Below are 54,727 nucleotides of genomic sequence, written 5' to 3' on the forward strand. Positions count from 1 at the left end.
CTCTGACGCCGGAGATACGGATCCTGATGAGACCTGCCTCCGGACAGTAGCTTCAGACTGCCCGATTCAGAGCCCTCGTGAATGAGGCGGGATCACACGATGTCACCACGGATCAGGCGCGTAAGCTGGCTGGTAGTGGCTGGCTTAAGCGCGTGGGGCACGGCGCTTACTGCCAAGCGTGGGAGCCTCTTACCTGGGAGAGTGCAGTTTTCGCTCTTCAGGCGAGCGACGACACGGAGATGCCACCGCTTTGGCCGGGTGGCCAGACGGCCCTCGCACTGCATGGCTTTGCCCACTATATGCCCATGGGGGAGCGCACGACGCACCTGTATGGCAAGGAGGCCGCTCGGCTGCCCCGGTGGTTGAGTGATGCCGATTGGGCAGGGCGGATGGTGCTCCACTCTGAAAAGGGCCTGCCGGTACAGCTTCCCGGCAGCTTCACGGACTACGCGCCGGATGGCAGGGCCTTCAGCTTGCAGGTATCGACCCCCGAGCGAGCGGTGCTGGAGTGGATCGCCGTGACGCCGAATGCGCTGCTGTTCAGCAGTGAGCTGGTGGACACCTTCGGCGGCCTCAATACGCTGCGTCCGCGTCGGCTGCAGGCATTGCTGGAGGGGTGTCGTTCGGTGAGAACGAAGCGTGCCTTCCTGGTGCTGGCTCGCCACGCCGGGCATGCCTGGTACGGTGGTCTGGAACCACGCCGACTGGATCTCGGCAAAGGCAAGCGGCAGCTCTGCCAGGGCGGCAAGTTGGATAGGGAATATCACGTGACGGTGCCGGAGGCCTTCCTGCATGCCGATTGACGCACGCTACCACGAACATGTCTACGAGGCGACGACGCCCGTCCTTGATCAGGGGAAGGTTGCCCTGCTGGAGCTGCCCACCGACGGTGTCGGGGGGCAAGCCGGTCAGCTCGGCGAACCGCTAGATGGTCATGACTGGCACGGAGGCCGGGACCTGGGGCGCGTTGCTCTTTTCCATGTCGTACCTGCTCGCTGTGGCTGGTTGTGTTAGGTTTGGTTTAAGAATCAACCGGTGGTTGATGGTGTGTGCTGATCTAACAATAGTTGTTAGATGTGAATGTAGGTTATTCAGACAACATGTCAAGCGTCCTTGGAAAAAAAGTGCGTGAGATTCGTGAGGCGGAAGGTATGGGACGCCAAGCGTTCAGTGATCTCACCGGCATACCGAAGCAGACGTTGATCAACATCGAGAACGGTCGCAGTGGTCCGTCTGGAAAGCTGCTGGCTCAGGTAAGCACGGCTTTCAGCAAGTACACGCTCTGGCTGATGACCGATGAAGTGAATGAAGCTGGCGGGCAGGTAAGCCCGGAGATCGAGAAGGCGCGTAAGACGCTCAAGCAGACAGGGACGGATACCGACTAGCCAGGAAGGCGGCGGCAAGGTGGTACCAGGGTGGTAGGCTCTAGGGATAGGAGGTAGGCCTGAGCATCGCGAAAAAATAAGCTGCTATAAAAATGCACAATCAGGGCTAATATTGTTGATGAAGAAAGCTGATGGCTGTTCCACTGAGCTACAGAGTTGGAGCGAATGGCTTTTGAAAATGCCAGTGAATGTAAAGGGCTGGTTGAGGAAAAGCTAATGGCGAATGGCAAAGTGCTAAGGCAGTTGATTCGAGCAGGGGCGAGTGGAGACTCTGCTGCATTTCGTCATGCCTCTGAAACTATTATTCAAGATGAGCGCCAGAAACAGCACCATTTATTGGCTAACGATCTTGAGAAAATTTTGTACGGCGATAATTTGAAGCCTGCAAAATGGAACGGGCGTAGTGCTTTACCAAAGCCCCCTACTGACAAAGAGCGTGGTTTACCTCTACTGGATATATGCCAAGCACAACGACCCTTGGAGGAGATTGTATTACCAGATAAAAGCTTAGCAGCTATAGAAGAGTTGCTGGAAGAGCACAGGCGTGCAGATGTTCTTAAAAGTTACGGTATGAAGCCGTCAGGAAAGGTTATTTTATTTGGTCCTCCAGGGTGTGGGAAAACTCTAGCTGCAGAGGTGATCGCTTTTGAGTTGGATCTTCCACTAGCTATTGTACGTCTTGATGCATTAGTTTCTTCTTTTCTTGGTGAGACTGCTGCAAACCTGCGCAAGGTGTTTGATTTTATTGCAAATCAACCAATGGTTGTTTTGTTTGACGAGTTTGATGCCATTGGTAAAGAGCGGGATGATTCAGCTGAGCACGGTGAGCTTCGTCGAGTAGTTAATGCTGTGCTACAAATGATGGATGCTTACCAAGGTAAAAGCCTCATCTTGGCAGCTACTAACCATGAGAAGATTCTTGATACTGCGATCTGGCGTAGATTCGATGAAAGCATTGATTTTCCGCTTCCAAGTGAGCAGCAAATTCAGCAAGTGCTTTTGCTTAAGCTTAGGGGAGTTCGCCGGCAGTTTGAGTTGGACGATAAAGAATTAATAGAAATATTTGTCAATTGTAGTGGTGCTGATATTGAGCGAATAGTGCGAAGAGCTGTTAAGCGCATGATTCTTCGAAGTCAAGAGTTTATTACAATAAAAGATATTAAGCAGGCTGCTTTGCGGGAACGAATGAAATAAGAAGGGTTGGCTTTTATGGATTATGAGCATCTGGTTATAGAAAGGGAAGTTCTGCAAAACGATAGAAGAACAAGAAGAATGAATATACCAAGGCCAGATCGCGGCGACCTAAAAAGTCACGGTCAGCGCTTGTTGAACAGCTTGAATCATTCAATTGGTTATGCAAGAAGGCAGCCTACATCTAGGTCTGGGAATTTTGTTTTTAAGATCCGATATACAGGTCATCTAGATATTAATCATCTGAAAAAGCACGGTGTTCAATTTGTCAGTCAAGAAGATAATGAGTTATGCATTATTTTTGCGGATGAAGCCGGTTTGGCAGTTTTTTCAGATCATCTACAAAAGCTTGGGGTGGATGAAGAAGAGCTCACGTATAAGCAAATTCTAGAGGCTATCGAAGGGGTCGAAAACTGGACGGCTGAAGATAGAAAAAGCTGGGTTGTCAATAAAGAAGGTTTTCCAGATCAAACATCGTTTATCGTTGATGTGGAGCTTTGGCCAATAGCTGTTGCTCACCATCCTGATAGGCTACATATCTGCCAGACTTTCGAAAAATGGTTAGCTGAGAATGATATTTCTCGTAAGGATAAGCTGAATCTAGATAGCTTGGTTATGTATCGTTTAGAGGTGAATGAGGGACAAGCAAACTTACTCCTTGAACATGGTGATGTTCGGCTATTAGATTTGCCGCCTAAAAGTGGTATTCAATATCATCAGCTCAATGTTGGCCTTGAAAACTTCCCTATTGAGATTCCTGCTCCACCTGAAAATGCAGCCAGGATCTGTGTTCTTGATAGTGGTGTCGCGACAAACCATCCACTAATAGCACCAGCAATGGCTGAGAGTGAATCGTTTGTTAAAGGGGAAGATGAGTTTGATGGTGCTGGGCACGGCACAGCCGTAGCAGGAATAGCTCTTTATGGTGATCTAGAAGCATGTAAAGCATCGAATTATTGGAAGCCAGAACTTCTTGTTTTTAATGGAAAGGTCCTGGATTCAAATTGTGAATTCGATGTCAATACAATAGAAAAGACTTTACTGGATGCTGTGTCTTATTTTGTAGATGAGTATGAGTGCAGGATATTTAATCTATCTATAGGGAATAAAAACTCGCCATATGATAGCCGTCATATTCGAGGCATAGCTTATGTTTTGGATAAACTCTCAAGAGAATATGATGTGCTTTTTATTGTTTCAGCGGGGAATTTTAATGGATCGGAGGATCCTGAAGTTCCCAAGTATAGTTGGCGAGAGGAATACCCGGAATATTTATTGTGTGAGCAGAGCGTTATTTTTGACCCCGCTCCCGCCTTGCATGCAATTACTGTAGGTAGTGTAGCAAGGCATAATGCTACATTCGATGCTCAGCGCTACCCCGAAATTAATCAGCTTGCGCCTGCATCTGAAAACCAGCTTTCACCGTTCACATGTCATGGCCCATCTGTTAGAGGTGCAATAAAGCCTGAATTGGTCGCAGTTGGTGGTAATTACGCTTCCCCTGTGAGAATGCAGGCGGAATATAATGCCGTTGAACGTGGCATGGGTGTGTTGACTTGTAACAATAAATTTGTTGATGGTACTCTTTTATGTGAAGTTTCTGGGACTAGTTATGCGGCACCATATGTGACTCATTTGGCCGGGCGATTGCTAAACAACTATCCCAAGGCATCTTCAAACCTATTAAGAGCATTGATTGTAAATCACGCTAATGTGCCAAGAGAGGTTAAGGAAACTTTTTCTGAGGAAGTTCAACAGGCTTATAAGGAGGCAGTTGGCCGCGAGGCATATCGAGATACAGCTGGGTATGGCGTTGTGGATGAAAGTGAGCTATTTCGTTCATCTGAAACGGCTGTTGTACTCATGGCGGAGGAAAAAATCGAGAATAATGTACACCACTTTTTTGAACTCCCTCTCCCTGAGGAGTTCTTAAGGTCGCAGCGTGCTACCCGGGAGATTCGTGTAACTCTTGCTCATTCTCCTGCGGTTAAAACTACTCGAATCGACTACATGGCCACCAAGGTTCACTATAGGTTGGTGAAAGACACATCTTTAGATAATGTTCAAAGGTTCTTTAACCACGGCACCCAAGATGAGACAAAGTCAAGGAGTGATGATTCTGTAAATAACAGAGATGTCTCTGCTGATTTGAGAGGGAAAGGGTCGGTTCAGTCTTCTAAATGGACAATCCGTCAGCCTAATCCAGCTGAAAAGTGGTTTGTAGTCGTTACCCGTCAAGATAAAGACTGGGGTGAGGCGCTTAGCTTAGAGCAAGAGCCTTACTCACTTGTGGTTACAGTTACTGATCGTGAAAACGAAAACGCACAGCTATATACACAAATTTCACAGCGGATCGAGCAACAGGTTCAGCAGAGAGCTAGAGAGCAAGGAAGAGCTAGAGTCTAGTAATCATTGTGTATGTAGGGCCAGCATGATACCTATCGCCATGCATAGGCGCACTCGTTGACTTCATGCTATCATTGACATCAATGCAATCATACGAGGAGTCTGGCATGGCTTCGATCACGATCCGCAACTTGGACGAGCAGTTGAAGGCTCAGCTTCGCATGAAGGCGGCTAGGCATGGCCATTCCATGGAGGAGGAGGTTCGCACCATTCTGCGTACTGCCTTGAACCCACCTCAAGCAAAGGGGCTAGGGAGTCGCATACGTGAGCGATTCGCAGAGGCGGGCGGCATCGAGCTGGACGTACCGCCCAGGTCTGATAAGCCTCGCGGCTCGGGCTTTGGCGCATGATCGTTCTTGATACCAATGTGATATCCGAGCTGATGAGGCCTGAGCCCGATGCCCGAGTCGTCGACTGGCTGGATAGGCAGGATGCCATTTCCATGACAATTTCTTCTATTACAGTCGCTGAAATTCTCTATGGCATCGAGCGCCTGCCCAACGGTAGGCGCAAACGTGATTTCGCTGCCATGGCGGCGGCCATGTTCGAGGAAGATTTTTTTGGACGCATCCTACCCTTCGATAGTGGGGCTGCGATTCATTACGCGGAGCAGGTCGCTGCCAGCGAGAGTGCAGGAAGGCAGGTTCACATGGCCGATGCGCAAATTGCGGCTATCTGCATCCAGCATGATGCGATGTTAGCGACACGCAATATTAAAGATTTCGAGACGTTGAGCCTCGAGACGATCAACCCTTGGGAAATAGGCCGATAGCGGCCCACTGACGGTTCATTGTAGTCACTTACCCGGCTTTTATTTCTTATGGCCCAGACGCTTGGCTCAGTTAAGAGCGAAGGCAACTTCTCCGCTCTCATGCGCCAATAGCCACTGCTTGCGGCCGATGCCGCCGGCGTAGCCGGTGAGGCGCCCGTTGCTGCCGATCACCCGGTGGCAGGGCACCACGATGGCCAGCGGGTTGCGGCCGTTGGCCGCGCCCACCGCACGCTGCCCGCCCTTGCAACCAAGCTGCTCGGCAATTTCGGCGTAGCAGCGTGTCTCGCCATAGGGAATCCTGGCCAGCGCCTGCCAGACACGGCGCTGGAAGTCGGTGCCTTTCGGTGCCAGCGGCAGCTCGAAGGTCCGGCGGCTGCCCGCGAAGTATTCGGCGAGCTGCTTGCGGGCCTGCTCGGTGTGGGCGTTGGGCCGGGCCGGTTCGTCATCTTCCATGACGAAGGCGATCTCGGTCAGGCCGGCGTCGGAGGCGCTCAGCCGAATCAAGCCGAGCGTCTTGTCTTTCGGTGGGCGGAAATAGTCCAGGGCGTCATCGTGCATTTTCTTGGCTCCTCTTGGCGTCGGGGCTGGATGCCCATAGCTGCAGGGTCAGGTAGCTGCGCCAGGGTGCCCCTCGGGCCGGGTCGGCGCCCGCTAGGCGGGGTAGGGCGCGGCGCACGCCGGCGTCGCCGTTCAGCCAGATATCGGGGGCGCTGGTGCCGCGCAGCGCCGCATAATGGGCCGTCCAGGGCCCGATGCCCTTGAGCGATGTCCACGCCAGCGGGTCTTCGTCGGCCTTGCCCTCGGCGAACCAGCTGGCGAGGCGCTTGAGGGTCGCCTTGCGGGCGCCGGGCATGCGTAGCTCGTCGAGTTCGCTTGCGGCGACGGCCTTAGGCGTCGGGAAATGCCGGCCTAGATCGCCGGCCGGCTCGCCTAGAGCCTCGACTAGCCGGGTGACCAGGCCCCGGGCGGCATCGGTCGAGACCTGCTGGCCGAGAATGGCGCGTACTCCGGCCTCGAAGGGCGACCAGAGGCCGGGCAGCCTGAGCCCTTCGATAAGCGCGAGATCGGGAAAGGCGTCGGTCAGGTGGGCCTCGATGGTGGTGGTGTCGGCGTCCAGATCCAGCACCCGGCGAATATGCTTCACCACTGGCGACAGGGCGCGCAGGTCGTCGAGCTCGAGCCGGACCCGAAAGGCGTGGCGCTGTGGTACGTGCTCGGCGGTGAAGCTGCCCTTGGCGATGGTTTTCTCATCGCCCCAGCGAATATGCCGGCCATAGTGGTCGTCGCCGACCCACTCCAGGCCGGGAATGGCGCGGCTGGCGTGGAAGTCGCGCATCGCCGACCAGGCATAGGGCGGGCGGTAGGCCAGCCACAGCGTCAGCGCTTCGCTGCACTGGCTGGCGTTGCCACTGCCCTTGGCCGTGCGGCGTAGCGTCCGCGGCGCCAGGCCGATGCGGGTCACGAAAGCGTCGTTGAAGCGTCGCAGGCTGCGAAAGCCGCTGGCGTAGGCGATGTCGGTAATCGGCAGCGCAGTCTGGTGCAGCAGCTGCTTGGCGAACAGGCATTGGCGGTACTGGGCGTAGGCCTTGGGCGAGACGCCGAATCCGTCTTGGAAAAGCCGCCGCAGGTGACGCTCGCCGACGCCGAGGCGCTCGCAAAGATCGCTCAGCGAGCCGTCGCGTAGGGCGCCATCGTCGATCAGCCGCAGGGCGCGTTCGAGGGTGGTGCGGGTGCCGCGCCAGGCGGGGGAATCCGGTGCGCTGTCCGGCCGGCAGCGCAGGCAGGGCCTGAAGCCCGCCTCGGCAGCGGTCAGCGGGCCGTCGAAGTAGCGCACGTTAGCTTCCTGCGGCAGCCTGGCGGGGCAGATCGGCCGGCAGTAGATGCCGGTGGTGGTCACCCCGACCACGAAGCGGCCGTCGAAGCGGGCATCACGCGCCAGGCGAGCCTGACGGCACTCGGCGGAATCCAGCATGTCGGTGCTCCTGTTTCCGACCTGTCACCGCCAGTGTAACGCGCCAGGGTCAAGAGACTCGCCGGAATCGGACGTCTATGCCGCAAAGGTGGCCGGCCTGGTAGGGCCTTGATAGCTCGGTAGAGCTCCCGTCTTTTCCAGCCGTAGTGGTTTTTCAGCCATAGTGGCTTTCTGGCATGGAGTGCCTCGAAGCTTTCTCGATATGCCCGCAAGCGCTGATGCTACCTAGTGTTGGGGCAGGCCATCTTGAGCCTGAGTAGAATATCGTGCTTGTTGTTGAGCCCCACAAGGAGAGTGCCGATGTATGGCGTATTGCTTGTCTGCGGCGGGGTGGCAGGGGTCACCACCGTGTTGTTCGGTTTCGGCGGCGGTTTCCTGGTCGTTCCCTTGATGTATATCTTGCTGATGACCGTCCACGGGCCGGACAGCGCAGCTGGCCTGGCGGCCATGCATATTGCGGTCGCCACCTCGACCGCACTGATGATCTTCGCTACTTCTCTATCGACGTGGCGCCACCATCAGCGTCGCACCGTGCAATGGAATCTGGTGCGTCCGTTGATGGGCTATATCGCTATCGGTGCCGTGCTTGGCGCGGCAGCGGCGGTATCGTTGAGTGGAGACTGGGTGCGCTGGGTGTTCATCGGCTATCTGGGGCTGACCATTGCGGATGCCATTCTGCTGCCCGGTTTTCTGCATCAGGCGAGTGGCGATGTGCGCCCCTTGGGCCGCTCGGCGACAGCGATGGTCGGTACGTTCATCGGCACGGTGGCGGCCTTTCTAGGCGTCGGCGGGAGCGTGATGACCGTGCCACTCATGCGCCGCAGAGGCGCCAGCATGACGGCCGCCACGGCGATGGCCAATCCGTTGTCGTTGCCAATGGCGGTCAGTGGCACCCTGACATATATGCTGCTTCCAGCAAGCGATACCGCGCTGGATGCCTGGTATGCGGGCTATGTGGATCTGCGCGCCTTGCTGGCACTGGCGGTAGGGTCATGGCTCGGTATCCGCCTGGGATCGCGATGGATCGGGCGTATTCCCGACCGCATTCATGCCAGGGTATACCTGCTATTGCTCACGCTGGTGCTGGTGGTCATGGTGGCCATGCACTGAGTCGATCCGAACCATGATGATGCTGGCCAGGGCCGATTCCTGCTTGAATCCGTGCCGACTGGTAGGGCCTAAGAATCTGGCAAGCAGAGTAATGGGGCAAGCGGAGGAATGGGGTAAGCAGAGGGGATAAGCGATAACGAAACGGGGCCGCTAAAGGCGGCCCCGGGATATCGCGATGAAACGATGGAATTATTCGGCGGTAATGACCTTCATCACCAGGTTGCCATCCATCTTGATCGGGCCGTCTTCCTTGGCGCCCAGGGTGTACTCAAAGGCGCCGGTCTTCATGCCGCCTTCTTCGCTGTGCACCATCAGCATCAGGTGATCGCCGGGCATGACGTCTTCGGTAAGTATTGCGGCCACGTCCATGTTCTCGCCTTCCTTGAGCGGCGCATAGCCGACCACCGGGCCCGGCTTCATGTCTTCACCGGTACGGTGTACGACCAGCCAACCGTTCTCGTTGGCCATGACTTTCTCTGCGGTCACGGTACCGCCTGAAACGGACTGATCATCGGCCCATACACCCGGGTGCATGTCCCCATTGTCGGCAGCCTGTGCGAAGCCGGCACCGGCGAGCAGAGAAACGGATACAAAGGCGCTTGCCATCAGTTTGTTCATCATCTTTCTCTCTCCTTGGTCTGTCGTCGCTATCTGGTCACCACCCACTTAAGCCTCGTGGCTTAAGTGGGCGTGGTGGTAGATACGCAAGGAGAGCGCGCCGGGTTTCAGGTCAGTCGAAAAAAATTACAGCCGCTGCCCCCCGGCCTGGCCGGTGGGGTAGAGATAGCCGTGAATGGCAGAGCCCGTGGGCTGGCCGGTGGGGGAACCGCCGCTCGGTTCGATGCTGATGCCGAAGGTCGCTCGCTTCAGAAGCGCCGGGTCGTAGTCGCTCAGGGCGCCGGCCTCCAGGCTCAGGTCGTCGTTCAGCACGCCCACCGAGCGTGGGTTGGGGCCAAGAGAGTCGTCCTTGATCCACAGTTGGTAGGACTTGTTCGCTAGCGGCTCGGCGGACACCGGCAGCACGTGCAGCTGCTTATTGGAAAGATCGACGGACAGCATGAATGCCGGCTGCCGGTCGTCCTCCTGGAACACGGCGATGAACGAAGGATCGCTGGGCGCCTTGCCCAGCGGGCCGGCGATGATAACGGCGAGCACCAGGGCCGCGGCGCTGGCAAGGCCGGTGCTCCATTGCCAGTGGACCAGCCGGCGCCGCAGGGCAACGACCTGGGAATGGGCAGTCGCACTCGTCGCTGCCTGTTCTGGTTTCCGAGTCGGCGCCTGGTCTGGTGTCTGAGTCGGTGTTTGTTCTGCTTGCTGCCGTTGGGCATCGGCTTCGAGCGAGTCGATGCGCTGCTCGATTCTTGCCCGAAGCTCTGGCCCTGGGGCGACCGGCACAGCTTCGTCGCTCAAGGGAGCGAGGCGCGCTTCCCAGGCAAGAATCAGCGCCGCCAGTTCGGGCTCTTGCTGGCGTCGCGTTGCGACGTCGGCGCGGGTGTCAGCGTCCAGGGTGCCCAGTGCGTACTCGGCGGCCAACATGTCGAGATCGTCGTGTTCGGTCATGATGCCAGGCACCCCTTGAGCTGCTTCAGTGCGCGATGCAGCCATGTCTTGACGGTATTCACCGGCTGGTCGAAATGGGTGGCCAGGTCGACCCGGGACCAGCCTTCCAGATAGGCGAGCCTGACCATTTCCTGGCGGCCGTCCTCTAGGGTATCGAGGCAGCGATACAGGCGCCGGGCGTCCTGTTCCTGGTGAAGCTCATCCTGCGCGGAGAGGCCCTCGGCGGGCGTTTGCGCCAGGGTTTCCTCGGGTTCCCGATAGCCCTTGGGTTGGCGGCGCAGCTCGTCGATGGCCAGGTGGCGGGCGATGGTCACCATCCAGGTGATGGGCGAGGCGCGCTTGGCATCGAAGACGGCGGCCTGCTGCCAGATCTTCACGTAGGCTTCCTGCAGCACATCATCGGCGCTGCCTCGGTCACGCAAGATACGCAGCACGGCGCCATAAAGTTTCGCCGAGGTGGCGTCATAGAGGCGTGCAAAAGCCTGGCGATCCTTGTGTGCCACGCGATCGAGCAGGTCACAGACATGCGCAATGCCAGCCGAGGAGGCAGGCGGCGAAGAAGCGGCGGTCGAGGAAGGCCGCGAAGCATTGGGCATACAGGGGTCTCTTGTCGGGGAGCCAACACGCTATTTAACAGCTACGGCCAATGGCGACTAAATACTGACGATCAAAGGCAAGAGTGCTGCTTAGGCCTTGCAGCGGTCAAGATGGCAAGGCCGTTCGGCCAACAGGATGAAGGCGGCGGTCAGCAGGCGGATGACGCTGTGTGCTAGACGAGGCCGGCAAGGATCACGACCGCGCCGAAGGCCGCTACGCCGGCGGCGATGGGCCAGCCCAGCGAGCGGGTGAACCGCCAGGTGAGCAGGGTGGCGGCGATGCCGATCAAGGTTGCCAGCCAAGAAAGGGCATCGGGATGGCGCGGCACCAGCGAGACCCCGAACAGGGCGGCGATCATCAGCGGACCCAGGATGCCGAGCCACTGAGGTAAGGCTTCGCCGCCATTCTCGTCGTCTTGCTTGCTGAGTCTCCGGCGCATCCATAGCAGCGGAACCAAGCGTAGCAGCAGGGTACCGATGGCCGAGGCCAGCATGGCCAGCCAGAGGGCGTTACTCATCGCCACCTCCCGCTCTGGCGGCATCGGCCTTCACCAGGTAGAAGCATAAGGCCCCGCAGGCGGCGGCGAAGGGGATGCCGAGGTTGGTGTAGCCGGCCAGGGTGCACAGCAGCGCCACCAGGATGCTGCTGCCCAGTGCCAGGCTCCAGCGCCAGGAGGTGAAGCGGGGTACCACCAGCACCAGGAAGAGTGCTGGCAGGGCGAAAGGCATGATATCGCCGAGCAGCGGCCAGCGGGCCATTAGCCAGTTGCCGGCCACGGCGCCAAGGGCAGTGCCGGCGATCCAGCTCGCCCAGGCCAGCAGTGCAGCCCCGGTGAACCATCCGAGGCGCTGCGCTTCGGGTAGTTGCGGTAGCCGGTGATGGGCCAGGGCGAAGACTTGGTCGGTCAGGCCGTGCATTAGCCAGGGCCACCAGCGGCTGGCGGTCAGCCAGGGCGCCAGGTTGGGGCCATAGACCACATGGCGCAGGTTGATCAGCAACGTCATGGCGATCACCAGCCACAGAGACGCACCGCCGGCCACCATGCCAACGAAGAGGAACTGTGAGGCGCCGGCATAGATCAGTGTCGAGACAACGACCGCCTCCCAGGGGCTGAAGCCGGACTGCACGCTGATCAGGCCGAAGGAGACAGCTACCGGCACATAGCCGCCCAGCAGCGGAATGGCCTCGCGCAGGCCGACCAGCCAGGGCCGGGGTGAGGTGGCTTGCCGGCTCATGGGGCGTCTCCTTCGGCGTAGACGATGGTGACGAGCAGCGTGGCCCAGTCCTCATGGGTGCGGTAGAGGTGCGGGCGGTCGGCCGCAAAGGCGAGGGTGTCGCCGGCCCGTAGCACGCGGGTCGCGTCTTCCGAGCCAGCCTCCAGCGTCCCGCTGATCAGGGTGAGGGTCTCCTGAGCGCCCGGCGTGTGCGCCTCGGCATGGCGCGAGGTGTGGGGGGCGCAGCGCATCCAGTAGACGTCCACCTGGGGGCGATCCTTGCCCTGGTCGATCAGTCGCACCTGCACGCCGTCCTCGCCCAAGGGCACGGCGATCGGCGCCACCAGGGTGCCGAAGGGCACGTTTAACTGCACTGCCAGACGCCAGATGGTGTCCAGGGTCGGGTTGCCGTTGCCCTGCTCGAGGCGCGACAGATTCGACTTGGCGATGCCGGCGGCAGCGGCTAATTGCGACAGCGACAGCCCCTGTTCCTGGCGTAGCCGCTGCAGGTGCTGGCCCAGGGTGCCGAGCGAGAGGCGGTCCATGTGGCGCGCTCCTTGAGTGTTCCTTCCAAGCCTGTGCATGACAGGCTGTGTTCTATATAAAGAACGTTCTATAAAAGGAACGAGGCGCTGTCAAGCCCAAGCGGGCGTGGCTGAGTCGTTCAGGCTGTCAGCCGGCCGCCACGGCGGGAACAGGCTTCTGGCCGGTCAGGGTGGTGCCAATCGAGGCGGCGATGACCAGGCCGATCGCGAGCCACTGGGTCAGGCTCAGCGCCTGGCTGAGGAAGACGAGGCCAGAGAGCGCGGCGACGGCGGGTTCCAGGCTCATCAAGGTGCCGAAGGTGTGGGTCGGCAGCTTCGGCATGGCGATCATCTCAAGGGTGTAGGGCAGGGCGGTGGAGAGCACCGCCACGCCCAGTGCCAGCGGCAGGAGCGCCGGGTCGAACATCGCGGTGCCGACCTCGACGAGCCCGATCGGGAAGAAGATCAGCGCGGCGATGGTGATGCCGAGCGCGGCGGTCTGGGTGCCGTGATCGGTGCCGGCCTTCTGCCCGAAGAGGATATACAGCGCCCAGCAGACCCCGGCGCCCAGCGCATAGGCGGCGCCCACCGGGTCCACGTCCCAGCCGCTCTCGCCGCCGAGCAGCAGCAACAGGATCAGGCCGCTGATCGCCATCGCTACCCAGCACAGGTCGAGCCAGCGCCGAGAGTTGAGCAGCGCGACCGCCAGCGGGCCGGTGAACTCCAGCGCCACGGCGATACCCAGCGGAATGCGATCCAGCGCCTGATAGAAGAGCAGGTTCATCAGCCCCAGTGCGGCGCCGTAGATCGCGATGGTGCGCCAGCCGCGGGCATGGATCCGGCGCCGCCAGGGGCGCAGCACGGCCAGTAGAATGAGGGAAGCGATCAACAGACGCATGGCGGTGGTGCCGGTCGGGCCGATGGCCGGAAACAGCGAGGTGGCAAGCGAGGCGCCGCTCTGGATCGAGGTCATCGCCACGATCAGGATCGCCACCGGCCACAGCCGGGCCTGCATAGATGCACTCATGCTACGCTCCCCTTCTATTGAGTTTCAGTAAATCAGGTCTCAGTGCCGGGAAGTGTAGCGATGAGCAGTATATTGCACAATGGGTCGGGCGAAGAAACCTCGCGCCCTGACGTGCTGGTGCACGTGGCGGCCAATGTGCGCCGCCTGCGCCAGGCCGCCGGCCTCAGCCAGCAGGCGCTGGCCGAGGCGGCGGGGGTCAGCCGGCGGATGCTGGTGAGCGTCGAGCGCGGCGACGTCAACGTCAGCCTGACCACGCTCGATCGGCTGGCCGAGGCGTTGGGGGTGATCTTCCACGTGCTGGTGCAGCCGCCGGAAACCGAGGATTCCGCCTATATCGATGAGGTCGCCTGGGCTGGGCGCTCGCCGGAAAGCTATGGCCGGCTACTGGCCAGCAAGGCGACGCGGGAAGTCGAGCTGTGGCGCTGGCAGCTGGCGCCGGGCGAATGCTATGCCTCCGAGCCTGACTCGGATGGCTGGCATGAGATGATCGTGGTGGTCGAGGGCACCCTGACGCTGCGGATCGGCGACGAGACGCGCACCCTCGCGGAGGGGGAGTTCCACGTCTTCCCGAGCGATCAGCCCTACGCCTACTGCAACGAGGATGAGGCCACGCTGCGCTTCATTCGCAACGTGCTGCACTGAGTTCGCAGCGCAAAGCAGTGAGTTCGTGACGTGGATTCGCAAGGTGTTGCACGAGCCACCGCAGGGCGCGGCGGCTCGTGAGCGTGACGCTACCTTGCATCACGCCGGCAGGCATCTCGCGGTAGGCGTCACACCAGCTCGCGGGATTCCCGGCGAGCGTCGCGACGGTCGCGCAGCACGGCGCGACAGATCAGTACCAGCACGCCGAGGGTCAGGGCGGGCCAGATCAGCACATAGAAGGCAAACAGTGCGGTCATGGGAAGACTCCTGTTGGCGGGGCGCCGGCGCTCCGGCGCCCCTGATGATGGGATAAGCGGATGATCAGCTGGCCGAATCAGCGCGACGCGTTCGCCAGGCGATCCCCGGCGGTCTTTCCGGTATCGCTGCCGGCACCGGTTGAGCTCATTGCGTCGTCATAATCGCCCACGCGCTGGGCGATGGTGTCGAAGTCGAAGCGCTGGCTGCTCATCAGGCTCATGACCACACACACCAGGGTGCTGGTGCCGTAGGCGGTAAGCGAGGCCAGCAGCACGGTGTAGTCACGCAGGAAGTCGGTCGCGAACACCAGCATGGCCAGCATGGCCAGCACCCCGGCGATCAGCCCGGCGGCGCGGCCCAGGAAGCCAAACACCATCAAAGCAATGATGATGCCACCACCGATGCTGGCCAGGCCCTCGAAGGCCAGGGCGGTCAGCCCGCTCATGGGCAGCAGCTCGAAGCGCGCGATGCAGAAGGTAACCATGGCCACCAGCACCGAGGTGGTGAAGGCGGCGTTAGTCACCCGGTTCCAGAAGCAGCTGGCGATCACCGGGAAGACGATCGCTCCCCAGAGCGCGCCGACGAAGACCAGCATCACCAGGATATCGAGCGAGAAGCTGGCGAAGACGATGCCAACCGCAGTGGCGATGATCATGGTCAGGCGGCCGACCAGCAGCATGCGCTTGGGGTCGGCCTTGCCGCGGGCGATGTTCTTGCCGTAGACGTCGGCCATCATGATGGCGGACAGCGCCGAGAGGTCGGAGTCGGCGGTGGACGACAGCGAGCCGATCACCAGCACGAAGAACAGCGCGATGAACACCGGCGGCAGGTAGCCGGAGACCATCTGCGGAATCAGGTTGTTCATGTCGCCGTCGAGCGGCTGGATGCCAAGCGTCAGGGCCATCAGACCGATCATGCCAAGGCCGATGACGATGGCGCCGTAGCCCACGGTAGCGGTGATGAAGGTCGGCTTGATGTGCTCTTCGTTGACCGCGAACAGGCGCTGGGAAATGGTCTGGTTGCCGATGGCGTAGGCCAGCACGGCGACGAAGAACGGCGCGCCCTGATTGAGAATCGCATCGACGGAGAAGAAGTTGGCCTGCTCAGCCGTCAGGTTATCCAGACCGGCCACCAGCTCGCTGGGCCCGCCCATGGCAAAGAACACGGCGGGAATGATCACCACCGCGATGGCCATCAGCGCCACCAACTGGGCGAAGTCGGTCAGCACCGAGGCGCGGAAGCCGGACCACAGGGTATACAACAGCACGCCGATACCGGCGATGATCACCCCGGCCTGGAAGGAAAGCGGCGAGAGCACCGAGACCAGGGCGCCGGCAGCGGTGAAGTTCACCATCAGGCTGATGATGCTGCCAAGCACGTTGGAGAAGGCTAGGATCAGCTGGCTCGAGGAGCCATGGCGGGCGTGGATCAGCTCGCCGAGGGTGTGGGCGTTGGGAGCCAGCTTGCGAAAGCGCCGCCCGAACGGGTAGATGAACAGGATCATCAGCGCGCCCCACAGGCCGTAGTGGATGGGCCCCGAGACGCCATAGGTGTAGCCGGAGGTAGCCGCGGCGTAGAAGGAGGCGGCCCAGATCCAGGTGGCGGTCATGCTGGCCGCGCCGATGCCGAAGCCGACCCGGTGGTTGGAGACCATGAAGGCGTCGGCGTCTTCTTTTTTCTTGCGGATGCCGAGCGTGAGGAGATAGGTGCCGCCATAGAAGGCGAACATCAGCAGCAGTACGGTGCTGGTCGAGAACTGGTGAAGAGACAGGCTGTTCAAGGGCATTCCTCGGTTGATGGGAACGTAGGCACTCATCGGCCGGTCGTCTCGTCTGCTGCGCAAAACAGAGACGAACGGCGGCCCGCAGAGGCTGCGTCGTTGGATCGTTTCAGGATCGCGAAGGGGCGGCGGCCATGCGGCGTCAGCGAGATGACGCAGGCGCAGGAGGCCCCGGGATATCGGCCCAGACGGAGCCGATCAGGAGTCGCCGATCAGGCGCTTCCCGGCAGGCAGGACGGTGGCGGGCGACGTGGCATGCAGTGCCCTTGAGAAAATGCGGGGGTCGACATGGATTCCCTCTTGTTCGCTGACTGTGTAGGCCGGTGGCTGACGCCAGTGTCTGGCAGCAGCAGAGGCCGATCGCGTCACCGTTGAAGCGAGATATATGTGCGTTTTTGCAAGCTTGATACGACAGGGCGCGTTGCCCATTCGGGCCGTCGTGCTGACGCTGATGCCCGAAGAAGGGCGCTACCTTAATGATTTGTGCCGACCAAGTCCAATCGACTCCCAGCATGAAGTGAATGGTCGGGAGTGTCTGCGAACGTGTTTAGCCACGCTGGGCAAGGTTGACTGCTGGTCTCGTTGAACCAGGTTGACTGCCGGGTTCGTGGCTAGCTTCCATCCGTTGCGCAGGCAGTGATTGTCGGGTCGCCCCATGGCACCGCAGTCCAATTTATTATACATTTGGGTAACAAGAGGCTGCTTGGCAGTCACTGCTCATCTCGAATGTGAATCGAAGGAAGCTGCATGACCAACGCGAACCCGATCCTGGGCGTCTATCTGAGTGATTCACTCGACCTGGATGCCGTCTATGGTGACGCTCTGCGCAGCGCTGCCGATGACGTCGTTCTGCGTCATCCGCACGAAATCGACAACCCTGAAGACGTGCGCTTTGCGATCTGCTGGTTGCCCAACGAGCAGGCCTTCGCGGCCTACCCCAACCTGACGCTTGCCATGTCGATCGGCGCCGGTGTCGATGCCCTGTTGGCGCACCCTGGCCTTGGTGATGAGGTGCAGATCGCCCGGGTACGCGACCCGCATCAGGCCGACCTGATGGCAGGCTTTGCCGCGCACGAGGTGCTCAACCGCGAGCGCGAGTTCGCGACGCTTGAGCGCAATGCCGCCAAGGCCCACTGGGAGCCGCTGCCGATGCGCGCGCCGGCCTCCGCCAAGGTGGCGGTGCTGGGGCATGGCACCATGGGGCGCGCCGTGGTCGAGGCGATGGCCGCGCTGGGCTTTTCCGTGCGCGTGGCCTGCCGCAGCCAGCCACAAGCTCCGGTCAAGGGGGTGACCTACCTGACCGGCGACAGCGCAGTGATGGAGGCATCAAATGGCGCCGATTATCTGATCAATGTGCTGCCGCTGACGGCATCTACCGAGAACGTACTCGGCAAGGCCCTGTTCGCGAAGCTCGCCAAGGGCGCCTGGCTGGTGCAGATCGGCCGCGGTGAGCATCTGGTCGAGGACGACCTGGTCGAGGCCCTCGAGGCGGGCCAACTGGCGGGGGCGAGCCTGGATGTCTTTCGGGATGAGCCGCTGCCTGCCGATCATCCCTTCTGGCAGAATGAGCGCCTGCGCATCACACCGCATATCGCCAGTGACTCCCTGCCGGAGGTGGTCGCGGGTCAGGTGGTCGACACCGCCCGTGCCCTGCGCGATGGTCAGCCGCTGGCCATGGGCGTCGACCGCGCTCGCGGTTACTGAAGCCACCCCTTTCCTTTGGCTATAAAAGAGCTCTGGTAAAGAGCTCTCGCTAAGGAATTTTCGCTAAGGAGCGTCCGATGAGTCTCGATCAGCCCAAGCGCACCACGATCAGCAACACCGAACGAGAGGCCCGCATCGCGCTGGCGGCCTGCTATCGCCTGGCCGCCCACTACCGCATGACGGACCTGATCTATACCCATATCACCGCGCGGGTGCCGGGTGAGAAAGGTCACTTCCTGATCAACCCCTACGGTTGGCGCTGGGAAGAGATCACCGCCTCCTCGCTGGTGAAGATCGACGTCGACGGCCGCAAGGTCGATGACAGCCCGGAGGCAGTGAACCCGGCCGGCTTCACCATCCATTCCGCGATCCATGGCGCCAGCCATGACGCGGCCTGGGTGATGCATACCCACACGCGGGCCGGGGTGGCGGTATCGTCGCTGGAAGACGGCCTCGAGACGCGGCTCAACCAGATCGCGTTGCAGTTCCACGAGCGGGTGTCGTACCACGACTACGAAGGCATTGCCTTGGACCTGGCCGAGCGTGAGCGCATCGTGGCAAGCCTGGGGACTAACCCGGCGCTGGTGCTGCGCAACCATGGCCTGTTGACCACCGGCGCTTCGGCCGCCGAGATGTTCAATAACATGTTCTATCTCGAGCGCGCCTGCGAGCTTCAGGTGGCGGCGCAGTCCACCGGGCAGCCGCTGCGGCTGGTATCGGAAGACACGGCCCGCCATGTGGCTCGCCAGTACGATCAGACCATCCATGAGGATGGCGATCTCGAGCTCGAATGGGCGGCGCACCTGCGCACCCTCGAGGCGCTGGACCCGAGCTACAGGGACTGAGCGGCATAGACCGGGCGCACGGCGAGACGCCAGCAGGACGCGCCTGGCAGTACGAAAAAAAAAGGGGGCGGCCAGTGGGCCGCCCCCTTTTTTGTGGTGCATCGTCTCTTGCTGCCAGTGAACCCCGGCCTTGTGGGCAAGGCCGGGCAGGCGGCCGTCAGTGCGGCACGCGGTTCTCGAGCCAGCGCAGGCCGACGATCAGGATGCCGCTCAGGCACAGATAGACGGCGACCAGGAACAGCAGCGGTTCGTAGGTCAGGTAGGTGGTCTGGCGCACCTGAGTAATCACCGCATAGAGATCCATCACCGTGATGGTAGCGACCAGCGGTGTGGACTTCAGCTGCAGGATGATCTCGCCAGTCAGCGTCGGCAGGGCGCGGTGCAGAGCACGCGGAAACCAGACCCGGGTGAAGACCTTGAGCCGTGACATGCCGAAGGCCTCGGCGGCTTCCAGCTCGCCGTGGGGCACGCCGGCAAAGGCGCCGCGCATGATCTCGCCCTGGTAGGCGGCGAACGATACGGTCAGGGCGATGAAGCCATAGGGCCAGGCCTGGCGCAGGTAGTCCCAGGCCCAGGAGTCACGGATCTCCGGGAACTGGCCGAACAGCGCGCCCAGGCCGAAGTAGAACAGCCACAGCTGCAGGAGCAGCGGGGTGCCGCGAATCACAGTGCAGAAACCGGTGGCCAGCCAGCGCAGCGGCCAGGCACCGCTGACCTGCGCAAGCCCTAGGGGCAGGGCGAACAGGAAACCCACGACCACGCTTGAAAACAGCATGATCAGGGTCATCTGCAGGCCTTCCCAGAGCTTGGGCAGGTAGCGGGGCAGCCAGCTCCAGTCCATCAGCTGAATCGCGGCCACTAGGCCTACTATGAACAGAGCCAGCAGGATGATGCGATGGGGCTCGATCAGGCCCGACAGCTTGGTTAGTGTGCTCGTTCGCGAGGGTCGGGTGAGCGACGCGAGAGAGTGGGATTCAGACACAGGCATTCCTTGAAGTCAGCGTGCGGAGACAAGACCACGCCGTGCGTAGCGCTCGAAGCGGCGCAGGGCGAGGTTCGACACCAGCGTCAGCGCCAGGTACAGCACGCCCGCGGCCAGGAAGAACATGATGTAGGACTGGGTGGCACCGGCGGCCTGGCGGGTAACCAGGGTCAGCTCACTGAAACCGATCACGGCCAGCAGCGCCGTATCCTTGGTGGCGATCATCCACAGGTTGGCCATGCCGGGCAGGGCATGCGGCGTCATGGCCGGCAGCGTGACCCGGCGCAGTACCTTGCCGGGCGGCATGCCGAAGGCGTGAGCCGCTTCTATCTGGCCGCGGGGAATGGCCAGAATGGCGCCGCGAATGACCTCGGTCGCATAACCGCCCTGCACCAGGCCGATGACCAGGATGCCGGCGGTCAGGCCGTCGATGTTGACGCTGCCGAAGCCCATGGCGGTCGAGGCCCGGCTCAGAAGGTCGGTGCCGACGTAGTAGAACAGCAGCATCAGTACCAGTTCGGGCACCGAGCGGATCACCATGGTGTAGATTTCCAGCAGGTCGCGGACGACCTTGTTGCCGTAGAGCTTGCCGGTGGCGCCGAAGATGCCGATCAGGATGCCCAGCAGATAGCCGCCTGCCGCCAGCTCGATCGAGCGCAGGAACCCGACCAGCAGCACCTTGCCCCAGCCGGGGGGCTCAAAGGCCAGCAGGCTTAAGTCGAAGACGGTCGTCATGGGTGGCGATTATCCTTGTGAGTGGCGGATGTCCAACGGATGTCCAAGTAAAGGCGGAAAGACGAAGGCCGCCCCAGGGGCGGCCTTCGCAGGCGGGCATTAGCTGCCGTAGATGTCGAAGTCGAAGTAGGGCTCGGTGATGTCCTCATAGGTACCATCGGCACGCATCGCGTCGATGGCCGCATTGACGCGCTCCTTGAGCTCGGTATCGCCCTGGCGCAGGCCCACCCCGATGCCCTCGCTCATCAGCTCAGCATCGCTTGCCACGGCACCGCGGTATTCACAGCACGACTGGCCGGTCTCGGAATGGATGAAGGTCTGAACGGCCAGGGTGTCGGCGACCACCCCGTCCAGGCGGCCGGCGACCAGGTCCTGAAGCTCTTCATTGAGGGTCTGATAGACCTTCAGATTGGCCGTGTCGGCGAAATGCTTACGCGCGTACTGTTCCTGGTTGGTGCCCGACTGAATGCCCAGATAAGCGCCTTCAACGCCCTCGGCAGTGGGCTGCACGTCGCTTGATTTGAGTGCCACGATGCCTGTGGGGCTGGCGTAATACTTGTTGGAGAAGGCGATCTGCTCGGCGCGCTCCGGGGTGATCGACATCGAGCCGATGATCATGTCGATCTTGCCGGTTTTGAGGGCCGGGATGATGCCTTCCCACGCGACCGGCTTCAGCTCGCATTCTGCGTCCAGGCGGCCACAGAGCTCATCGATGAAGTCGATTTCCCAGCCCGACCAGTCACCGGCGGCATCCGGCGAGTAGAAGGGGGGGTAGGGCTCGGCGGACAGGCCGATCTTGTAGGTGTCGGCCAGAACCGGTGCAGCGAAAAGGCTCAGGCCAATCAGGCCGGCGGTCGCGGTGAGTGTCTTGAACATGGGGATTACCTCTCTTGTTTTAGGCGTTCTTGGCAGACGGGTTACACCTGCCGTTTAGGGTGTTTACGCGTGTCGTTGATGACGGCGTCGTTGATAAAGCTATCGTTAATAAAACCGTATTGATGAAGCCGTGTTGATAAAGCTGTGTTGATAAAGAAACGCAGGCGGTCAGGCCACCGAACTGATGAACTGTTTCAAGTGCGGCGATCGGGGATCGCCAAAGATCTGATCGGGAGGGCCCTGCTCTTCGATGACGCCTTCTCGGAGGAACACCACGTGGCTTGCCACGTCTCGTGCGAAGGCCATCTCGTGGGTCACCAGCATCATGGTGCGCTGCTCGGCGGCCAGATCGCGGATCACGGATAGCACCTCGCCGACCAGCTCCGGGTCGAGCGCCGAGGTGGGTTCATCGAACAACATGGCCAGCGGATCGACCGCCAGCACCCGGGCAATGGCGGCGCGTTGCTGCTGCCCGCCGGACATGAAGCCCGGATACATCGACTGCTTGCTGCCAAGCCCGACTCGGTCGAGCAGCTTCTCGGCGCGGTGAATGGCCTCGTCGCGCTTCATGCCCAGTACGTGGATGGGCACCTCGATGACGTTTTCCAGCACCGTGCGGTGCGGCCAGAGGTTGAAGTTCTGAAAGACCATGCCGAGGTGGGCGCGGATGCGCTGGACCTGACGGCGGTCGGCGATTTCCATGTCGCCATGGCGAGAGGCTCGCATGCGATAGGTTTCGCCTTGAATTGCCACCTCGCCCGATGTCGGGCGTTCCAGCAGGTTGATGCATCTGAGCAGCGTCGATTTACCCGAGCCCGAGCCGCCAATGATGGCGACGATATCGCCCTGGCCGGCGGTCAGGGAAATGCCCTTCAGGACCTCTAGGGGGCCGAATCGCTTGCGCAGGTCGCGTATCTCTATTGCAGGTTCGTTTGCCATTGATTCTCTCATCTCTGGGGGCGCCCATCTGCCTCCTGGAGGGGGAAACGTCGTCATCTAGCAGGCGCTTGCAATTAGTTCCTTGTTATACGACAGTATAACTGTAAGCCAAGTACAGCGAGATTCAAAGCCTCAATATTAAACGAAAGGCTAGCCAGACGCTTTATGGTCGGCAGTTTCAAGGGCAGATCTGGTGTCAAAACCACCAGGTTTTTCAGCGGCTTGACTCATGTAGGGGCGCCCACTCGGAGCGGTCTTTATGAAGCGGTCTTTGTGAATTGAGCTTTATGAAGCCGAATCGCTGAGGCGGCCTATATGCAGCGAAGCGCCGAGAGGGATGCTTCTTACCGGAAACGATGGGGACTATGAGCAGGAAATCATTTCAGCGTTGGTCCATGGATGCGCGGCGACGCAGCTTGCTCGAAGCCACTCTGGACTGTGTCGCCGAGCACGGCATGAGCGGTGCCAGTGCCCGGCGGGTGGCCGAGCGTGCCGGCGTGACGGCGGGGTTAATTCGTCATTACTTCGGTTCCAAAGACGCGATGGTGAGTGCCGCCTACGGCTACCTGATCGGGCAACTGACCGGCGAAGCCGAGGAATCGGCAGAGAAGGCCGGCGAGGAGCCCGAGCAACGCCTGGCGCGCTTCATCGTCGCCAACGTGACGGCGCCCAACCTGTCGCCACGCAAGGTGGCGCTCTGGGCCACGTTCATCGGCCGCGTGCGCACCGATCCTGGCTATGCCGACATCCACCGTGAGAGCTATCGCGAATTCCTGATCCTGCTGGAAACGCTGATTCACCCGCTGCTGCTGGCGCTCAAACGTCCCGCGGACCCTGTCACCTGCCAGCACTACGCCATTGCCCTGAACGCGCTGATCGATGGCCTGTGGCTGGAAGGGGGGCTCGGGCACGGCCTTTATGACACGGCGCTGCTACCAAGGATTGCGCTGAGTGCGGCGGAGGGCATCCTCGCACTGCCGACCAATACCCTGATGCAGCATATTGCCGCCCCCTCAATGTCTTCTCAACACGCAACACGATAGGAAACGTCTCATGCGCTACGCATCGATTACCGATCGCCTGTATGACCTCGGTGGCGACAAATGGGCGGTACACAACGCCGCCAGAGCGCGCCAGGCCAAGGGCGAAGAACTCATCGAACTGAGCATCGGCGAGCCGGATATCACCACCGACCCGGCCCTGGTCGAGCACTGCATCGATGCCCTTCGGGCCGGGCGCACGCGCTATTCCAACGGGCGTGGCGAGCCGGGTCTGGTGGATGCGCTGATCGAGAGCTATGCGCCGCGCTTCCCCGGCATCGGCGAAGAGAACGTGCTGTGCTTCCCCGGCACCCAGACCGCGCTGTTCGCGGTGATCCTGGCACTGGCCGGTGAAGGCGATGGCGTGCTGAGCGGCGATCCGTACTACGCCACCTATGAAGGGGTGATTCGTGCGGCAGGGGCACACCTGCAGCCGGTGCCGCTGCGCATGGAGCACGACTTCATCATGCAGCCCGACGATCTGGCCGCCGCCATCACCCCGGAAAGCCGGGTGCTGATGCTCAATACGCCGCATAACCCGACAGGCGCGGTGCTGGATCGCGAGACGCTGGAGCAGTTGGGCAAGCTGTGCATCGAGCACGATCTGTGGATCCTCTGCGATGAGGTGTACGAGGCGCTGATCTTTGACGGCGACTTCGTCTCGCCGCTGGAAATCGAGGCGCTTCGCGAGCGTACCGTGGTGGTGTCCTCGATCTCCAAGAGCCATGCGGCCACCGGTTTCCGCAGTGGCTGGTCGATCGGCCCGGTGGAGTTTTCGCGCCGGCTGCTGCCGATCTCGGAAACCATGCTGTTCGGCAACCAGCCGTTCATCGCCGACATGACCGAGGCGGCCCTGCGCCAGCATTTCGACACCGCCGATCGCCTCTGTGAAGCCCTGGGTCGCCGCGCCAAGCTGCTGCACGAGGCCGTCGGCCAGGTACCTGCGCTGTCGTCGAGCCTGCCCCAGGGCGGCATGTTCCTGATGATCGATGTCTCCAAGACCGGTCTGGACGGCGAGGCCTTCGCCTGGCGCCTGCTCGAAGAACAAGGGGTGGCGGTGATGCCGGGTTCCTCCTTTGGCGATAGCGCCACGACCCTGATTCGGGTGGCGCTGACGGTACCGGACGAGGTGCTGATGCAAGCGGTCGACAGAATGGCGGCGCTTTGCCAGAGCTTGGAAGATAACAGCTCGGAAGCTGAGACCCACCAGACCGAGGCCGGCAGCCCGGCCTGATCACTGTCGGATTGGCCTTTCTACCCCGCCATGGCGTCTGCCATGGCGGGGTTTTTCGTTCCAGAACGGACGCTGGAAGCGGGGCGGGTGGCTCAGTCGCGCTCGGTAGCCGTGTCACCGGCCTGGCAGGCGGCGGCGGTGAACAGCACGTCGGTGGAGGAGTTCAGCGCCGTTTCGGTGGAATCCTGCACCACGCTGATCACAAAGCCAATTGCCACTACCTGCATGGCCACATCGGTGGAAATGCCGAACAGGTTGGCGGCCATGGGGATGATCAGCAGCGAGCCGCCGGCTACGCCGGAGACGCCGCAGGCGGCCAGCGCCGACACGATGCACAGCAGCAGGGCGGTGGCGAAGTCGACGCTGATGCCCAGGGTGTGTGCGGCGGCCAGCGTGATCACGGTGATGGTGATCGCCGCGCCGGACATGTTGATGGTGGCGCCCAGCGGGATCGAGATCGAGTAGGTGTCAGCGTGCAGCTTAAGGCGCTTGCACAGCTCCAGGTTGACCGGGATGTTGGCCGCCGAGCTGCGGGTGAAGAAGGCCGTGATGGCGCTGCCGCGCAGGCAGGCGAAGACCAGCGGATAGGGATTGCGGCGGGTCTTCAGAAACACGATCAGCGGGTTGGTCACCAGCGCCACGAACAGCATGCAGCCGACGATCACCAGCAGTAGCTGGCCGTAGTCGAGCAGTGCGCCGAGGCCCGCGGTGGCAAGCGTGCCGGCCACCAGGCCGAAGATGCCCAGCGGCGCCAGGCGGATCACCCAGCGAATGATCTGCGATACCGCATCGGCAAGGTCTGCGAGCAGGGCGCGGGTGGTGTCGCTTGCCTGGCGCAGGGTCAGGCCAAGACCGGCCGCCCAGACCAGGATGGCGATGAAGTTGGCATCCATCAGCGCGCTGACCGGGTTGTCGACGGCGCTCAACACTAGGTTCTTGAGGATTTCATCGACGCCACCGGGCGGGTTGCCGCTGGCCTGGGGGGCGTCCAGGGCCAGGGTGGTCGGGAAAGCGAAACTCGCCACCACGGCGACCAGCGCGGCCGCCAGCGTGCCGATCAGATAAAGCACCAGCACCCCGCGGATATGGGTCTGCTGGCCACGCTGATGGCTGGCGATGGCCGCGGTGACCAACACGAAGACCAGGATCGGTGCCACGGCCTTGAGGGCAGAGATGAAAACCTGCCCCAGCAGTGACGCCGATTGGGCGAGGTCGGGTGAGGTGGTAGCCAGCAGGATGCCGCAGACGATGCCGATGGCAATTTGAGCGATCAGCCCTATCCGCTGCAGGGGGCGGAAGAGGGTGTTAAGGGTTGCGATCATGACGCGTCTCTTGGGGGTTTCGGGATCGTGGGTTGCACGCAGAAGCCAGGAGTGCGCGGCGCGATTGAATCCACCTGCCAGCCGCGCCGGGCCAAACGGGCGCGGTATTCTACCATTCCCGTCGCCGCCGCGTCGGCGATCATCCCGGTGTCCCGCTAGAGAGCAACGTCTTCGTCGCCGTCATGCTTGCCTAGGTGCTTGACGATATATCGCTCGGTGACCAGCCGCCTTCACGGATCGCGGGATAGCCGGCAACGTCGAGGTTGTAGAGATAGAGCCAGGCCGGCCCGAAGGCGGTGTCGTGTACGGCGCGGTCGTAGGTGCCGGTTGTCGGCGCTTGGACGCGGTAGTCTTCCAGCCGGTCGAGGTCTGTCAGGCAGCGGCTATCGACCCGAAACACCTCGATGCAGACCCCGCGCGAGGGCTCGAGCCTGGCGCCAGGGTAGGGGCCCAGATCGTAGAGGGTCGCCGTGGTGAGGGTGTCTTCACCGACGAACTCGGCACCGTTCAGCCAGTGGTGGTTGCGCAGGCCGCGCTTCAGCGTGCCGTAGACGGCGACCAGCGGCGTGCGTTGGATGGCGATGGCGGGGGAGTGCATGGCTCACCTGCAGTTCACGAGTGTTTGGAAGCAATGTCTGAAAGACGGTGTGGCCTCTCAGCTAGATAGTTTCCCATCGAGGTGGCTCGCCAGCGAGACCACATGCTCGTCGTGATGGCCGAGACGCTCGAGCGCCGCCGCCAGGTTGAGCAGGTAGTCGCGGTTGGGGCCGCTCGCGCCTTGGGCCTGGGCAATCTGGCGGGCGATGGCGTCATGGGGCGCATCGCCGAGAAAGGCGGCGTTGTCTTCAGTGGCGAGATACACCAGGCCTTCCGCTGATTCGCTCATTCGGCTGTCGTCAGGGGCATCATCGAAGTGCAGTTCGGTGACCACGCGCAAGTAGCCGTTTTTCTCGCGCACATCGAGAGGGCCGAGGGTTTCCGGGGTGATGCGATAGGCCATGCCGTGGCAGATGGCGTCTGGATCGCGGACTAGGGTAGCCACGCGCCCAGGAGCCTCGGGCGTGCCCCGATGGTCGTGGGAGCCTTGCCAGAAGCGACGCACCCAGCCGCGGATATGTGCCGGGCGACGTTCCAGGTAGGGAAAGTCGGCTTTCCAGATCAGTGAGCCATAGCCGAACAGCCAGATTTCCTGGTGACCGTCGAAATGGGTCATCTGCTGATTGATGCGGGTGGTGTCGATCGTCATGGGCGTCCTGAGTAGCGTCACGCAGAGGTGTCGATTCTACCATTCGCCTGGAGGGTGGTTTAACGCAAGGTCATCGGTTGGCTCAACGCTGGGGGTGTCTTGACGTGCTGGACCCTCGAGCGCAGCGCTCCGCCATACGGAGGAAAATCTCTACCACACAAACGCAACAAGGCCCGCCGAAGCGGGCCTTGAATCTCAAACCTTACGGTTCGAGAGGCGTTCTAAACTCGACGGTTGGCCGGAGTTTAGATTGCCTTGATGTTTGACGCCTGCAGGCCTTTCTTGCCCTGGGTGACGTCAAAGGAAACTTCCTGGCCGTCCTGCAGAGACTTGAAGCCTTCTGCCTGGATCTCGGAGAAGTGTGCGAACAGGTCGTCGCCACCGTCTGCCGGAGAAATGAAGCCGAAACCTTTAGTGTCGTTGAACCACTTAACTGTGCCAGTTGCCATTTTCAATATCCTTACGCGCAAAGCGCTCTTACAGTTGCCGGGTGATACCCCGAGAAATAGTGGGTAAAACAAAGGAGATATACACCAGGGCTACCGAAGGACTTCGATTACAACTGACTATATTCAACTTGCTAACCAACTGAGATGCATCTTTCCACGTTGGGGCCGCCGGGTCAACATTAATTTACGATGATAGCCTGAGGACGCGTGCTGCAACCGGCACGCGTCCAGCCAGGGCGTGGCTTAGAGCGTATTTTTGTAGATCTTGCCGCCCTTCATGATCATCAGTAACTGCTGCTCAGGCTGTGTCAGCACTGAGATATCATCCAGCGGATTGTCACGAAGGACGATCAGATCGCCACGGGCGCCTGGAATCACTTCGCCGAAGTCCCCGCGATCGCCGTAGGCGTCGGCGGCGTTGCAGGTCGCGGCGCGGATCAGGTCATCCGCCGGCACCACCTCCTTGCGCAACAGGAACTCGTTGAGCTGGTGGCACTGCATGCGGCCCAGCAGGTCAGAGCCGTAGAGCATCTTCACACCGTGGCGCTGGGCCATTTCCAGTGCCTTGGCGCCGGCATCCAGCACGTCATAGACCTTCTGCTGAAGGTGCGGCGCCATGCCGGCCTCGACGCCTTCCTTGGCCAGGGCATCGTAGGTGGCAAGGGTCGGCGTCAGGTAGGCATCGTGCTCGAGAAACAGCCGGCAGCTTTCTTCGTCCATCAGGTTGCCGTGCTCGATCGTCTTCACACCGCGGGGAATCAACCGGTTGATGGCGCGGGCGGTATAGGCATGGGCCATAGTGTGGATGTTGGCAGCGGTGGCTTCCTCGACGATGGCATCGATCTCTTCCAGCGAGAACTGAGTGCTGTCGATACGATCGGTGGGGGAAGACACCCCGCCCGAGGCCATGATCTTGAGCTGGGTGGCCCCCTTGCGAATCTCGTCGCGAGCGGCGCGGCGGACCTCGCTGACGCCATCGCAGACACGCCCCAGCCCCGAGCAGCAGAAGCAGCCCTCGAAGGTCTGTTGGCCGGGGCCGCGCATGTCGCCGTGGCCGCCGGTCTGTGACAGTGCCCGGCCGGCATACAAAAGGCGCGGGCCGATCAGGCTGTCTTCCTCGACGGCGCTTGCCAGGCCATGGTCGGCACCCCCGGCATCACGCACGCTGGTAAAGCCGCGCATCAGCATGGCTTCCAGCAGCTCGCTGGACTTGGCGCCTACATAGAAGGGAGACAGCGTCTCGAGCAGCGCGAAATTCGGGGTGATGGCGGTGACGTGAACATGGGAGTCGACCAGGCCGGGCATCAGATAGCGGCCTTCAAGGTCGATGACCTGATCGTCTTCGCCATCGAGTGGGCCGGAACCGATCGCGACGATGCGGCCATCCTGAATGCGCACCTGCTGCTCAGACAGCACTTGGCCGTGGCGGGTATCGATGACGTTGGCATTGATAAAGCGGGTACGGGAGATGTGAGTAGTCGTCATTGTTTTTTCCTCGAACTGACGGGTCAGAACATTTTTTGTGGGAGATAGAGCGAGAGTGCCGGAATCATCACGATCAGCAGCAGGGCGATGATGTCCATGGCGATGAACCAACTGACACCGCGAAAGACTTCTTGAAGGGTGACGCTTTTGCCCAGCGCCCCTTTGATGACGTAGACGTTGAGACCGATGGGGGGCGTGACCAGGCCGACCTCGAGCAGCTTGACGACGATGATGCCGAACCACACCAGGTTCAGGTCGGCACCTTCGACCAGCGGCAGGATCAACGGCAGGGTCAGCAGCAGTAGCCCGATGGAGTCGATGAACATGCCCAGCACCAGATAGATCAGGGCAACGGCGAGGATGATCCACCAGCTCTCGGTGCTGACACTGAGGATCATTTCCGCGAACGCCGTTGGCACGCCGCTCAGGGCCAGAAAGCGGGTGAAGAACAGCGAGCCGATCAGGATGATGAAGATGCTGGCGGTGCTGACCGCGGTTTGAATCAGCGCCTGCCTGAGCGCATCTATCGTCAGGGTGCGCCGCGACAGGGCGATCAGGGCGGCGATGGAGGTGCCGACGGCACCTGCCTCGGTAGGCGAGAAAATGCCGCTGAAGATGCCGCCGAGTACGGCGCCGATCAGCAGCGGCAGTGGCCAGATTTCCTTGAACGCATCCCACTTCTCCTGCCAGCTCGATTGCACGTTGGCATGGCCGGCGAGGCTGGGCTTGAGGTGCGTGCGCACCATGATCATCGCGATATAGAGCAGCGCCGAGACGATGCCAGGCAGGAAGCCGGCCATGAACAGCTGGCCCACCGACACCTGTGCGTAAACGCCGTACAGCACCAGCAGCACGCTGGGCGGAATCAACGATCCCAGGGTGCCAGAGGCCGCCACGGTGCCGGTTGCCAGGCCCCGGTCATAGTTGTGCTTGAGCATTTCCGGCACGGCGATGCGCGACATGGCCGCCGAGGTGGCCACGCTCGAGCCCGAGGCCGCGGCAAAGAATCCCGAGGCCATGACGCTGGAAACCGCCAGCCCGCCTGGTAGGCGAGCCATGTACAGGCGCATGGCTTGAAACAGGCCCTGCGTCATGTTGGTGGTGGTGCACAGGTAGCCCATGAACAGGAACATGGGGGCAGCGGTCAGTTCCCAGGTACCGGCAAAGTCGAAGGGGGTCGCGGAAATCATGCCCCAGGCGATCGAGAAGTTGGTGATCTGACTGATGCCGACGATCGATACCAGGCCCAGCGTCACGCCGATAGGCACGCGTAAGGCGATCAGGGTCAGGGCGATGGCAATGCCTGCCACGCCGATCTCGAGATTGGTCATGCTGATGCTCCTAGAGGGCGTGACGCAGGCGGATGGCCTTGATCATGTTGGCAAGCGTTGCCAGACACATGGCGGCGAAACCGAGCGGTAACGCCCAGCGGCTAGGCCACAGGTAGAAGGTGAAGTTGGCCATTGCGGTTTCCAGTCTGCCGGTGGCGCGCATAGCATCCAGCAGGCTTTGGTAGCCAAGCAGGCCGAAATAGGCGAGCCCCAGTAGGCCGGCAAACAGGTAGATGACAAGCTGCATGCCAGCGGGAAACCGGCCGACCAGCACATCGACGCTGATATGCTCGCGCTGCAGTTCCACGTAGGCCAGGGGCAGGAAGACCACGCCGATCATGTAATAGAAGGACACCACTTCCAGCGTGCCGGTAAAGGAGGTGCCTATCAGGAAACGCAGAGTGACATCCAGGGTGACATGTAGCGCCATCAAGGCCAGAAACAGGGTCGATGCCACCAGCGTGGCCTTGCTCAGCCAGGTGCTGAAGATCTCGAGTCGGGTGCCCTCGGTCGTCATATGTGGTTCCTCCGCTTCGAAGCGACGCGTTCGCTGAAGCCCTGGTCGATCAGGGTCTGTTTCCAGAACGTCAGCATGTCGCGATATAGCGCCGGGTCGTCGCGCCAGATGCTCTGGGCGCCCATGCCGCGCATCATGCACAGGGTGGCGTTCAGGGCGACGCGTTTCTCGTGGGAGCTATGCCGGGTGCTGATCAGGAGCTGTTCCCAGATGGCCTCGAGCGAGGCATTGAAGCGGGCGGCCAGGGGCTCGAGGACCTCCTTGATCGAGGCGTCGGTTCGGGCTGCCGTGAGGTACTCCAATGTGACCATGTACAGGTTGCCCTTGAAGTGGTCGTGCAGGGTGTCGATCAGCGTGTCGAAGTCCAGCGTGCCCGCCTTGATGCCGTCAGCCATTTCTTTGACGCTCACGACCTCCTGGTTAAGCAGATCTTCGAGGGCGGCCTGCATCAGCGCTTCCTTGGAGGGGTAGTGGTGCATCAGTGCGCCCCTTGAAACGCCGGCTTGACGTGCCACGTCGACCGTCGAAGTGGCGCGGATACCCTTCTCAAGAATGCACTCCAGCGTGCCTTGCATGATCTTCGCTTGAGTGTGGCGCGAGCGTTCTTCCTGGGTCTGGCGTTGGCTCATCGCTGTGCCTCCTCGGTTGGCTAAGGGTCGCCAAAGGGGCCGCCGAGAGCGGCCCTGGGAGTTGGCGGTATCAGTAAATGCCATAGTCGTCGGGCAGGGTGTCGTAGATCTCGCGCATGGCCAGTTCTGCCAGGGCGTCTTCGTCATGACGGTCTACGTCGGCAAGCAGTTTGACCCACTTGGCATGGGTGGCCAGGAAGTCATCGATCAGGGCATGGGGGTCTTCGATGCCGTATTTGTCACGTGCCGTATCGTAGACGTCCGTCAGTGCCTTCTCACGAAACGCCTCGACGGAAGCCATCAAGTCCTCTTCCGGCTCATAGACGTTGTTGCCCTTGGCGATCGCTTCTTCGAGAGCCGCATCTGCGGTGTCCAGGTACTGAACGATCATGCGGGTCATCGCCTTGGCGGTGGCCTGCTTGAAGACATCGCGCTGATCATCGCTGAGGTCGGCCCAGAACGATGGGTTGAAGCCCCACTGCGGGCCTGACCAGTACATGCCGGTCGGCAACAGGGTGGTGTATTCGGCGACTTCCCACAGCGAGCGGTCGATCAGGTCATTGGCGGCGTTGGAGGCGCAGTCCAGCGAGCCGCGGTCCAGGCCGCTGTACATTTCGCTGGAGGGCACATTGACCGGTATGCCGCCTGCCTGCTCGACCCATGCCGAGACCGTGGAGCCGGCGGTGCGGATCCGCTTGCCGCGCAGTTCCTCGAGATTACGCACAGGTTCGCGGCAGAACAGCACATAGGGCGGGGTGTTGTACGCGCCGAGATAGACGATGCCGACGTCTTCCCATTCCTTGAGCTGGACCGCGTTATGGGTGCTGAAATCGGTCACGGCGAGAATGCCGATCAGCGGGTCGTCGAAGTTGAAGCCCAGCTCCTGGACGGCATTGGCGACCGGCAGTTCGGAGGGCGTGTATACAGCGGCGTGGTGGGCTACCTGCACCACATTGTCGCGGATCCCCTGCAGGTTGGCGCGCGGCGCCAGCAGCACGGTACCGGTGAAGACTTCCGGCTGAAGCTCGCCTCCGGACAGTTCTTTGACGGTCTCGGCCCATTCGATATAGCCGTACCGTGAGTGCGGGTGCTGCTGGTCGTAAAAGGAATTGGCGATGAATGACGTGGCGGCCATGGCTGAGGTCGCGAAGGCAGGAAGGGCAAGGGCGGCCACTCCCAAGGCAAGTCGGGTGGACTTGGAATGCATGATTCTCTCCAGTGCCGTGACGGTCGGCAGATTGTTGCTATTGTGATACCAGTCACCTGGGCAAGGCGCAGAGTGGCGCCTTGAAATTGAGCCTAGTTCGCACTCATGAAAAAAACAAGCAGGCCTGTTTGTTTTTATTAAAGTCGTTAACGGCTAGGCTAGAGCTAGCGCCTGAAGGCGTTTTCATCACCCTCAGGAGGGGCGAGCATGGAATCATCGGTCGAGTCAGCGGCGGCCAAACTGGATCGACCGGGCACCTGGCGTGGGGTGCGCAAGATGCTGCCCCTCGCCGCCTTTACCGTTGCCTTCGGGCTGGCGTTCGGCGTGGCGGCCGCTCAGAAGGGGCTGCATGGCTGGGAGGCCATGTTGATGAGCGCGCTGATGTTCTCGGGCCCCTCGCAATTTGCCGTGCTCGAGCTATGGGCCTTCCCGCTCCCCCTGCTGGCGCTGGCGCTGACGACCATGGCCATCCATACCCGCCATCTGTTGATGAGCGCGGCCCTGCACCCTTGGCTGCACAGCCTGCCCAAACGCCAGCAGTTTGCGGCGGTATTTTTCTTGACGGACTCCAGTTGGGCCATGGCGCTGGGTGAATATCAGCGCGGCGAGCGTAACGTGGGCCTGCTGTTGGGTGGCGGTATCGCCCTGTGGGTGGCCTGGGTGGTGGGCAGCGGTATCGGGTTGATGTTTGGCGGTCGTTTGGCCGAGCCGGAGCGTTATGGGCTCGACGTGATCATGCTGTGTTTCTTGCTGGTGATCGTCGTCGGTGGCGTTCCGCGGCGTGACATGCTGCTGCCTTGGGGAGCGGCGGCCCTGAGTGCCTTGCTCGCCTATTACTGGTTACCGCCCTACCTTCACGTGGTGGTGGGGGCCCTGGTGGGCGGCGGCGTTGCTGTGGTCTGCCCTGCCGCTTCGGCTCGCCGGGCGGCATCATGATGGGTCCCTTTGCAAGCGCGAGCGGTGCGGCCTCGCTGGTGGCGATCATCATGATGATCGGGATTGCGCTGGTGTCGCGCATCGGTGGGCTCTTGATCATGTCGCGGCTACCCATCGGCCCCAAGGTGCGGCGCTTCGTCGATGCCATGGCAACCTCGGTGCTGATTGCCGTGATCACTCCGATGATCGTCGACGGTGATGGCGGCACCCGGATAGCGGCGCTGGCCGCAGGCGCGGTGGCGATCTGGCTGCGAAGCCCGCTGATGGCGATCGCTATGGGAATGGTCAGCGCCGCCCTGTGGCGCTATGTGATAGCCACGGGGACGGGGTGATGAACGGTGCCGGGTGGTCCCGCCAGTCCGCATGCTGGCTCAGGCGCTGCGCGGCCCCAGCAGGATGATCCCCGCGCCGACGAGGCAAAGGGTCGCGCCGATCAGATCCCAGCGATCCGGGGCGCGCTGTTCGACCAGCCACAACCAGACGAGCGAGGTGGCGATATAGACCCCGCCATAGGCGGCATAGGCCCGCCCGGCGTAGTCGGCATCGGTGAGGCTTAACAGCCAGGCGAACAGCGCCAGGCTGGCCATACCCGGCAGCAGCCAGCCGAGCGGCTTGTCGAGGCGCCACCAGGACCAGAAGGCGAAGCAGCCGGCGATCTCGGCCAGGGCCGCGGCCACATAGAGCAGCGGGGTGGGCATGCAAGGGCTCCTGCGATGGTTGGGGTGATCATGGGGCAAACGCGCCGGATTCGCGAGATCACGAGATCAAGCGAGCGTGTCTGACGAGCACGCGAGATAAAGCCGCCAGCCTATCATTGCTGGCAGACGTTGGACGTGCTCTCTCGGGGCAGCGCCAGGGCCAGCAGGGCGCTTGCCAGTACGAGTCCCGCCGAGACCCACAGACAGGCGGCCAGGCCTTGAACTTGGTAGAGCCAGCCCGACAGCAGGGTGCCGATCAGGCGTCCCATGGCGTTGGCCATGTAGTAGAAGCCGACATCCATCGATACGCCCTCGGCGCGGGCATAGCGCACGATCAGGTAGCTGTGCCAGCTCGAGTTGACGGCGAATACCGCGCCGAAGGCCAACAGCCCCGCGATCAGCCAGCCGGCGCCCAGGCTGGGGCTCGAGCCGGTATCTGAGCCGGCGCCGAGCGGCAGGAGCGCGAGTATGGCGGGCAGCGCGGCCAGCGCCAGCGCCCAGCTGGCGGTGATGGCCGCCGGGCTTCCGTGGAAAATGCGAGTCAGGCGCGGCGCCTGGGTCTGCACACCGCCGTAGCCGATGACCCACACGGCCATCAGGGTCCCCACGCTCCAGAAGGTCCAGCCGTAAACGTCATACAGAAACACCGGCAGGGCGACCACGAACCAGACATCCCTTGAAGCGAACAGCATCAGTCGCGCCGCCGCGAGCACGTTGACCGCCCGTGAGGTCGATAACACCTCGCGGAATCTGGGTTTGGACTTCTGGCGCCCGAGGTCTGCCCGCAGCCGCCACAGCGATAGCGCCAGCACCCCTACCAGCAGGACCCACAGCGCGAGGATCGCGCCGCGAAAGCCGACCAGCGTCAGCAGCAGGCCGCCGAGGAAGAAGCCGGCGCCCTTCAGGGCGTTCTTGGAGCCGGTGAGCAGCGCCACCCAGCGATACAGCGTGCCCTGAGTGTTCACGTCCGTGCCGGCCGCAACCGTGCCGGCGCCGTCCTTGGGCAGCAGCACCTTGACCGCGCTCTTGGCGCTCATCTTATTGAGATCCTTGGCGATCCCCGAGAGCGCCTGGGCGGCCATCACCCAGGCCACGCTGAGCACCGTGCTGGGCACCAGCAGCATGCCGAGTGCCAGAAGCTGCAGGCCAAGCCCCAGGTTCATGGTGCGGTTGAGCCCCAGGCGCGCCCCCAACCAGCCGCCGACCAGATTGGTGACCACGCCGAAGGCCTCGTAGAACAAGAACAGCAGCGCGACCTCCAGCGGCGAATAGCCCAGCCGGTGGAAGTGCAGCACCACCAGCATGCGCAGGGCGCCATCGGTCAGGGTGAACGCCCAGTAGTTGCCGGTGACCAGCAGGTACTGGCGTACCTCGAACGGCAAGGCGCGCAGGCGTGCGGCAAGCGTCATGGTGCCTCCTCAGGCTCGGCCGACTTTAAGGGCCAGCTCGACGGTGCGGTTGGCGTAGCCCCATTCGTTGTCGTACCAGGCGTAGAGCTTCAGCTGGGTGTTATTGATCACCAGCGTCGAGGGCGCATCGACGATCGCGCTGCGCGGATCGGTGCGGTAGTCGATGGAGACCAGCGGGCGCTCCTCATAGCCCAGTATGTCGGCGAGTTCGCCCTCGGCGGCGGCTTTCAGGGCGGCGTTGACCTCCTCGCTGCTGGTCTCGCGCTCGAGCTCGAAGACCATGTCGGTGAGCGAGGCGTTGGCCAGCGGCACGCGCACGGCGTGGCCGTTGAGCTTGCCCGTAAGCTCGGGAAAGATCGCGGTGATCGCCTTGGCCGATCCGGTGGTGGTGGGAATCAGGCTCATGCTCGAGGCCCGGGAACGGCGCAGGTCGGGTTTCGTTGGCGAACTCGGGGTATCGAGGATCACCTGAGTGTTGGTGATGTCGTGCACCGTGGTCATCGAACCGTGGCGGATGCCGAAGGTCTCGTGGATCACCTTGACCACCGGCGCCAGGCAATTGGTAGTGCAGCTCGCTGCGGTGACGATCCGGTGCTTGGCCGGCTCGAAGGCCTGATCGTTGACGCCCATCACCACATTGAGCACGCCGTCTTCCTTGACCGGGGCGGTGACCACCACCCGGCCCACGCCTTGGGCGAGGTAGGCGTCGAGCTGGTCGCGGGTCTTCATCACCCCGGAGGCCTCGATCACCACGTCACAGCCGGACCAGTCGCTGTCGTCGATGGTGGTATGGCGGGAGAAGGGCAGGCGCACGCCGTCGATGATGATGGCATCGTCTTCTGCTTGAAGGCCGGCCCCCGGCGACCAGCGGCCGTGCACCGAGTCGAATTCGAGCAAGTGGGCGAAGGTGGCCGCATCGCCGCCCGGATCGTTGACGGCGACGAGCTCGAGGGCCTGGGCGTCGCGCTCGGCCCAGAGGCGGCGCAACGCCAGGCGACCGATGCGGCCGAGGCCGTTGATGCCGATGCGAAGGGTCATGGAGGGCTCCTGGTAAAGATCGTCCGAGGGGGAAGAAGGATGAGCTGAGGCCGAGGGCGCTCAGCAACAACTCGCCTGGCGCACTGGGCGGTTGCCCATGGCGGCCAGGCGTGCGAGCGGCGCCTCGAGCCCTGTCGCGGCGCCGCGGGCCGCGGCGTCCAGCACCTCGAGGGCCCAGGCCGGCAGCTCGGGCATCAGCCGGTAGTAAACCCACTGCCCCTGGCGTCGATCCTTGACCAGTCCGCAGTCGCGTAACTGCGCCAAGTGGCGCGAGACCTTTGGCTGTGAGGCCTCCAGGGCATGGGTCATCTCGCAGACGCACAGCTCGCCTTCGGTGTGGATCAGCAGCATCAGGGCGAGCCGCGTCTCGTCGCCGAGGCACTTGAACAGTGAGAGGGAGGTCAGTGAGGTCATGGCGTTCCCGGTAGGGTGTCGTTTCCGTCAGCGCGCCTGAACGTGGAGCCACAGTTCCAGGCGGCGACGGATCTCTTGAAGAGTTTGTGGATAGGCGTTGGCCCGGGGGTTGAGCCGCGGGTCGAGGATATCCCAGAACAGGATCTCGTCGGCCTCGCCGTTCCAGTCGCGGCAGCGTTGTTGCGCCTTCTCGCAGAGGATGATGGCGCTGTCGAAATGCTGACCAGCGTAGGCCTCTAGGGATTGGCTGGCCAGGCCTGAGGTGTCGATGCCCTGAGCGTTGAGCGCCGCCAGGGCGGCCTGATGCGGCTGGTCGGGCTCGACGCCAGCACTGAAGGCGTCGAAGCGATCCCCCGCCATGTGGCGGAGCAGGGCCTCGGCCATGATGGAGCGGGCGGAGTTGGCGTTGCACAGGAACAGGACGCGTGGCTTGGTCATGCTGGCTTACCTCGAGGGCTCAATATATATGAAATACCATATATACCAACCCGGGATGACGATTCGATGACTGGGGGTGGAAAGGCGTCGGTGCGATGCCATGCCGCTACCGGGTAAATATACATATTTCCATATATACGTGCTAGCATATGTCTTGCCGGGGAGCCGGTCCTCTATTGTGACCGCCTCTTCTTCTGAACCGACATCGGGAGTGATGCACGCATGGGAGTCTTCGAACGCTATCTTTCCCTCTGGGTCGCGTTGGGCATCCTGGCCGGGGTGGGACTCGGCAACCTCGCCCCGGAAGCCTTCCGGGCGCTGGCCGCGCTGGAGTGGGCGCATGTCAACCTGGTCGTGGCGGTGCTGATCTGGATCATGATCTACCCGATGATGATTCAGGTCGACATGGCGGCGATTCGCGACCTCCGCCAGCGCCCGCGGGGCCTGCTGCTGACCCTGGGTGTCAACTGGCTGATCAAGCCCTTCACCATGGCCGGCCTGGGGGTGCTGTTCTTCCACCACCTGTTCGCCCCCTTCGTCGACCCTGCCTCGGCCAATGAATACATCGCCGGGATGATCCTGCTGGGGGTCGCCCCCTGCACGGCGATGGTCTTCATCTGGAGTCAGCTCACTGAGGGCGATCCCAACTACACCCTGGTGCAGGTGTCGGTGAACGACCTGATCATGATCTTCGCCTACGCCCCCCTCGCCGCGCTGTTGCTCGGCATGACTGACATCACTGTGCCTTGGCCGACGCTGCTGCTGTCGGTTCTGATGTACATCGTGTTGCCGTTGCTGGTCGGTGTGCTGACACGGCGCTTGCTGCTGGCGCAGGGAGGCGAGCCGCGCCTCGTGGCCTTCGTGCGGCGCCTCAAGCCCGGTGTGGTGCTGGGGCTGGTGGGCACGGTGATCCTGCTGTTCGGCTTCCAGGCCGAGACGCTGCTCGCCCGCCCTATGGTGATCGGGTTGATCGCCGTGCCGTTGTTGATCCAGACCTATGGCATCTTCGCCTTCGCCTATGCCGCGGCTCACTGGCTGCGCTTGCCCCACGCCATCGCCGCTCCGGCCTGCATGATCGGTACCTCAAACTTCTTCGAACTGGCTGTGGCCGTGGCGGTCTCGCTGTTCGGCCTGCATTCCGGGGCGGCCCTGGCCACCGTGGTTGGTGTGCTGGTCGAGGTGCCGGTGATGTTGTCGCTGGTCTGGTTCGCCAATCGCACCCGCCACTGGTTCATCTGACGGCTTTACGCCGACGACTCTCAATGTCAACGCCACTATCACACCGAGGCATGGCTATGCACGATTTGCCCAACGTCCATGACGCCCTATTTGCGGCGCCCACGACGGCAAGCGTCTTCGACGCCGCCCCTGGCACACAAAAGCCGCGCATCCTGCTGCTGCATGGCTCGCTGCGTGAGCCTTCCTGCTGTCGCGGCGCGTCAATCAGCGCGACCACTGAGCGATGCGGCGGATTCGCCGCGCCAATGGCCGGGGGCGTCTCCCCCCGGGCTCTTGCTAGACCAGCTTGCTTGTGCGCTTCGTCGCCTCGGCGGCCGGCGGGTGAAAGGTCTCGGCGCTGGCCTCCGCCCAGTAATGCGCGAACACCTCATGCTCGGGCGGGCCGTTGAGCAGCGCCCCCGGTGGCAGGTAGTTGAACAGCTGATCGAAGGCGCGGATCTCGTGGTCGGAGACCCGGCGCAGGATGTGCTCGGGGCCGAGCTCGTCGGGCGAGGTCAGGCCGGCGGCGGCCAGCATCTCGGCCATGGCCTTCATGGTGTTGTCGTGGAAGTGATGGACCCGGGCGCTCTTGTCGGCCACGTCCAGGTGGGCACTGCGCCGCGGGTCCTGGGTGGCCACGCCGCTGGGGCAGCGATCGGTGTGGCAGGCCCGGGCCTGGATGCAGCCCAGCGCGAACATGTAGCCACGGGCGGCGTTGCACCAGTCGGCGCCCAGGGCGATGGTGCGCGCGATGTCGAAGGCCGAGATCAGCTTGCCGGCGGCGCCGATCTTGATCGATTCACGCAGGTTGGCGCCGACCAGGGTGTTGTGCACCAACAGCAGCGCCTCGGTGAGCGGCATGCCCATCCGGTTGATGAATTCCAGCGGTGCCGCCCCGGTGCCGCCCTCGCCGCCGTCGACGACGACGAAGTCCGGGTGCTCGCCGGTGGCGAGCATCGCCTTGACCAGGCCGAACCATTCCCAGGGATGGCCGATGGCGAGCTTGATGCCGACCGGCTTGCCACCGGAAAGTTCGCGCAGGCGCATGATGAAGGCGATCAGCTCCCGGGGCGTGGTAAAAGCGGAATGGGAGGAGGGTGAAACCACGTCCTCGCCTTCTGGCACGCCCCGGGTCGAGGCGATCTCGGCGGTAACCTTGGCGCCGGGCAGAATGCCGCCGTGGCCGGGCTTGGCGCCCTGGCTGAGCTTGATCTCGATCATCTTCACCTCGGGCCGGCATGCACCCTCGATGAAGCGCTCCTCGCTGAAGTGCCCATCCAGGGTGCGACAGCCGAAATAGCCCGAGCCGATTTCCCATACCAGGTCGCCACCCTGAAGATGGTAGGGCGAAATCGCGCCCTCGCCGGTGTCGTGGTAGAAGCCGCCCTGAGCGGCGCCCCGGTTCAGGGACTCGATCGCGTTGCCGGAAAGCGAGCCGAAGCTCATCGCCGAGATATTGAACACGCTGGCGGAATAGGGCTTGGCGCGACCGGCGCCGATCGTCACCCGAAAGTCGTGGCCGTTGACCGGTGCGGGGGCCAGCGACGGGTTGACCCACTCATAGCCCGGCGCATACATGTCGAGCAGCGAGCCGAAGGGTTTCTTGTCCATGCTGTTCTTGGCGCGCTGATAGACTGCTTCGCGCTGCTCCCGGGAGAAGGGGCGCGGCTCGGTATCCGCTTGGATGAAGTACTGGCGAATCTCCGGTCCGATCGCCTCGAGGCCATAGCGCAAGTGGGCAAGGATCGGGTAGTTGCGGCTCACCGTGCGCCGGCGTTGGCGCAGATCAAAGGTGCCTAGCGCCGCCAGGGCGGCGAAGCAAAGCGCCGCCAGGCCCCAAACCGGACTGAGGGCCATCAACCCGAGGCTCGTGATCAGACCGATGAAGCTGGCGCCGTAGGCGGCGTAGCGGGATAAGCTGCGCCATTCGGTCAGGCGAGCGGGGAGTGAGGGCATGCGATGAGCTCCTGGGCGGTGTGCGTGGGTGATGTTCGTGGCAATGTTAGTGAGCGATGGTAGTTGGGCGATAGATGGTAGTTGGGCTATGTTAGTGGGCGCCGTTCGGCGGGAGAAAACTCAAGGTATTGCACGCGGCGACCTGGGCGCTGTCAATGCTGTGGCCCTCGAGGGCGGCGCCGTCGATGCCGCGGCCGACTAGCGGGCCCAGATGTCGACCAGCGCGTCGCGCACGGCGGCGATGACCGGCTCGTCGCGTCGCTCCTTGAGCCAGGCGAAGCTCAGTGCACAGGGCAGGCGAACTCCATCGGCGATCACCAGGCCGCGTTCCTGGCGCTCCTGCAGGGCCAGGGTGTCCCGCGCCAGGGCCAGGCCGACGCCAGCTCGCACCAGGTCGAGCATGCAGGCCTCCTGGTCGACCTGGGCGACTCGCCGTGGCGTCAGCCCTAGCGGTGCGAGCCGTTCGCTCAGCAGCCGGTGGTGAGCCGAGGCCGTGGGGGTGACGATCCAGGGCAGGGCGGCGAGGCTCGGCCAGTCGGTCCGGGTTAGTCGCGATGACCAGCCGGCCGGTGCGATGACGTGATAGTCGAAGTGGGTCAGCTCGAGAAGCTCAACGGCCGGCGCGCCGTCTTCAATCGGTGGCGGCTGGCCGGGTGGGCCGAGGAAGAAGCCGACGTCTAGCTCGCGGCGCAGCAGGCGCTCTAGAGTGCTGCCGCTCATGCCGTGATGCAGTTCGGTATCCACCTGCGGGGCACGCTGCATCAACTGATGCATCAAGGCGCCCAGACGAATGAACTCCGGGTCGACGATGGTGCCGATGCGCAGACGCCCGCGCAGGGTGTCATGCATCGATTGGGCGCTGAGGTCGAAGGCCTGAAGTGACGCCAGTGCGGCCTCGGCGGCCGGCAGCAGAGCATGGCCATCGGCGCTGAGGGCCAGGCCCTGGGCTTGGCGGTGAAAGAGGTTGAGCCCCAACGCCTCCTGCAGCTGTTTGATCTTGAGACTGACGGCCGGCTGGGTGAGGTGCAGCGCCTCGGCGGCCCGTGACACGCTGCCCTGGTGGGCCACGGCCACGAAGGCACGCAGCGCCTTTATGTCGCGCATCGGGTCGTTCTCCTTAGACCTTAGTCCTGGGTCTTGAGCCCCTCATCGGGTAGGTCCAGGAATATAAGAAAATATTATATCCCCCTTTTGCCTTTCTCAATTGATTCCCCGCTCCGGTGCGCTAGGTTTGAGGCTCTGGGTCGGGACTTCTCGGCCAATATGGACACTGCAGTGCAACAAAACAAGAGGCCGACATGAGCACCGAGCGCATCGAACATTATATCAATGGCCATATCAGCAGCGGCGACTCCTCCCGGCACCAGGACGTCACCAATCCCGCCACCGGGCAGGTGACGGGGCGCGTGGTGCTGGCCCAGCGCAGCGACGTCGATAGCGCCGTGGATGCGGCCAGCAAGGCCTTCCCGGCCTGGGCCGATACGCCGCCGATTCGCCGCGCCCGGGTGCTGTTCCGCTTCCTCGAATTGCTCAACGCCCACAAGGATGATCTGGCGCGTGCCATTACCCTGGAGCACGGCAAGGTGTTCGACGATGCCCAGGGCGAAGTGGCCCGCGGCATCGATATCGTCGAATTTGCCTGCGGGGTGCCGCAGCTGCTCAAGGGCGATTTCACCGAGCAGGTCAGCACCGGCATCGATAACTGGACCGTGCGTCAGCCGCTGGGGGTGGTCGCCGGCATCACGCCGTTCAACTTCCCGGTGATGGTGCCGATGTGGATGTTCCCGCTGGCCATCGCCACCGGCAACACCTTCATCCTGAAGCCAAGCCCCACCGACCCCAGCGCTTCGCTGATGATCGCCGACCTGCTCGAGCAGGCCGGGCTGCCCGATGGTGTCTTCAACGTGGTGCAGGGCGACAAGGAAGCGGTCGATGCCCTGCTTGAGCATCCGGACGTTAAGGCCCTGAGCTTCGTCGGCTCGACCCCGATCGCCAACTATATCTATGAAACCGGTGCGCACTTCGGCAAGCGGGTCCAGGCGCTGGGCGGGGCCAAGAACCACATGGTGGTGATGCCCGACGCCAATCTGGACAAGGCAGTGGATGCGCTGATCGGCGCGGCCTACGGCTCGGCCGGCGAGCGCTGCATGGCGATCAGCGTGGCGGTGCTGGTCGGCGACGTGGGCGATGAGCTGGTGCCGCGACTGGCCGAGCGCGCCCGAACGCTGCAGGTCAGCAACGGTCTCGACGGCAAGGCCGAGATGGGGCCCATCGTCAGCGCCGCGGCTCACCAGCGCATCATCGGCTATATCGAACAGGGGGTGAGCGAAGGTGCCAAGTTGGTGGTGGACGGCCGCGACTTCGACAGCAGCACCACCGGCGAGGGCTGTGCCGACGGTTTCTGGATGGGCGGCACGCTGTTCGATCACGTCAGCCCGGAAATGACCATTTATCGCGAAGAGATCTTCGGCCCGGTGCTGGTCTGCGTGCGGGTGCCGGACGTGGCCACGGCGATCCAGCTGATCAACGATCACGAGTTCGGCAACGGCGTCAGCTGCTTCACCGAGAGCGGCAGCGTGGCCCGCGAATTTGGCCGCCGCATCCAGGTCGGCATGGTCGGCATCAACGTGCCGATTCCGGTGCCGATGGCCTGGCACGGTTTCGGTGGCTGGAAGCGCTCGCTGTTCGGCGATACCCATGCCTACGGCGAGGAAGGCGTGCGCTTCTATACCAAGCAGAAGTCGATCATGCAGCGCTGGTCGGATTCCATCGCCGGCGGCGCCGAGTTCGTGATGCCTACCGCGAAGTGAGGTCGCTATGTCAGCTCATGAGTTCGACTACATCATCATTGGGGCCGGGACGGCGGGCTGTCTGCTCGCCAACCGGCTGAGCGCCGACTCGGGTAACCGGGTGCTGTTGATCGAGGCGGGGGGCAAGGATAATTACCACTGGATCCATATCCCCATCGGCTATCTGTACTGCATCGACAATCCGCGCACCGATTGGCGCTTTCGCACCGAGCCGACCGAGGGCCTGAATGGCCGCCAGCTGCTCTACCCCCGGGGCAAGACTCTGGGCGGTTGCTCGAGCATCAACGGCATGCTCTACATGCGCGGCCAGGCCCGGGATTATGACCACTGGGCCGAGGTCACCGGCGACGATGACTGGCGCTGGGATAACTGCCTGCCGGCCTTCATGCGCCATGAGGACAACTATCGGCGGGATGAGGCGTCGGCGGACGTTGACGGTGATGCCGCTCATTACCACGGCCACGGCGGCGAGTGGCGGGTCGAACGCCAGCGCCTCAAGTGGCAGGTGCTCGACGATTTCGCCAAAGCCGCCCAAGAGGCGGGGATTCCCGCCACCAGCGACTTCAATCGCGGCGACAACGAGGGCGTCAACTATTTCGACGTCAATCAGCGCAAGGGTTGGCGCTGGAATGCCGCCAAGGCCTTCCTGCGCCCCACCTGCACCCAGCGCGATAACTTCACCCTGTGGCATGACACTCAGGTGATGCGCCTGACCTTCGACCAGGCGACCGACGGCGAGGCCAGGGGGCGAGAGAAACCGCACTGCCAGGGCGTGGAGGTACTGCGCGGAGGCGAGACGCTCAGGGTGACGGCTCGCCGCGAGGTGATTCTATCGGCCGGCGCCATCGGCTCGCCTCAGCTGCTGCAGGTATCGGGGGTGGGCCCGCGAGCGCTGCTCGAGGCTCATGATGTGCCGGTGGTGAAAGACCTGCCCGGGGTCGGCGAGAACCTTCAGGATCATCTGCAGATTCGTGCGGTGTATCGGGTGGAGGGGGCCAATACGCTCAACACCATGGCCAACTCGCTGTTCGGCAAGGCCCGTATCGGTCTCGAGTACCTGCTAAAGCGCTCCGGGCCGATGAGCATGGCGCCTTCGCAGCTGTGTGCCTTTACCCGCAGCTCGAAGGATCAGCCGCACCCCAACATCCAGTACCACGTCCAACCACTGAGCCTGGAGGCCTTCGGCCAGCCGCTGCATGATTTTCCGGCGATCACGGCGAGTGTCTGCAACCTGAATCCGACCAGCCGTGGCACGGTGCGCATCAAGAGCCCTGATGCGCGCGAGGCGCCGGCCATCGCGCCTAACTATCTCAGCACCCCGGAGGATCGCAAGGTGGCGGCGGACTCGCTGCGGGTGACGCGGGAGATCGCCGCCCAGCCGGCCTTCGCCAAGTATCACCCGCAGGAGGTGAAGCCGGGCACCGAGTACCAGAGCGATGAGGATCTGACTCGTCTCGCCGGCGAGATCGGCACCACCATCTTCCATCCGGTCGGCACCGCTCGCATGGGCGCGGCGGATGATCCGATGGCGGTGGTCGACTCCCATCTACGGGTGCGGGGCGTGAAAGGGCTCAGAGTGGTAGACGCCAGCGTGATGCCGACCATCACCAGCGGCAATACCAACTCGCCGACCCTGATGATCGCCGAGAAGGCCGCCAGTTGGATTCTCGCCGAGCAGCACTCACGCCCGGCGCTGGAGTCTAGAACGTCAGAAAAAACGGCAGCAGGCTGAGGCCCAGCAGCAGGCCCAGCGCGATCAGGGTGACCAGCACGGCCGCGGGGTGCTGGCGCACCCTGTCCCACACCCCAGGCGTCTCGCCCCGCTCGTGAGCCTCGGCGTACTCCCGGTGCACCCGCTCATAGAGGGACTGCTGGTAGGCGTCGACCAGGCTGCGGGCCTCTTCGAGGCGCGATTCATCGATCAGCCACAGGGCCGGTACGGAGAGCTTCCAGCGGCCCGCTTCGGTCTCGTAGAACTCGAGATCATGCTCGGCGAGCAGCTCACGCACCTCTTGGGCCTCTTCTTCAGGCACGTCTCGCAGGTGGAAGAGTAGGGCGGCCATCAGCTGTCGCCCCCCTGGCCGCCATCGTGCTGCATGACCACTGTCCGCTCGCCGGTATCCACGGCCTTGCTGAGCACCACGTTTCTCTGTCCCTTTCTGGACTGGCAGGCCAGGAACTCGGAGTTTTCAAGCCACTGCTGGTCCGGATAGTAGGCGAACAGATACTGGTTGTCCTCGAGGCTGTCGATCAGCGGCTTGGCCACGTCGCTCGGCACTGCTGGGCAGCCCCAGCTGCGACCCAGGCGGCCATTGGCCTCGATGAAGTCCTCGCTCACGTAATCGGCGCCGTGCATGACGATCGCCCGTTCATAGGCCCGGTCGTTGATGCCGGGTTCCAAGCCTTCCAAGCGCAGGGAGTAGCCGTTGCTGCCGGTATAGCTCTGCTTGGTGCGGAAGAGCCCCAGGCTCGACTGATGGCTGTCCGGCGTATTGGAAAAGGCCCGGGCAAATTCCTGGCCAGTACCCTGGCCATGGGACACCAGTTCCTTGAACAGCAGCCGTTGCTGCTGGAGATCGAAGACCCACAGGCGCTTTTTGTTGGCCGAACGCGAGAAGTCGATGACCGCCAGCCGCTTGGCGTCGGGGTCGGCGCAATTGAGCGCCTGAGCCGCAAGCTCCAGCACCCTGGGCGAGGCCTCGGGAGCCAACTGTTCGAGCGTCTGGGGAAGCGGCTGAGACTGTGGTTGAGAGACTGGCTGAGAGGGCTGCTGAGAGAATGGCTGGGCCAGGGCGGGCGCCGCCGGCCCCAGCGTGGCAAGACTCAGCGTGGCAATGCCTAGCTTGGCCAGACTTCGTTTCGCAAGACTCAACTTAGCAAGGCCCCGTTTGGCCACACTCTGTTCGGCAAGAAGCGGTTCGGAGAGCCCCTTTCTGAAAAGGCTCAGAGCAGGGCACAGAGGGGAGCTAAGAGGGAAGCGCAGGGTGGAGGGAAACAACGGGTGACGTCCATGGAGCTGGCGAGGCGGGCTCGTCGGCATGGAAAAAGGCTCCTTCCACAGGCGGCATAGCCGGTGGGTGATGAATCCTTACATTAGGAAAAAGGCCCTGTAATGGGGCCTCCACGTAGACAGCGGCTATTATGACAACAGGGAAGGTCATCGCCAAACGCTGAACAAGCGTCGGCGGGTCAAGGCCCTGCCAGGGTGATCGCTGCGCTCATGGCCACCGTCGTCATATCAGCGACGACAAGCGGTGAATGTCGTCATGCAACAAAGACAGCAATAAGGTGGGAGAGCGATCCATGGGAAACGTCATCGACAGGCCCGGCCACCGGCTTCCTCGGCGGGTGCTGGGGCCGTGCCTGCTGGTACTGGGGCTGACCTGCGCCGCTTCTGGCGCCTGGGCTCAGGTCGAGGCTGTTTCCGCCGAGACCATTTCCGCCGAGACCGTATTGTTACACACCAGGGTTTCAGAGACCTTGCCCTCTGAAACGGTTCCCTCTGAGGCCCGAACTGGCCAGGCCGCAACCGTCGAGGGGACAGGCAGTGAATCGCCTGCCGAGGTGGGTGTCGAGGTGGAGGAACCGCCCGCTCCAGAAGCGGCGCCCGGTTCTTCATCGGCGCCCACTGCACTTGCGACGCCTTTCGAGGCTTACGTGCGTGCCGCCAGCCAGCCCCTTACCCACGGCAGTGATCTGCTGAGCTTCTACGAGGTCTTCGGCTTTCGACAGGCCTGGGCAGACCAGGCGCGGGTCGAGGCGCTGACATCGGCGCTTGAAGGACTCGACGCCGATGGCCTGGTCGTCGCGGATTATTCGACGGCGGCGCTGCTGGCCGCTTACCGTGACCCCATTGATGTGACATCTCTTGGGGAGAGCACCAGCGAGGTTGCCCGCTGGCGATTCGAGCTCGCCGCCACTCAGCGGCTGGTGCTGGCGCTCAGGCACCTGTATCTGGGTAAAGTCGATCCTGTGCGCACCGATGCGGAGTGGGAAATTCCGCTGCCGGACTTCGCGCCGGACTGGGCGGCGATCGCCAGCGCGGTGGCGAATGGCGATCCCGCCGCAGCGCTTGAGCAGGTACGCCCGCATCAGACGGCCTACCGGCAGTTGCGCCAGGGGCTGGCTCGCTATCGCACGTTGCAGGCCGCGGGGGGCTGGATACCGCTGGCGTCGCTCACAGGCGTGCTGCGCCCCGGCGATCGTGCGCTGGAGGTGATTGCCCTGCGGCGCCGGCTGGCGGCGCTGGGGGATCTTGAGCTGCTGATGCCGGATCTCACGCCCACGGCATCGGCGTCGGGTTTGGGGGCCACCCAGGACGCTGTTCCCGAGCCTGGCCTCGCATCGGGCTCTAGCGCTGACCAGATCTATGATGCGCGGCTGGTGGCTGCCGTGGAGCGTTTCCAGCATGAGCACCTACTGGAGGTGGATGGGGTGGTCGGCCCGCGGACCTGGACGGCGCTGAGCGTCAGCGTGGCCGAGCGCGTCGATCAGATTCGTCTCAATCTCGAGCGACTGCGCTGGCTTTCCCATGCCTTGCCCGAGCGCTATGTGCTGGTCGATATCGCGGGTTATGAGGTGAGCTACGTGCGGCCGGGCCAGCCGACCTGGCAGTCCCGAGTGGTGGTCGGGCGGCCTTATCGGCGCACGCCGACTCTGCGCTCGGCGATTACCCACATGACCTTCCATCCCACCTGGACCGTGCCGCCAACCATCCTGCGTGAGGACGTACTGCCTGCCGTTCGGCGCGACCCCTTTTATCTGGTGCGCCATGACATGCGCGTGCTGGATCGCCAAGGCTGGCCACTCGACCCCTGGCAGGTCGACTGGTGGCGGCCGGGGCCCATCAAGATTCAGCAGCGGGCCGGGCCGTCGAATCCCCTTGGCGATGTGGTGATCCGTTTTCCCAACCGCCATCTGGTGTACCTGCACGACACCCCGTCGCGTTCGCTTTTCGATCGTGCCCAGCGCTCCTTCAGTTCGGGCTGCATTCGCGTCGAGGGCGTGCTGGAGCTGGTGCAGCTATTGTTCGAAGATGATCGCGCCTCACCGGATGAACCTGACGGTGCCGCCAGGCTCAGCCGTGCGCTCCAGAGGACGGACACCCACAACGTTAGGCTGCGCGTGCCGGTGCCTGTGTTCCTGTTTTATTCGACCGTTCAGCCCGCTGCTGATGGGCGTTTGATCTTCCGCCCAGATGTCTATGAACGGGACGCTACAGTGCTCGCTGCACTGGTTGAAAAAGGGGGTGAAAATTTGTTTGACGCGCCCTGACCGCGCATGCATAGTTCGATCAGTTGGTTGGCAAGATGCATTTCGTCAGTAGCACCCGAATTCGTTGTAAGCGCTTCGGTAGTCTGGTGAATATCGTACTTGTTTTGCCCACTCACTTCGGGTAATTCCCGGTTCACTATCAGCTATTCGAGGACTTCGACAATGGCAACTGGCACAGTTAAGTGGTTCAACGACACCAAGGGCTACGGCTTCATTTCTCCGGAAGATAACGGCGACGACCTGTTCGCGCACTTCTCCGAGATTCAGGCTGACGGCTTCAAGACCCTGCAAGACGGCCAGAAGGTTTCCTTCGACGTCACTCAGGGCAAGAAAGGCCTCCAGGCTTCCAACATCAAGGTCATCGACTGAATCGTCGACCCTGATGCGCTACAGCTGGTTCGCTAGCCTGTAGCCTCCACAAGGCCCGCCTCCGGCGGGCCTTGTGCGTTTCAGCGCCCGGCAACCCCTCGCCGGCTTCTCTCCTACCTCCTGTCCTCGCCGCTTTCCTACTTTTTTGCGTTCATTTCTGCATTGCCGCGTCCCTCTCTCAATCTGGGATTTTGGAATAACGAAATTTCTACAAATAACTTTTCGCTATATTCGCGACAGGTCACAATAGGCCACTTTCGGTTTTTCTGGTGGGTGGTCGATGTCTTTGGATGCCTGGCTTGCCGTTGCCGTGGTGGTTGCCGTCTTTCCGATGATGGCGCTGACCCGGATCGGCACCGACATGATTCTTTTGGGTGCGGTCGTGGTGCTGATGACCTTCGGTGTGATCGGCCCCGATCAGGCGCTGGCGGGGTTCTCAAGCAGTGGCCTGTTCACGGTGGCCTTCATGTATGTGCTGGTGGCCAGCATCCGCGAGACCGGCGGCATTGATCTGATCATCCGCCATGGCCTGGGCCGGCCTCGCAGTGAAGCTGCGGCCCAGTGGCGGCTGCTGGTGCCGGTGGCCACCATGAGCGGCTTTCTCAACAATACGCCGGTGGTCGCGACCTATATTCCGGCGGTGCTGGGCTGGAGTCGACGCATCCGCCAGCCGGCCTCGCGCTTCCTGATGCCGCTGAGTTTTGCCTCCATTCTTGGCGGTACCGTATCGCTGCTCGGCACCAGCACGAACCTGGTGGTCAACGGCTTGCTCGGCGAACGCTATCCACAGCTGAGCCTGGGGCTCTTCGACATCGCCTGGGTGGGGGTGCCCATGGCGATGACCGGCGTGCTCTACCTGGCACTGGTGGGGCGGCACCTGCTGCCGCGGGGCGGTGGTACCGCTCAGGCCTTCGAGAATCCGCGAGAGTTCACCATCGAGATGGAGGTCGACCCCGAAGGGCCGCTGGTCGACAAGAGCGTCGAGCAGGCGGGGCTGCGTCACCTGGAAGACCTGTTCCTGGTCGAGATCGAGCGCGGCGGCAACGTGGTCAGCGTGGTGGGCCCGGGGGAGATGCTCAAGGGCAACGACCGGCTGGTGTTTGCCGGCACCTCGGCAGGCGCGGTGGAGCTGCAGCAGATCCGGGGGCTGATGCCATCGCGGCAGGGTGAGCTGAGTCTCGAGAAGGATTACAAGGAGCGCCGGCTGGTCGAGGTGGTGGTCTCCGATCAGTGCCAGTTCGTTGGTCAGCGCATCCGCGAGGGTCACTTTCGCACCCTCTATGGCGCGGCCGTCTTGGCGGTTTGTCGCGGTGGCGAGCGAGTCGCCGGCAACCTGGGCCAGATTCGCCTGCAACCCGCCGACGTGCTGCTGCTCGAGGCACGCCCGCCGTTCATCGAGCGTCACCGCCAGTCTCGCGATTTCCTGCTGATCAGCCAGGTCAACGGCCAAGCGCGGCCGGTGCACGAGAAGGCCTGGCTCGCCTGGAGCATCTTGGGAGGCGTGGTGGTGTTGGCGACCTTCGGCGTGATGAGCATGCTCAACGCGGCGATGCTGGGTGCCGCGCTGGCCGTGATCACCGGCTGCTGCTCGGTGGGTGCCGCCAAGCGTGGCATGGACACCCAGGTGCTGCTGACCATCGCGGCCTCCTTTGGCCTCGGCGCGGCTCTTGAGAGCTCCGGCGCTGCGACGGCGCTGGCCAGTTCCGCGCTGGGGGTGGTGGATGCCAGTCCTTGGCTGCTGCTGGTTGGCGTCTACGTGCTGGTGGCCTTGCTTACCGCGCTGGTCACCAACAATGCGGCGGCGGTGATTACCTTCCCTATCGTCACTGCGGCCGCCGAGAACCTGGGCGTGAGCCCCATGCCCTATGTGATCGCGGTGATGTTCGCCGCCTCGGCGAGTTTCATCACCCCGATCGGCTATCAGACCAACCTGATGGTCTATGGGCCCGGCGGTTATCGCTTCCGCGACTATCTGCGGGTCGGCGGGCCGCTCAACCTGATCACCGCGGCGGTGGCGCTGGGGCTGATCCCTCAGATCTGGTCCTTCTAGGTTCTATTTGGAAAAGGTCCGCGCTCGCCGTGGCGAGGCGGCTGGGGTAGGGTAACGGCAACGTTTTTCCTGCAAGGAGCCGCCTGATGAGCACTTCCAATGAGCGCGTAATCGAACCCGCCGGCGGTCGCCCGGCCAATGCCAGCCTCATCCTCCTACACGGCCTGGGCGCCGACGGTAATGACCTGGCACCGATCGTGCCGGCTTTCACGCTGCCCGATAGCGTATCGCTGCGCACGGTGCTGCCCCATGCGCCCCGTCTGCCGGTCACCGTCAACGGCGGCATGCAGATGCCCGACTGGTACGACATCCTCGAGATGAATCTTGGCCGCCGGGTCGACGAGAACCAGCTGCGCGTCTCTGCCCAGCGTGTGCATGAACTGATCGATGCCGAGATCGCTCGTGGCATCGACAGCCGCCATATCATCCTGGCCGGTTTCTCCCAGGGCGGCGCCGTGGCCTATGAAGCGGCGCTGACCTATCCACAGCCCCTTGGTGGCCTGCTGGCGCTGTCGACCTACTTCGCGACGGCGGACTCCATCGTGCCCAGTGACGCCAACCGGGACCTGCCCATCGAGGTGCATCACGGTACCTTCGACCCGGTGGTGCCGGAGTCCCTGGGGCGCGAAGGCGCCAAGCGCGCCGAGGCCATGGGGCACCCGCTGACCTATCGCAGTTATCCGATGCAGCATGCGATCTGCCCGCAGCAGATCGCCCAGATCAGTACCTGGCTAGGTGAGCGCCTGGGCGACGGCGTCAATGAGCCGGCCAAGAGCTGAAGGAGCCGCGATGCACCCTGATCCTCGTCTTTCGAGTCCGGCAGTGGCGCGCAACCGCGCACCGATTCTTGACGTGCTGGAGCCTGCGCTCCACGCGGCCCTGAGCGCGTGCGGCGGCGATCGCCTGCGCGTGCTGGAACTGGCCAGCGGTAGCGGCGAGCATGCGCTGTACTTCTCCCGGGCGCTGCCCTGGCTCGACTGGCAGCCGAGCGACCCGAGCCCGGAGGCGATTGCCTCGATTCGGGCCTGGCGGTCAGCGCAGGGCCCCGCCAATCTGGCTGAGCCGGTGGCATTGGATGCGACACGCCGGCCTTGGCCGCTGGAGGAAATCCATGCGCTGGTAGCGATCAATCTCGCTCACATCTCGCCCTGGGCGGTCACCGAGGCGCTGATGGGCGAGGCCGGTGCGCGGCTGCCGTCGGGTGGTCTGCTCTTCCTCTATGGCCCTTTCCGTCGCGGCGGCCAGCACACCGCTCCCAGCAACGAAGCCTTCGATGCCTCGCTGCGGGCACGAGACCCACGATGGGGAATTCGCAATCTGGAGGCGGTGATGGCCTGCGCACAGGCCGAGGGATTGTCGCTCGAGAAGGTGGTCGAGATGCCGGCCAATAACCTGAGCGTGGTCTTACGCAAGCGCTAGGCAATGCCTGGCACCAGGGAAGATCGTAGGGTCGCCAGTGTTTGATAAGACAGGGCCCGCTTGAACTCTCGGCCGATTGCCCAGATGATTTATCCAGAACATCACCAGATCTTCTCAGGAGACATGCATGCCCGATCTATCCGAAGACTTCCGCCTGCCGGTCGGTTGCCCCAACTGCTCAAGCCACCGCATGCGTGTATCTCAGGTGCACAATCCTGACGACAAGGTGTTCTGTGCCTCCTGCAATACTCATGTGTGCCTCTACCACGAGGCCCAGGAGATCATTCGCAAGGGCGCGGGCAGCGAGAGTGAAGCGCTGCTCGAGGAAGCCGCCAACCGCCAGCGCTGAGCCGGTCGGTAGCCGCGCTCGATCAAGGATGACGTGCAAGACACGCTACGCAAGACGCCCGCCTGATGGCGGGCGTCTTTGCTTGCAGAGGCTGATGATCTGGCGGGCTACAGCAGTTCCTCACCCGCCAGGGCCAGCCGCGAGCGCTCGACGCTTCTCAGCGTGATATGGCCGGCATGGGGCCAGTCGCGGAAGTTCTGCACCACCGCCGCCATGCCGCAGGTGTTGGCGGTGAGGTAGGGAGTGTCGATCTGGCCGACGTTGCCCAGACAGACGATCTTGGTGTTGCGCCCGGCGCGGGTGATCAGGGCTTTCAACTGTTTGGGGGTAAAGTTCTGCGCCTCGTCGATGATCAGGAAGGTGTCATTGAGGGTGCGGCCGCGCATGAAGCCTGGCGAGCGGATCTGTACCCGCGAGCCGATCAGCGACCGGGTGGCGTCATTGTTCCAGCTCGATGAGCCGTCTTTCTCGTCGCGCAGCAGGTTGTCCATGTTGTCATGGAAGGCGCCCATCCAGGGCGACATCTTCTCTTCCTCGGTGCCGGGCAAAAAGCCGATGTCTTCGCCCATGGGGATCGGCGCCCGAGTGAAGACGATGCGCTCGAAGCCCTTCATGTCCAGCGTCTGCTGGAGCGCTGCCGCCAGCGTCATGAAGGTCTTGCCGGTGCCCGCGTTGCCGGCAATGGTCACCAGGTCGATATCCGGGTCCATCAGCAGGTTGAGGGTGAAGTTCTGACGGCTGTCGTGGGCGTGCACGCCCCACACGCCGGCGTGGTGGCGGTAGTTGGAGAGTAGCTGCAGCCGCGCGCTGTTCGGGCTCAGCTCGCGGATGATGGCTTCGAAGTTGGCGCCGTTTTCGCAGTCAGAGACCAGCATGCCGACGTGCCAGTCACTGGGCATTTCGCCGCTCAGCTTGTAGTAGGTGTGGTGGTCGGCTCGCTCGACCTTGACCTCGACATTGAGCGCTTCCCATAGCCCCACGCCATGCTCGCCGGCGTCCGGGTATACCTTTGCGCCCTCGCTCATGACGTCCTGGTCAGAGAAAGCGCGGTCGTTGAGATAGTCTTCTACCGGTACCTTGAGGGCGGCGGCCTTGACGCGAAGGTTGATGTCCTTGGTGACCAGAATCACCGAGGCATCCGGGCGGTCATCGCGCAGCCGACAGGTTTCGGCGAGGATACGGTTGTCCGGACTGTCTTCCAGGTTGTCCAACGGTTTCAGGTCGTTATAGCAGAGGAAGCGCAGGCGTCCGGTGACGCCGATGGAGCCGGGAATCGGGATGCCGGCCTGGATCTCATCGAAGCTGACCTGGCTGGTGATATCGGAGAGGGTGCGGCTGACTTGACGGGCGGTACGGGCGATCTCGCGAAT

The 54,727-nt window shown here is 62.6% G+C and carries 58 protein-coding genes (1 of these 58 cut by a window edge); 24 read left to right on the top strand and 34 right to left on the bottom strand.

The window, feature by feature from the left end; translation table 11 throughout:
- The first annotated feature begins 77 nt into the window (after positions 1–77).
- From BCL93_RS04835 to BCL93_RS04865, 7 genes are all read left to right on the top strand, one after another.
- Positions 78–803: a type IV toxin-antitoxin system AbiEi family antitoxin gene (locus BCL93_RS04835; RefSeq protein WP_258395985.1), complete on the top strand. Its 726-nt coding sequence runs from the start codon at positions 78–80 to the stop codon at positions 801–803.
- Complete coding sequence (locus BCL93_RS04840) at positions 793–1,014, top strand: hypothetical protein (RefSeq protein ID WP_112053989.1); 222 nt, start codon at positions 793–795, stop codon at positions 1,012–1,014. The genes BCL93_RS04835 and BCL93_RS04840 overlap by 11 nt, the downstream gene beginning before the upstream one ends.
- A gap of 110 nt (positions 1,015–1,124) precedes the next feature.
- The gene (locus BCL93_RS04845) at positions 1,125–1,385 is read left to right on the top strand and encodes a helix-turn-helix domain-containing protein (protein WP_181463029.1); all 261 of its coding nucleotides are present in this window, start codon (positions 1,125–1,127) and stop codon (positions 1,383–1,385) included.
- A gap of 165 nt (positions 1,386–1,550) precedes the next feature.
- Positions 1,551–2,579 (top strand): AAA family ATPase, encoded by a 1,029-nt coding sequence (locus BCL93_RS04850; RefSeq protein WP_258395986.1) that lies wholly within the window; start codon positions 1,551–1,553, stop codon positions 2,577–2,579.
- Between the two features lie 15 nt (positions 2,580–2,594).
- Positions 2,595–4,982 carry a S8 family peptidase gene (locus BCL93_RS04855; protein ID WP_112053992.1) on the top strand — a complete coding sequence of 796 codons (2,388 nt, stop codon included), beginning with the start codon at positions 2,595–2,597 and terminating at the stop codon, positions 4,980–4,982.
- 107 nt (positions 4,983–5,089) lie between these two features.
- Positions 5,090–5,332: a FitA-like ribbon-helix-helix domain-containing protein gene (locus BCL93_RS17685; protein ID WP_112053993.1), complete on the top strand. Its 243-nt coding sequence runs from the start codon at positions 5,090–5,092 to the stop codon at positions 5,330–5,332.
- Positions 5,329–5,754: a type II toxin-antitoxin system VapC family toxin gene (locus BCL93_RS04865; protein ID WP_112053994.1), complete on the top strand. Its 426-nt coding sequence runs from the start codon at positions 5,329–5,331 to the stop codon at positions 5,752–5,754. The genes BCL93_RS17685 and BCL93_RS04865 overlap by 4 nt, the downstream gene beginning before the upstream one ends.
- A gap of 66 nt (positions 5,755–5,820) precedes the next feature.
- Here BCL93_RS04865 and BCL93_RS04870 read toward each other — a convergent pair whose 3' ends face one another.
- Together BCL93_RS04870 and BCL93_RS04875 are read right to left on the bottom strand one after the other, a co-directional pair.
- Positions 5,821–6,312, bottom strand: a complete 492-nt coding sequence (locus BCL93_RS04870; RefSeq protein ID WP_112053995.1) for a methylated-DNA--[protein]-cysteine S-methyltransferase — start codon at positions 6,310–6,312, stop codon at positions 5,821–5,823.
- A complete protein-coding gene (locus tag BCL93_RS04875) occupies positions 6,302–7,726 on the bottom strand; it encodes a DNA-3-methyladenine glycosylase 2 family protein (protein WP_112053996.1) in 1,425 nt (474 codons plus the stop codon). The genes BCL93_RS04870 and BCL93_RS04875 overlap by 11 nt, the downstream gene beginning before the upstream one ends.
- Positions 7,727–8,026: 300 nt before the next feature.
- Here BCL93_RS04875 and BCL93_RS04880 point away from each other — a divergent pair, with 300 nt between their 5' ends.
- A complete protein-coding gene (locus BCL93_RS04880) occupies positions 8,027–8,836 on the top strand; it encodes a sulfite exporter TauE/SafE family protein (protein WP_112053997.1) in 810 nt (269 codons plus the stop codon).
- Positions 8,837–9,025: 189 nt separating this feature from the next.
- Here BCL93_RS04880 and BCL93_RS04885 read toward each other — a convergent pair whose 3' ends face one another.
- From BCL93_RS04885 to rhtA, 7 genes are all read right to left on the bottom strand, one after another.
- Positions 9,026–9,457, bottom strand: a complete 432-nt coding sequence (locus BCL93_RS04885; RefSeq protein ID WP_181463030.1) for a DUF7282 domain-containing protein — start codon at positions 9,455–9,457, stop codon at positions 9,026–9,028.
- Positions 9,458–9,580: 123 nt separating this feature from the next.
- Entirely contained in the window at positions 9,581–10,396 is an 816-nt protein-coding gene (locus tag BCL93_RS04890; RefSeq protein ID WP_112053998.1) for an anti-sigma factor, read from the bottom strand.
- Positions 10,393–10,992: a sigma-70 family RNA polymerase sigma factor gene (locus BCL93_RS04895; RefSeq protein WP_112053999.1), complete on the bottom strand. Its 600-nt coding sequence runs from the start codon at positions 10,990–10,992 to the stop codon at positions 10,393–10,395. Before BCL93_RS04895 ends, BCL93_RS04890 begins: the two co-directional genes overlap by 4 nt.
- Positions 10,993–11,165: 173 nt before the next feature.
- Entirely contained in the window at positions 11,166–11,510 is a 345-nt protein-coding gene (locus BCL93_RS04900; RefSeq protein ID WP_112054000.1) for an AzlD domain-containing protein, read from the bottom strand.
- On the bottom strand, positions 11,503–12,228 hold the full coding sequence (locus BCL93_RS04905) for an AzlC family ABC transporter permease (protein ID WP_112054001.1): 726 nt from the start codon (positions 12,226–12,228) through the stop codon (positions 11,503–11,505). The genes BCL93_RS04900 and BCL93_RS04905 overlap by 8 nt, the downstream gene beginning before the upstream one ends.
- Positions 12,225–12,752 carry a helix-turn-helix domain-containing protein gene (locus tag BCL93_RS04910; RefSeq protein ID WP_112054002.1) on the bottom strand — a complete coding sequence of 176 codons (528 nt, stop codon included), beginning with the start codon at positions 12,750–12,752 and terminating at the stop codon, positions 12,225–12,227. The genes BCL93_RS04905 and BCL93_RS04910 overlap by 4 nt, the downstream gene beginning before the upstream one ends.
- Positions 12,753–12,879: 127 nt before the next feature.
- Positions 12,880–13,758: a threonine/homoserine exporter RhtA gene (rhtA, locus tag BCL93_RS04915; protein ID WP_112054003.1), complete on the bottom strand. Its 879-nt coding sequence runs from the start codon at positions 13,756–13,758 to the stop codon at positions 12,880–12,882.
- A 60-nt stretch (positions 13,759–13,818) separates the two neighbouring features.
- Between rhtA and BCL93_RS04920 the strand changes: the two genes are divergently transcribed.
- Positions 13,819–14,400 (top strand): helix-turn-helix domain-containing protein, encoded by a 582-nt coding sequence (locus tag BCL93_RS04920; protein ID WP_112054004.1) that lies wholly within the window; start codon positions 13,819–13,821, stop codon positions 14,398–14,400.
- A 128-nt stretch (positions 14,401–14,528) separates the two neighbouring features.
- Here the strand turns inward: BCL93_RS04920 and BCL93_RS17340 are convergent, their stop codons facing one another.
- Together BCL93_RS17340 and BCL93_RS04925 are read right to left on the bottom strand one after the other, a co-directional pair.
- Complete coding sequence (locus BCL93_RS17340) at positions 14,529–14,657, bottom strand: putative transporter small subunit (protein WP_220086238.1); 129 nt, start codon at positions 14,655–14,657, stop codon at positions 14,529–14,531.
- A gap of 77 nt (positions 14,658–14,734) precedes the next feature.
- Positions 14,735–16,387, bottom strand: a complete 1,653-nt coding sequence (locus tag BCL93_RS04925) for a sodium:solute symporter family protein (protein ID WP_425339117.1) — start codon at positions 16,385–16,387, stop codon at positions 14,735–14,737.
- A 798-nt stretch (positions 16,388–17,185) separates the two neighbouring features.
- On the opposite strand from BCL93_RS04925, the gene BCL93_RS04930 reads away from it, so the two are divergent.
- A complete protein-coding gene (locus tag BCL93_RS04930; protein ID WP_112054006.1) occupies positions 17,186–18,142 on the top strand; it encodes an NAD(P)-dependent oxidoreductase in 957 nt (318 codons plus the stop codon).
- A gap of 77 nt (positions 18,143–18,219) precedes the next feature.
- A complete protein-coding gene (locus tag BCL93_RS04935; RefSeq protein WP_112054007.1) occupies positions 18,220–18,987 on the top strand; it encodes a class II aldolase/adducin family protein in 768 nt (255 codons plus the stop codon).
- Between the two features lie 157 nt (positions 18,988–19,144).
- On the opposite strand, the gene BCL93_RS04940 is transcribed toward BCL93_RS04935, so the two are convergent.
- The 4 genes from BCL93_RS04940 to BCL93_RS04955 form a co-directional block, all read right to left on the bottom strand.
- Positions 19,145–19,975, bottom strand: coding sequence for an ABC transporter permease (locus BCL93_RS04940; RefSeq protein WP_112054008.1), 831 nt, complete (start codon positions 19,973–19,975; stop codon positions 19,145–19,147).
- Between the two features lie 9 nt (positions 19,976–19,984).
- Positions 19,985–20,704: an ABC transporter permease gene (locus BCL93_RS04945; RefSeq protein ID WP_112054009.1), complete on the bottom strand. Its 720-nt coding sequence runs from the start codon at positions 20,702–20,704 to the stop codon at positions 19,985–19,987.
- 99 nt (positions 20,705–20,803) lie between these two features.
- Entirely contained in the window at positions 20,804–21,580 is a 777-nt protein-coding gene (locus BCL93_RS04950; protein WP_112054010.1) for a transporter substrate-binding domain-containing protein, read from the bottom strand.
- Positions 21,581–21,748: 168 nt separating this feature from the next.
- Positions 21,749–22,519, bottom strand: coding sequence for an ABC transporter ATP-binding protein (locus BCL93_RS04955; protein WP_112054011.1), 771 nt, complete (start codon positions 22,517–22,519; stop codon positions 21,749–21,751).
- Positions 22,520–22,884: 365 nt separating this feature from the next.
- On the opposite strand from BCL93_RS04955, the gene BCL93_RS04960 reads away from it, so the two are divergent.
- On the top strand, positions 22,885–23,562 hold the full coding sequence (locus BCL93_RS04960; protein ID WP_258395988.1) for a TetR family transcriptional regulator C-terminal domain-containing protein: 678 nt from the start codon (positions 22,885–22,887) through the stop codon (positions 23,560–23,562).
- A gap of 10 nt (positions 23,563–23,572) precedes the next feature.
- On the top strand, positions 23,573–24,793 hold the full coding sequence (locus BCL93_RS04965) for a pyridoxal phosphate-dependent aminotransferase (RefSeq protein WP_112054013.1): 1,221 nt from the start codon (positions 23,573–23,575) through the stop codon (positions 24,791–24,793).
- Between the two features lie 92 nt (positions 24,794–24,885).
- Here the strand turns inward: BCL93_RS04965 and sstT are convergent, their stop codons facing one another.
- The 9 genes from sstT to BCL93_RS05010 all read right to left on the bottom strand — a co-directional run bounded on the left by sstT (position 24,886) and on the right by BCL93_RS05010 (position 32,979).
- The gene (gene sstT, locus BCL93_RS04970; protein ID WP_112054014.1) at positions 24,886–26,115 is read right to left on the bottom strand and encodes a serine/threonine transporter SstT; all 1,230 of its coding nucleotides are present in this window, start codon (positions 26,113–26,115) and stop codon (positions 24,886–24,888) included.
- Between the two features lie 190 nt (positions 26,116–26,305).
- Positions 26,306–26,713 (bottom strand): gamma-glutamylcyclotransferase family protein, encoded by a 408-nt coding sequence (locus tag BCL93_RS04975; protein ID WP_112054015.1) that lies wholly within the window; start codon positions 26,711–26,713, stop codon positions 26,306–26,308.
- A 57-nt stretch (positions 26,714–26,770) separates the two neighbouring features.
- Positions 26,771–27,361 carry a gamma-glutamylcyclotransferase gene (locus tag BCL93_RS04980; RefSeq protein WP_112054016.1) on the bottom strand — a complete coding sequence of 197 codons (591 nt, stop codon included), beginning with the start codon at positions 27,359–27,361 and terminating at the stop codon, positions 26,771–26,773.
- A 245-nt stretch (positions 27,362–27,606) separates the two neighbouring features.
- Positions 27,607–27,810, bottom strand: coding sequence for a cold-shock protein (locus tag BCL93_RS04985; protein ID WP_092527654.1), 204 nt, complete (start codon positions 27,808–27,810; stop codon positions 27,607–27,609).
- A gap of 243 nt (positions 27,811–28,053) precedes the next feature.
- Positions 28,054–29,295: a metal-dependent hydrolase family protein gene (locus BCL93_RS04990; RefSeq protein WP_258395989.1), complete on the bottom strand. Its 1,242-nt coding sequence runs from the start codon at positions 29,293–29,295 to the stop codon at positions 28,054–28,056.
- Positions 29,296–29,318: 23 nt separating this feature from the next.
- Positions 29,319–30,626 carry a TRAP transporter large permease gene (locus tag BCL93_RS04995; protein WP_112054017.1) on the bottom strand — a complete coding sequence of 436 codons (1,308 nt, stop codon included), beginning with the start codon at positions 30,624–30,626 and terminating at the stop codon, positions 29,319–29,321.
- A gap of 10 nt (positions 30,627–30,636) precedes the next feature.
- The gene (locus BCL93_RS05000) at positions 30,637–31,143 is read right to left on the bottom strand and encodes a TRAP transporter small permease (RefSeq protein WP_112054018.1); all 507 of its coding nucleotides are present in this window, start codon (positions 31,141–31,143) and stop codon (positions 30,637–30,639) included.
- Positions 31,140–31,772, bottom strand: a complete 633-nt coding sequence (locus BCL93_RS05005) for a TetR/AcrR family transcriptional regulator (protein WP_112054019.1) — start codon at positions 31,770–31,772, stop codon at positions 31,140–31,142. Before BCL93_RS05005 ends, BCL93_RS05000 begins: the two co-directional genes overlap by 4 nt.
- A 70-nt stretch (positions 31,773–31,842) precedes the next feature.
- A complete protein-coding gene (locus BCL93_RS05010; RefSeq protein ID WP_112054020.1) occupies positions 31,843–32,979 on the bottom strand; it encodes a C4-dicarboxylate TRAP transporter substrate-binding protein in 1,137 nt (378 codons plus the stop codon).
- A gap of 207 nt (positions 32,980–33,186) precedes the next feature.
- On the opposite strand from BCL93_RS05010, the gene BCL93_RS05015 reads away from it, so the two are divergent.
- Together BCL93_RS05015 and BCL93_RS05020 are read left to right on the top strand one after the other, a co-directional pair.
- Positions 33,187–33,915: an AzlC family ABC transporter permease gene (locus BCL93_RS05015; protein ID WP_112054021.1), complete on the top strand. Its 729-nt coding sequence runs from the start codon at positions 33,187–33,189 to the stop codon at positions 33,913–33,915.
- Positions 33,912–34,247: an AzlD family protein gene (locus tag BCL93_RS05020; protein WP_258395990.1), complete on the top strand. Its 336-nt coding sequence runs from the start codon at positions 33,912–33,914 to the stop codon at positions 34,245–34,247. The genes BCL93_RS05015 and BCL93_RS05020 overlap by 4 nt, the downstream gene beginning before the upstream one ends.
- A 39-nt stretch (positions 34,248–34,286) precedes the next feature.
- On the opposite strand, the gene BCL93_RS05025 is transcribed toward BCL93_RS05020, so the two are convergent.
- The 5 genes from BCL93_RS05025 to BCL93_RS05045 form a co-directional block, all read right to left on the bottom strand.
- Positions 34,287–34,613, bottom strand: a complete 327-nt coding sequence (locus BCL93_RS05025; protein ID WP_112054022.1) for a YnfA family protein — start codon at positions 34,611–34,613, stop codon at positions 34,287–34,289.
- A 113-nt stretch (positions 34,614–34,726) separates the two neighbouring features.
- Positions 34,727–36,022, bottom strand: coding sequence for an organoarsenical effux MFS transporter ArsJ (arsJ, locus tag BCL93_RS05030; protein ID WP_112054023.1), 1,296 nt, complete (start codon positions 36,020–36,022; stop codon positions 34,727–34,729).
- Positions 36,023–36,031: 9 nt separating this feature from the next.
- The gene (locus tag BCL93_RS05035) at positions 36,032–37,060 is read right to left on the bottom strand and encodes an ArsJ-associated glyceraldehyde-3-phosphate dehydrogenase (RefSeq protein ID WP_112054024.1); all 1,029 of its coding nucleotides are present in this window, start codon (positions 37,058–37,060) and stop codon (positions 36,032–36,034) included.
- Between the two features lie 60 nt (positions 37,061–37,120).
- The gene (locus tag BCL93_RS05040; RefSeq protein WP_112054025.1) at positions 37,121–37,474 is read right to left on the bottom strand and encodes a metalloregulator ArsR/SmtB family transcription factor; all 354 of its coding nucleotides are present in this window, start codon (positions 37,472–37,474) and stop codon (positions 37,121–37,123) included.
- A gap of 27 nt (positions 37,475–37,501) precedes the next feature.
- Positions 37,502–37,912, bottom strand: a complete 411-nt coding sequence (locus BCL93_RS05045) for an arsenate reductase ArsC (RefSeq protein ID WP_112054026.1) — start codon at positions 37,910–37,912, stop codon at positions 37,502–37,504.
- Between the two features lie 222 nt (positions 37,913–38,134).
- Between BCL93_RS05045 and arsB the strand changes: the two genes are divergently transcribed.
- Complete coding sequence (gene arsB, locus BCL93_RS05050) at positions 38,135–39,151, top strand: ACR3 family arsenite efflux transporter (RefSeq protein WP_112054027.1); 1,017 nt, start codon at positions 38,135–38,137, stop codon at positions 39,149–39,151.
- 276 nt (positions 39,152–39,427) lie between these two features.
- Here arsB and BCL93_RS05055 read toward each other — a convergent pair whose 3' ends face one another.
- Together BCL93_RS05055 and BCL93_RS05060 are read right to left on the bottom strand one after the other, a co-directional pair.
- Complete coding sequence (locus tag BCL93_RS05055) at positions 39,428–41,086, bottom strand: FMN-binding glutamate synthase family protein (protein WP_112054028.1); 1,659 nt, start codon at positions 41,084–41,086, stop codon at positions 39,428–39,430.
- 198 nt (positions 41,087–41,284) lie between these two features.
- On the bottom strand, positions 41,285–42,190 hold the full coding sequence (locus tag BCL93_RS05060; protein WP_112054029.1) for a LysR family transcriptional regulator: 906 nt from the start codon (positions 42,188–42,190) through the stop codon (positions 41,285–41,287).
- A 194-nt stretch (positions 42,191–42,384) separates the two neighbouring features.
- Between BCL93_RS05060 and BCL93_RS05065 the strand changes: the two genes are divergently transcribed.
- Together BCL93_RS05065 and BCL93_RS05070 are read left to right on the top strand one after the other, a co-directional pair.
- The gene (locus BCL93_RS05065; RefSeq protein ID WP_112054030.1) at positions 42,385–43,896 is read left to right on the top strand and encodes a CoA-acylating methylmalonate-semialdehyde dehydrogenase; all 1,512 of its coding nucleotides are present in this window, start codon (positions 42,385–42,387) and stop codon (positions 43,894–43,896) included.
- Positions 43,897–43,903: 7 nt separating this feature from the next.
- Entirely contained in the window at positions 43,904–45,628 is a 1,725-nt protein-coding gene (locus BCL93_RS05070) for a GMC family oxidoreductase (RefSeq protein ID WP_112054031.1), read from the top strand.
- On the opposite strand, the gene BCL93_RS05075 is transcribed toward BCL93_RS05070, so the two are convergent.
- Positions 45,597–45,959 (bottom strand): DUF6164 family protein, encoded by a 363-nt coding sequence (locus BCL93_RS05075; protein WP_112054032.1) that lies wholly within the window; start codon positions 45,957–45,959, stop codon positions 45,597–45,599. The two genes, BCL93_RS05070 and BCL93_RS05075, sit on opposite strands and share 32 nt — an antisense overlap.
- Positions 45,959–46,768 (bottom strand): murein L,D-transpeptidase catalytic domain family protein, encoded by an 810-nt coding sequence (locus tag BCL93_RS05080; protein ID WP_258395991.1) that lies wholly within the window; start codon positions 46,766–46,768, stop codon positions 45,959–45,961. The genes BCL93_RS05075 and BCL93_RS05080 overlap by 1 nt, the downstream gene beginning before the upstream one ends.
- 431 nt (positions 46,769–47,199) lie before the next feature.
- On the opposite strand from BCL93_RS05080, the gene BCL93_RS05085 reads away from it, so the two are divergent.
- From BCL93_RS05085 to BCL93_RS05110, 6 genes are all read left to right on the top strand, one after another.
- On the top strand, positions 47,200–49,170 hold the full coding sequence (locus tag BCL93_RS05085; protein ID WP_181463031.1) for a L,D-transpeptidase family protein: 1,971 nt from the start codon (positions 47,200–47,202) through the stop codon (positions 49,168–49,170).
- 162 nt (positions 49,171–49,332) lie between these two features.
- Entirely contained in the window at positions 49,333–49,539 is a 207-nt protein-coding gene (locus BCL93_RS05090; RefSeq protein ID WP_092527699.1) for a cold-shock protein, read from the top strand.
- 280 nt (positions 49,540–49,819) lie between these two features.
- On the top strand, positions 49,820–51,589 hold the full coding sequence (locus tag BCL93_RS05095) for an SLC13 family permease (RefSeq protein WP_112054035.1): 1,770 nt from the start codon (positions 49,820–49,822) through the stop codon (positions 51,587–51,589).
- A gap of 86 nt (positions 51,590–51,675) precedes the next feature.
- Positions 51,676–52,368, top strand: a complete 693-nt coding sequence (locus tag BCL93_RS05100) for an alpha/beta hydrolase (protein WP_112054036.1) — start codon at positions 51,676–51,678, stop codon at positions 52,366–52,368.
- 10 nt (positions 52,369–52,378) lie between these two features.
- Positions 52,379–53,008, top strand: a complete 630-nt coding sequence (locus BCL93_RS05105; RefSeq protein WP_220086239.1) for a DUF938 domain-containing protein — start codon at positions 52,379–52,381, stop codon at positions 53,006–53,008.
- 127 nt (positions 53,009–53,135) lie between these two features.
- Entirely contained in the window at positions 53,136–53,357 is a 222-nt protein-coding gene (locus tag BCL93_RS05110) for a hypothetical protein (RefSeq protein WP_112054038.1), read from the top strand.
- A 107-nt stretch (positions 53,358–53,464) separates the two neighbouring features.
- On the opposite strand, the gene BCL93_RS05115 is transcribed toward BCL93_RS05110, so the two are convergent.
- Positions 53,465–54,727, bottom strand: partial view of a PhoH family protein gene (locus BCL93_RS05115; protein ID WP_112054039.1) — the 3' portion only. The gene runs 150 nt beyond the window's last position; the window shows 1,263 of its 1,413 coding nt (coding positions 151–1,413); the start codon falls outside the window, past its right edge — the gene reads right to left on this strand; its stop codon occupies positions 53,465–53,467.

It is taken from the genome of Onishia taeanensis, from assembly GCF_003268885.1.
GTDB lineage: Bacteria > Pseudomonadota > Gammaproteobacteria > Pseudomonadales > Halomonadaceae > Onishia > Onishia taeanensis_A.

Bases quoted from the DNA above. Each gene is read 5' to 3' on its own strand.
- BCL93_RS04840 (WP_112053989.1), top strand. From the start codon at position 793: ATGCCGATTGACGCACGCTACCACGAACATGTCTACGAGGCGACGACG.
- BCL93_RS04850 (WP_258395986.1), top strand. From the start codon at position 1,551: ATGGCTTTTGAAAATGCCAGTGAATGTAAAGGGCTGGTTGAGGAAAAG.
- BCL93_RS04855 (WP_112053992.1), top strand. From the start codon at position 2,595: ATGGATTATGAGCATCTGGTTATAGAAAGGGAAGTTCTGCAAAACGAT.
- BCL93_RS17685 (WP_112053993.1), top strand. From the start codon at position 5,090: ATGGCTTCGATCACGATCCGCAACTTGGACGAGCAGTTGAAGGCTCAG.
- BCL93_RS04865 (WP_112053994.1), top strand. From the start codon at position 5,329: ATGATCGTTCTTGATACCAATGTGATATCCGAGCTGATGAGGCCTGAG.
- BCL93_RS04870 (WP_112053995.1), bottom strand. From the start codon at position 6,312: ATGCACGATGACGCCCTGGACTATTTCCGCCCACCGAAAGACAAGACG.
- BCL93_RS04875 (WP_112053996.1), bottom strand. From the start codon at position 7,726: ATGCTGGATTCCGCCGAGTGCCGTCAGGCTCGCCTGGCGCGTGATGCC.
- BCL93_RS04880 (WP_112053997.1), top strand. From the start codon at position 8,027: ATGTATGGCGTATTGCTTGTCTGCGGCGGGGTGGCAGGGGTCACCACC.
- BCL93_RS04885 (WP_181463030.1), bottom strand. From the start codon at position 9,457: ATGATGAACAAACTGATGGCAAGCGCCTTTGTATCCGTTTCTCTGCTC.
- BCL93_RS04890 (WP_112053998.1), bottom strand. From the start codon at position 10,396: ATGACCGAACACGACGATCTCGACATGTTGGCCGCCGAGTACGCACTG.
- BCL93_RS04895 (WP_112053999.1), bottom strand. From the start codon at position 10,992: ATGCCCAATGCTTCGCGGCCTTCCTCGACCGCCGCTTCTTCGCCGCCT.
- BCL93_RS04900 (WP_112054000.1), bottom strand. From the start codon at position 11,510: ATGAGTAACGCCCTCTGGCTGGCCATGCTGGCCTCGGCCATCGGTACC.
- BCL93_RS04905 (WP_112054001.1), bottom strand. From the start codon at position 12,228: ATGAGCCGGCAAGCCACCTCACCCCGGCCCTGGCTGGTCGGCCTGCGC.
- BCL93_RS04910 (WP_112054002.1), bottom strand. From the start codon at position 12,752: ATGGACCGCCTCTCGCTCGGCACCCTGGGCCAGCACCTGCAGCGGCTA.
- rhtA (WP_112054003.1), bottom strand. From the start codon at position 13,758: ATGAGTGCATCTATGCAGGCCCGGCTGTGGCCGGTGGCGATCCTGATC.
- BCL93_RS04920 (WP_112054004.1), top strand. From the start codon at position 13,819: ATGAGCAGTATATTGCACAATGGGTCGGGCGAAGAAACCTCGCGCCCT.
- BCL93_RS17340 (WP_220086238.1), bottom strand. From the start codon at position 14,657: ATGACCGCACTGTTTGCCTTCTATGTGCTGATCTGGCCCGCCCTGACC.
- BCL93_RS04925 (WP_425339117.1), bottom strand. From the start codon at position 16,387: ATGTTCGCCTTCTATGGCGGCACCTATCTCCTCACGCTCGGCATCCGC.
- BCL93_RS04930 (WP_112054006.1), top strand. From the start codon at position 17,186: ATGACCAACGCGAACCCGATCCTGGGCGTCTATCTGAGTGATTCACTC.
- BCL93_RS04935 (WP_112054007.1), top strand. From the start codon at position 18,220: ATGAGTCTCGATCAGCCCAAGCGCACCACGATCAGCAACACCGAACGA.
- BCL93_RS04940 (WP_112054008.1), bottom strand. From the start codon at position 19,975: ATGCCTGTGTCTGAATCCCACTCTCTCGCGTCGCTCACCCGACCCTCG.
- BCL93_RS04945 (WP_112054009.1), bottom strand. From the start codon at position 20,704: ATGACGACCGTCTTCGACTTAAGCCTGCTGGCCTTTGAGCCCCCCGGC.
- BCL93_RS04950 (WP_112054010.1), bottom strand. From the start codon at position 21,580: ATGTTCAAGACACTCACCGCGACCGCCGGCCTGATTGGCCTGAGCCTT.
- BCL93_RS04955 (WP_112054011.1), bottom strand. From the start codon at position 22,519: ATGGCAAACGAACCTGCAATAGAGATACGCGACCTGCGCAAGCGATTC.
- BCL93_RS04960 (WP_258395988.1), top strand. From the start codon at position 22,885: ATGAGCAGGAAATCATTTCAGCGTTGGTCCATGGATGCGCGGCGACGC.
- BCL93_RS04965 (WP_112054013.1), top strand. From the start codon at position 23,573: ATGCGCTACGCATCGATTACCGATCGCCTGTATGACCTCGGTGGCGAC.
- sstT (WP_112054014.1), bottom strand. From the start codon at position 26,115: ATGATCGCAACCCTTAACACCCTCTTCCGCCCCCTGCAGCGGATAGGG.
- BCL93_RS04975 (WP_112054015.1), bottom strand. From the start codon at position 26,713: ATGCACTCCCCCGCCATCGCCATCCAACGCACGCCGCTGGTCGCCGTC.
- BCL93_RS04980 (WP_112054016.1), bottom strand. From the start codon at position 27,361: ATGACGATCGACACCACCCGCATCAATCAGCAGATGACCCATTTCGAC.
- BCL93_RS04985 (WP_092527654.1), bottom strand. From the start codon at position 27,810: ATGGCAACTGGCACAGTTAAGTGGTTCAACGACACTAAAGGTTTCGGC.
- BCL93_RS04990 (WP_258395989.1), bottom strand. From the start codon at position 29,295: ATGACGACTACTCACATCTCCCGTACCCGCTTTATCAATGCCAACGTC.
- BCL93_RS04995 (WP_112054017.1), bottom strand. From the start codon at position 30,626: ATGACCAATCTCGAGATCGGCGTGGCAGGCATTGCCATCGCCCTGACC.
- BCL93_RS05000 (WP_112054018.1), bottom strand. From the start codon at position 31,143: ATGACGACCGAGGGCACCCGACTCGAGATCTTCAGCACCTGGCTGAGC.
- BCL93_RS05005 (WP_112054019.1), bottom strand. From the start codon at position 31,772: ATGAGCCAACGCCAGACCCAGGAAGAACGCTCGCGCCACACTCAAGCG.
- BCL93_RS05010 (WP_112054020.1), bottom strand. From the start codon at position 32,979: ATGCATTCCAAGTCCACCCGACTTGCCTTGGGAGTGGCCGCCCTTGCC.
- BCL93_RS05015 (WP_112054021.1), top strand. From the start codon at position 33,187: ATGGAATCATCGGTCGAGTCAGCGGCGGCCAAACTGGATCGACCGGGC.
- BCL93_RS05020 (WP_258395990.1), top strand. From the start codon at position 33,912: ATGATGGGTCCCTTTGCAAGCGCGAGCGGTGCGGCCTCGCTGGTGGCG.
- BCL93_RS05025 (WP_112054022.1), bottom strand. From the start codon at position 34,613: ATGCCCACCCCGCTGCTCTATGTGGCCGCGGCCCTGGCCGAGATCGCC.
- arsJ (WP_112054023.1), bottom strand. From the start codon at position 36,022: ATGACGCTTGCCGCACGCCTGCGCGCCTTGCCGTTCGAGGTACGCCAG.
- BCL93_RS05035 (WP_112054024.1), bottom strand. From the start codon at position 37,060: ATGACCCTTCGCATCGGCATCAACGGCCTCGGCCGCATCGGTCGCCTG.
- BCL93_RS05040 (WP_112054025.1), bottom strand. From the start codon at position 37,474: ATGACCTCACTGACCTCCCTCTCACTGTTCAAGTGCCTCGGCGACGAG.
- BCL93_RS05045 (WP_112054026.1), bottom strand. From the start codon at position 37,912: ATGACCAAGCCACGCGTCCTGTTCCTGTGCAACGCCAACTCCGCCCGC.
- arsB (WP_112054027.1), top strand. From the start codon at position 38,135: ATGGGAGTCTTCGAACGCTATCTTTCCCTCTGGGTCGCGTTGGGCATC.
- BCL93_RS05055 (WP_112054028.1), bottom strand. From the start codon at position 41,086: ATGCCCTCACTCCCCGCTCGCCTGACCGAATGGCGCAGCTTATCCCGC.
- BCL93_RS05060 (WP_112054029.1), bottom strand. From the start codon at position 42,190: ATGCGCGACATAAAGGCGCTGCGTGCCTTCGTGGCCGTGGCCCACCAG.
- BCL93_RS05065 (WP_112054030.1), top strand. From the start codon at position 42,385: ATGAGCACCGAGCGCATCGAACATTATATCAATGGCCATATCAGCAGC.
- BCL93_RS05070 (WP_112054031.1), top strand. From the start codon at position 43,904: ATGTCAGCTCATGAGTTCGACTACATCATCATTGGGGCCGGGACGGCG.
- BCL93_RS05075 (WP_112054032.1), bottom strand. From the start codon at position 45,959: ATGGCCGCCCTACTCTTCCACCTGCGAGACGTGCCTGAAGAAGAGGCC.
- BCL93_RS05085 (WP_181463031.1), top strand. From the start codon at position 47,200: ATGGGAAACGTCATCGACAGGCCCGGCCACCGGCTTCCTCGGCGGGTG.
- BCL93_RS05090 (WP_092527699.1), top strand. From the start codon at position 49,333: ATGGCAACTGGCACAGTTAAGTGGTTCAACGACACCAAGGGCTACGGC.
- BCL93_RS05095 (WP_112054035.1), top strand. From the start codon at position 49,820: ATGTCTTTGGATGCCTGGCTTGCCGTTGCCGTGGTGGTTGCCGTCTTT.
- BCL93_RS05100 (WP_112054036.1), top strand. From the start codon at position 51,676: ATGAGCACTTCCAATGAGCGCGTAATCGAACCCGCCGGCGGTCGCCCG.
- BCL93_RS05105 (WP_220086239.1), top strand. From the start codon at position 52,379: ATGCACCCTGATCCTCGTCTTTCGAGTCCGGCAGTGGCGCGCAACCGC.
- BCL93_RS05110 (WP_112054038.1), top strand. From the start codon at position 53,136: ATGCCCGATCTATCCGAAGACTTCCGCCTGCCGGTCGGTTGCCCCAAC.